We start from the raw sequence: 57,671 nt of genomic DNA, 5'->3' as shown, positions 1-57,671 counted from the left end.
ATAAGGACGCCAAAGAGACTCTGAATCTATCGCATGATTCGCAAGCGTTATTGAGTCAAGGTAAGCAGCTCAATTGCACTAACTGCCATAGCAACATCGGCCCTGATCACCGTGAAGGCGCGCCTGATGTGATTAAGTTTTCTGCCGCGCAATCGAAAGAGGTACACGACAAAGTGTTCCTTGATCCAAGCATGATTCTTAAAGCCAACAGCCGATGTGTGGATTGCCATGCACCGACACAACTGAGAGAAAGCCACTGGACGCACGATGTGCACGCCAAAAACCTCACTTGTTCAAATTGCCACGATGTACACACAGCGAAAACCAAAGCGTTGTCGTACGACAGAAAACAACTGATCAAGCAGTGTGTGGATTGTCACTCTGAATTTGCCGTCGAACCTGAACTTGCCAAAGAAGAGGAGAGATAGCATGAAATGTTCGAGAAGAAACTTTTTAGCCGGCAGCGGCGCGTTGATTTTAACTACAGGCGTTGCAGGCACTTCCGTTGTTAGCTCCTCTCTTTATACCAGCAACCGTGAACAAGCGAAACGCATGGGTATGGTTCATGATGAAAATGCCTGCATTGGCTGTACCGCTTGTACCGATGCTTGTCGCGAAGTAAATAAAGTCCCTGAAGGCGTAACGCGACTTAAAATTCATCGCAGTGAACCGATTGGCGAGTTCCCAGATGTGAAATACCAGTTTACTCGTGAATCCTGTCAGCACTGTGATAACCCACCATGTGTATACGTTTGTCCAACAGGCGCTGCATACAAAGATGAAGCGACCGGCATCGTGGATGTACACAAAGAGAAATGTGTCGGATGTGGTTATTGCCTTGCTGCTTGCCCTTACCAAGTGCGCTTCTTTAATCCAGTCGATCACTCTGCGGATAAATGTAACTTCTGCCGTGATACCAACCTAGCGCAAGGTAAGCAGCCAGCTTGCGTGGAATCTTGCCCAACAAAAGCACTCATCTTTGGTGATTTAAATGACCCAACTAGCGAGGTGAGCAAAGCTATCGAAAGCCATGTTGTCTATCGCGATAAATCGCATTTAGGTACGCAACCTAAACTGTACAAAATTCCGCATAGCAAAGGGGAGGTGTCATCATGAACGGCTTCGAAAGTGCATTCCACTTTGACTCGTTAGTCTGGGATTGGATCATCGCGATTTACTTATTCTTTGCTGGGATGTCAGCGGGTGCGGTGATTATTTCTATCTATTTAAAACGCAAAGTGATTGAAGGTGATCCCGCAAACAACGGCATCATGAAAGCGATGGCTTGGCTCGCACCATTTGGCATCATTGCTGGGTTGGTAATTTTGATTTTCCATTTAACCAAGCCTTTAGAGTTTTGGAAGATCATGATCTACTACAACCCAACGTCTGTGATGTCGATGGGCGTGATCTTGTTCCAAGTGTACATGCTAGTGCTGTTTGTTTGGATTGGCGTTATCTTCCGCCATCAAATCATCAGCTTCTGTGAAGGGAAGTTACCAAGCAAACTGCTGGATTTTGCCGATGGCATTTTGATTAAGGCGGGGAAAGCCAACAACGCAATTGAATTATTCTTGGGCTTCTTAGCCATCGTACTTGCAGCGTACACTGGCTTTCTATTGTCTGCGTTGAAGACTTACCCAATGCTAAACAATCCAGTACTGCCAATCTTGTTCCTGTTCTCTAGTTTGTCCTCGGGTGCAGCAGCATGCTTGATGTTCGGTATCTTGGTATTTAAAGAGTCGACCAGCAGCCCAAGTGTGTCTTGGGTACACGGATTTGAACGCCCAGTAGTATTGTTTGAGCTGTTTGTCTTAGTGACCTTCTTTACCGGACTGATCTTCAGCGGTGGTCAGAACGAAGTCGCGGCTTGGAATGCTATTTCGAGTGGATTCTGGGCTCAATGGTTCTGGGTTGGCGTAGTGTTCATCGGCATGATAACGCCTTTGACTCTCAATTGGTTAACGCCTTCAGAAGTGCGCCACAGAGGCAGTTACGTTTTTGTGGTCACGACGTTGAGCTTGGTTGGCGTACTTATGCTGCGTACTTTCATTCTATATGCCGGTCAAATGACCATAGTGTAAGGGGGATAAATGGAAGCTGAGCTAGGGTTCTTCTTACTGATATTGGTGGCTGTAACATCGACTTGTGCATCGTTGCTGCATTGGCTACGTCGTGCTATGAGTAAGAAGGCGACATTGCCGCATCAAGTCGCGATGTCCCACATCATTAGCTTAGCTTCCTTCATTTGTTTAGCACTTCTGATCGTCTGCTTCGTGCAAGACAACTTCGCGTTGGAATATGTTGTTACGCATTCCAACAGTCAACTTCCCGTGGCGTTCAAAATTGCTGCCGCTTGGGGTGGGCACCAAGGCTCCATGTTGTTTTGGGTCGTCACCCTGAGTTTATGGGCGTCGTTTATTGCATTTAAGTCACCGCTCAATGCCCAATATACTTGTGACTGTTTAGGAATCATGAACGTTCTGATTGGGACGTTTGCATGGTTCACGTTAATGACCTCTAACCCGTTCGAGTATGCCCAAGTATTGGCGTCGGAAGGGCGAGATCTAAACCCTATGCTGCAAGATGTTGGGCTTATCATTCATCCACCATTGCTTTATCTCGGTTATGTCGGTTACGCAGCAATATTAGCTTTTGCATTAGCGGCGCTATTGGGTAAACAACCGATGAGCGATTGGTATGTGGTCGCTCGAAGCGCAGCGTTTTTTGCATGGGGAACGCTCACGTTGGGTATCTTGGTGGGATCATGGTGGGCGTACAATGAACTAGGGTGGGGCGGCTGGTGGTTTTGGGACCCTGTGGAGAACGCTTCTCTACTCCCTTGGCTTACTGGTACTGCTTTGTTGCACAGCGGTGTTGTCGCAACACGTAACAGAGGCGCAATTTGGAGCTCCTATGCACTGGCGTTTGCTACGTTCAGCCTAAGCATTTTAGGGACATTCGTGGTGCGCTCTGGCGTGCTGACTTCAGTGCACGCTTTTGCGGTGGACCCAACTAAAGGTTTGGTGCTGATTGGTGTATTGAGCTTGCTTGTCATTATCACTTTTGGCGTACTGATTTTGCGAGGAGAACAACTCCCTCGTTTCAAACTTCAATCTCTAGCGAGCCGAGCTTACACTGCTTATATCGCCAAAGGGCTGCTGGTTATTGCGACTGCCATCGTTTTTCTTGGCACTTTTTATCCGATGGTTTATCAACTGCTCGGTTTAGGGAACATTTCAGTTGGCGCACCTTACTTTAATAGTCTGATCTTCCCATTAAGCATACTGGCTCTGATTGCCTTAGCATTCATGCCAGTGCTGAAATGGACAAAAGGCACAGTTCCGAGTGTAAGCGGTGATATCGCGATCAGTATCGCGTTATCTCTAGTCTCTGGGATCGGGTTTATGTTCTCAGTGAATGCACTGCATTTCGAAGTATTGTTAACCATAACGTTGGCTACTTGGGTGATTGTGGCGCATCTCGTTATGCTGTTTCGCTGCTCCAATAAGCGTAAACTCATGCCAATCGTGATGGCACATATCGGTTTTGCACTGGCGGTGAGTGGGGCTGTATTCAACAGTCACTACTCATATGAACACAATTTACGTGTCGAACCTGGCAGTTCTCAACAAAGAGCGGGGATCACTATCGATTATCATGGTATCGAATGGCTGGTGGGGCCAAACTACACCGCGGAACAAGGACAGATCACCTTGCACTTGGAAGATGGCCGCATGCTCAATTTCAACCCGCAAAAGCGTCATTACCCTGTGCGAGTGATGAATATGACCGAGCCTGCGATTCGTTCACTATGGCATGGCGATTATTACGTGACATTGGGTGACAAAGTCGATACTTATGCTTATGCGATTAAAGTTCAGTACCGCGCAGGTATTTGGTGGATATGGTCTGGCGGGCTACTAGCTGTGTTTGGTGCGCTATTAACAGGCTTAAAGAAAAGGAGAGAGGCTATCAATGCGATCGAGAAATACGCTTAAACTCGCAGGTCTCGTTGTGGCTGTTGCCGTGTTTGCTGTAGTAACTGCGGTGGCTTTGTCTGAGCGACCACATGTTGAATTGTCCCCACAACGAAATTTAGAGACACCTAATTTTCGCTCTACTTCTCTGATCTCTGATGACATGGTTTCTGAGCAGTTGTTCAAAAGCGACGGATATAAATTATTGAATGTTTGGGCATCTTGGTGCGGAGTATGCAAACGAGAGCATGAAGAGTTATTGCAGTTAGCAGAACTCGGTGTGGCTATTATTGGGCTGAATTATAGAGATCAAAAACAAGCCGCTCGTGAATATTTGAGCTCTAAACGAAATCCATATATTGAAGTAATTAGTGACCCTAATGGAAAGCTTGCTGTGGAGCTAGGTGTTATCGGAACGCCGGAAACTTACTTGATTGATCAAAATGGTCGTATATTGATCAAATATCGTGGGGAGCTAACGGCAGATAAATGGAACGATATATTTTCAGGATACTTGAATGTTTCGATTTAATAATCTTCTCCTCACTTTAATCCTATTTATACTATTTTCTCCTTTCACGAGAAGTGCGGATATAGAACAGAATGTTGATCTGTTTGAATTTCATTCTGTTGAAGTGCAACAGCGTGCAACCTCGTTAGCCAAGACCTTACGCTGCCCGCAGTGTCAAAACCAAAACCTTGTCGAGTCTAATGCACAAGCGGCTAAAGACCTGAGGTTGAAAGTGTATACGATGGCCAATGAAGGCAGCTCAGATCAAGAAATAAAGGACTATCTAGTTGCTCGTTATGGGAATATTGTTCTGTATCAACCACCATTAAATTATTCCACGGCGCTGTTGTGGATCTTTCCTGTGCTATTTTTGATCTTTTTTGTCTTATATTCGATCCGAATGGTGAAGCGTAATTAATGTGACCGTTATTCCACTATTAAAAATAAATTGTGCACTTAACAAGCAGAATGTTATCATTTTTCCGAATTTATGAAGTTTCCAGTATAAAGAAAATAAAAATTTTGAGCTGGATAAGTAATAAAAGAACGAAATAGGTGCACGCAGTGGATTCAGTTATATTACAACTTAAAAAAGACTTCTATTCGCAGATTCGTGCATTGCAATCACCGAACCTGCCTCAAGTTACTTCAACGCTCGCCGTGTTGACCGACGAGGAAATCCAAGAACTCGAAGCAGTTTGGATTGAACTCGCCGTTTGGAAGCGCAGTCAGACCCATTAAAAGATAGACCAAACGACCTTCTTGAAACCCCAGACAAAATTTGTCTGGGGTTTTTTATTGTAGTTTTTTTAAATTGTTATAATATAACAATTGTTCAGTTGGAGAGTGTTTCTCTTTTGCTGTCTTGAGTGGATAACTGCCCTCAATTGTGATCTCTATATTGCAAAATGCGGTATCAGTCCCCATAGTTGAAGAGCAACGAGTAAATCCCATGAATGCAATAACGAAAACGCACCAAGCGCATCAAGCAATAAATCGAGTGAGTATAGATATGGCGGAAGTACGTGCCAGAGTAGATTTTAAAGTCGGGGCAAAAAGTAACATTGATGCCGAAATTCTGTCTTTCCATGGTCTGAAGACAGACAAAGAGCATGTTGCTATTATCTTTAAACAAGCGGACCAAACTCAGGACATGCCTTTAGTTCGTATGCACTCTGAGTGTTTGACAGGCGATGTGTTCCACTCTTCACGCTGTGACTGTGGTGAGCAACTAGAAGAGACGATCAATCGCATGGGCGAGTCCGGTGGTATCATCTTGTATCTCCGTCAGGAAGGTCGTGGTATTGGTTTGTACAATAAGATCGATGCATACCGCTTACAAAGCCAGGGCATGAACACGTACGAAGCTAACAACCATTTGGGCTTTGATGATGACCTGCGTGATTTCACAGAAGCAGCACAAATGCTAGAAGCTTTAGGCGTGAATAAGATCCGCCTTGTGACGAACAACCCTAAGAAAATCCGTGAGTTATCTGAGTACGGAATTGAAATTGGCGAGGTTGTCAATACCTCTGCACATATCAAAGATGGCAACGAAAATTATCTGAAGGCAAAAGTCTCTCACGGAAAACATGACCTAAAGGTTTAATCCTAAAGATAAAACTGACAATAAAGTCTGTGAAAAACCTCATTTTTATGAGGTTTTTTTGTATCTGGAGTTGCAAATAAATTGTAAATTTGTATTATCTCGAGACTAAAGTGCAAATAAGAATAATTAGCACTACCAATACGATAATTGAAAAGCTCAACAAGGATGCTTCAGATGAATGCAAAAAAAGTTTTAGTCCAATCTATTGCTGCATCACTCCTCATTGCCAGTGGTTCTACCGTTGCTGCCACTGTAACTAAACAACAAGTAGTCGAACATTACGCGGACGTTGCCCATGCTGTGTTTGCTGATTCAGTAACAACAGCGAAGGCGCTTGACGTAAAAATCGACGAATTTCTAAAATCACCATCAGCGAAAAAGCTTGAAGAAGTAAAACAAGCTTGGCTAGATTCTCGCGTGCCTTACCAACAGTCTGAAGTTTTCCGTTTTGGTAACGCGATTGTTGACGATTGGGAAGGTCAGCTGAACGCATGGCCACTTGATGAAGGTCTGATTGACTACGTAGCAGCTGATTACCAATACGAATTGGGTAACGAGGGCGCGGCTGCCAACATCATCGCAAACACAAGTCTGCAGATTGGCGCTTCTAAACTGGACGTTTCAAAAATTACGCCAGAATTACTAGCAGATTTAAACGAAGTAGGCGGTTCTGAGGCAAACGTTGCATCAGGTTACCACGCGATTGAATTCTTGCTTTGGGGTCAAGACCTAAACGGCACTAACGCGGGTGCAGGTCAACGTGCTTACACTGATTTCGTTGTCGGTTCTGAGTGTACGAATGGTCATTGTGACCGTCGTGGTGAGTACCTAAAAGCAGCCGCTGATCTACTGGTTCAAGACCTTGAGTGGATGGAAAAGCAGTGGTCTGCTGAAGTGAAAGGTAACTACCGTGAAGAGCTACTAAACGAATCTGCTGATAATGGTCTTCGTAAGATGCTATTCGGCATGGGTTCTCTTTCTCTAGGTGAGCTAGCGGGTGAGCGCATGAAGGTGGCACTAGAAGCGAACTCAACTGAAGACGAGCACGATTGTTTCTCAGACAACACGCATAATTCTCACTACTACAATGAGCAAGGCATCTACAACGTTTACACAGGTACATACAAAGGTGTAAACGGCAAAGAGTTATCTGGTCCAAGTATTGCTGATCTTGTTGCTCAAAAAGATAAGAAAGCGGCGAGCGAAATTCAAAAACAGTTTGATACAACACTTAGCCAAGTTGGTGAGCTAGTGACTTCTGCAGAGAAGAACAACCAGCACTTTGACCAACTTATTGCAGCGGGTAACGCACAGGGCAACGCGCTAGTAAACGACACCATCATGTCGTTGGTAGCACAAACCGGTGCGATTGAGCGCGCGGCAAGCATTGTCGGCATCGATAGCCTAAGCCCTGATACTGCTGACCACGAGTTTTAATAAGAAAACCATAATAAATAAGGGCTCTTTGTGAGCCCTTTTGCCGTTTGAGCTCGTTGTTATCACCCTTGTTGTCTATGTAGAGCAATGATATGAAGCCATACCTAATTTCTGCGCTAGCCGCGATCCTTTCTTCTTCTGCCATGGCTTACGATGTTAAGTCCGGTGGCAAAACCAGTGTTAAAAAAGACGGCGCGAATGCCTATTCTCTTCCTGCTGCTAACTTGCCAATGAGCAAACGCCTCGACTTTAGCGTAGGTAACAGCTTTTTCCGTAACCCTTGGGTGCAAGCGCCAGCGTCAACGGACGCTCGTGATGGCTTAGGCCCGCTTTTTAACACCAATGGTTGTCAGAATTGTCACATCAAAGACGGTCGTGGTCATCCGCCAGAGAAAGATGATTTACATGCCGTGTCTATGTTAGTGCGCTTAAGCATTCCTGCGATGACGCCAGAACAAAAGAAAGCTTACATCAAAGATGGCGGCATACCTGAGCCGACTTATGGTGGCCAGCTTCAAGATTTCGCTCTGCAAGATCAAACGCCAGAAGGCAAAATCGAAATCACTTACACCGATGTCCCAGTGAAATTTAAAGACGGTACGACGGTGACGCTAAGAAAACCTCATTTGAACATTACCGATCTGGGTTACGGCGATATGCACCCAGATACCGAGTTCTCAGCACGCGTGGCACCACCAATGATCGGCCTTGGTTTGTTGGAGAGTATTCCCGACGAAACGCTACTTGCTTGGGCTGATGAACAAGATGCCGACAAAGACGGTATCTCAGGCAAAGTCAATAAGGTGTGGGATATTGAAAAGGACGACTTCTCGATTGGTCGTTTTGGCTGGAAAGCAGGACAACCGACGCTAATGCAGCAAAATGCAGCAGCATTTAATGGTGATGTGGGTCTTACGAGCCATTTATTCCCAAATGAAAACTGTACCTCGAAACAAAGCATTTGTGACGACATGCCAAATGGCGGCAAACCTGAAGTGAGTGAAAATATTCTCGACTTCGTAGAGTTTTACAGCCAACACTTAGCCGTACCTATTCGCCGTAACATCAATGAGCCTAGCGTGAAACTTGGTCAGCAAATCTTTGCTGCGTCTGGTTGTGAAAGCTGCCATAAAACCAGTGTTAAAACGGCGAAGCGACCAGAGTTACCAGCGCTTTCTGAGCAGCTTATCCATCCATACACCGACATGCTTCTGCACGACATGGGTGAAGGCTTAGCCGATAACCGTCCGGAATACTTAGCAAACGGCCGTGAATGGCGAACGGCACCGTTGTGGGGTATTGGTTATACCGAAGAAGTAAACGGACACACGTACTTTCTACATGATGGCCGCGCTCGTAACCTGATGGAAGCGGTGTTGTGGCACGGCGGCGAAGCTGAAACGGCGAAACAAAATGTTTTAGCTCTGAACAAAAAAGAACGTGATGCTCTCATTGCGTTTCTGAACTCTCTATAAGGAAGCAACCATGAAAAAAACACTGTTAGTGAGTGCGATTGCCGCAACGTTAAGTTTGGTTGGTTGCCAATCGACCATCGGTTCGAGCTCAGCCAAGCCTGAGAGTACAAGTCATATTTCTCAAAGCGTGTACGAGGTTGAGTTTCAATCAGCTCAGACGTTTTTAGCGCAAACCACAGAACTTGAACAGCGCTTCGCGGATTACTGCGCATCAGAGTCGAAAGATGATGCACAAGTAAAACAGCAATGGCATCAAACGATGCTTGCGTGGATGGCATTACAAGGTCAAGAACGTGGCCCTGCTACGGCGTTGGAGCAAAGCTGGAATGTTCAGTTTTGGCCAGATAAAAAGAACACCACTGGTCGTAAAATGTCTGTACTGACGAAATCTGATCAAGCTTGGAGTGCAGAAGGTATCTCCACCCAAAGTGTCACCGTGCAAGGTTTAGGTGCATTGGAATGGCTGCTTTACGATAAAGCGTCGACCTTATCTAGCAATAGCAATACCTGTGTGACAGGCGTAGCGATTGCAGAAAACCTCGATAACAAAGCGCAGATCATCGCGGATTCTTGGGCAGAGAACCCTTGGAAAGCGCTAGAGATGACGGAATGGGAATCTGAGTACATTTCACTGCTCTCGAATCAGCTTGAGTACAGCATGAAGAAGTTGAGCCGACCGCTAGCGAAGATTGGTAAGCCTCGCCCGTATTTTTCAGAATCGTGGCGTTCAGAGACCTCACTTTCAAACTTAAAAGCCAACCTTCAAGGGATGGAAGCGTTGTACTTTGCGAACGGAAATGGTCTAGATGCGCTACTAAGAGAGCAAGGCCATGCAGATCTCGCAGACCGTGTTGTTCATCAGTTTGAAATGGCGTTAGAAACTTGGCCAGAAGATAATAGCTTGTTTGCTGCACTACAAACAAAAGAAGGCTATCGCATGGTGCTTGCTCAATACAATAAGCTAGAGCAATTGAAGTACCTGATTCACGAAGAAGTGGCAATCGAGCTTGGCGTAGTTATAGGATTTAATGCAACCGATGGTGACTGATCAAACCCGCCGAACTTTGCTGAAAGCCGCTCTATTCGGGGCGGCTACACCTATGATGCCATTTGGTTGTTCTTCAACAAGCTCACGTGAGCCTGCGTTGATCGGCTGCTCTATCATTGGCCGAGATAAATATGCAGCGGTGGTGGCGGATGAGCATGGTATGCCGCTATCTTCATTGCCGATTCCTGAGCGTGGTCACGGTGTGGCAACCAACCAACAAGGCCACGCCGTAGTTTTTGGTCGTCGACTTGGTACTTTCTTCATGGTGTTTGATTATCGCTCAGAGCAGATGATCAAACTGCAACTAGCAACGCCAAATCGCCATTTTTACGGACATGGTGTTTACTCCCATGATGGCACGTTGCTATTTGCCACAGAAGGGGAGAGGGGGACAAGCCGCGGGATCATTGGTGTTTATGATGTACAGAAGCAATATCAAAAGATCGATGAGTTAACAGGCTTTGGCCTTGGCCCTCATGAAGTGATCATGATGCCTGATGGCGCATTGGCGATTGGCGTTGGTGGCGTACACACTAATGGCCGTGAACCTCTCAATCTTGATAGCATGAGACCGAGTCTGAGTTACCTTTCACAAGAAGGGGAGCTATTGGATCAAGTGTCTTTACCGGATCATAAGTTGAGTATTCGCCATTTAGCTCATGATGGTGCGGAAACCGTGCTTTGTGGGCAACAATATCGTGGTGAGCCGGACGAGTATCCAGCCTTGATCGCCATGCACACGCGTGGTGGTGAGATGCAGGATCTACAAGCTGATCCTGAAGAGTGGGCGCGTTTCAATCACTACGTTGCGAGTATTGCAGCAACCGATGAATGGATCTTAGCCACTTCGCCTCCGGGCAGTTGTTATGGTATATGGTCTAAATCTACGGGCAAATTGGTCGAGCTAAGTGCGTTACCAGATGCCTCTGGTGTTGTGGTCTATGGCGATGAGTTCCGAGTCAGTTCTGGGGCGGGAAAAGTGGTAGAGCAAAGACCTGAGGAGTCAAAAAGTACCTTCGCAAGCGGAGTGCAATGGGACAACCATTGGTCGAGAATTATCTAGAAAGATCATTGAGTAATTACTTATAGAGAGTTTTGTTGTCGTTTTCGGCATCAGATTCTTAATTTTAAACCTGCAAGCTGTGAGATATTTGCCATACTTTTTATTATGGCAAGTAGCGCAAGGATCATTTCAGTGTTTGCTAGGGTTTTAATCATGACGGCACTTCTGGTGCCGTTTTGCAGCTTTTCCACCGTCGTTTCTCTCGAAGCTTCAGCGCAAGTCGAGCAAGAGGGAGCGGTACAAAAGCTGTCTGTAGAAAAAATGATCCATTATCCAGAGGTGATTGATCAACTGTATCAAAGCACCAATTACCGTTTGAACTGGGAAAATGAAAGTGATATTGAGCAGTTTCTTTTTCAAGTAAACCTGGTTGCACTTGCGGATGTCACCGATGAATTCGAAAATCAACTTCACCGGATAAACCAAGTAAGGTGGCAGGGAGATAATCTCGACTTCGATTTAGTGATGACAGATTCACTCTTGATGTACCTTAGTTATCTTGAGCAACTCCCCGAAGAAGGGATTAATTGGCTATTTACAGACAAAGCCCATGTTACGTTACCCGCTCCTAGCATCGATACTTTATCGGTTCTGAGTAATGAGATTACGGTTGGCAAACTTGGTCAGTTTTTGGCAAGTCTCCGGTCTCCATTACAAACAGATGATGCTTTCTACTCCGCCTATTCTTCGCTATCGGAACATTCTCAGTACCAATATCCTGCCTATCAACAAACTGGGCTAGCACGTGTTGGCGATATATTAGAAAACAGACCCCTATTGATTGAGCGAATGGAGATCGTAGGCGTAGATGTTTCTTACTTGGATTTAGTCACTGAAGAATATGACGAACAATTAGAGCTTGCGATAAAAGAGTTCCAGCGTATTCATGGTTTGAAAGAAGATGGCGTTATCGGCCCGAATACCATTCGATGGATCAACTTTTCTCCTCAAGAGCGATTGCATCTGCTGGCGTTGAATTCTGAGCGTTCAAGAATTTGGTCGAAAGAAAGGGATAATGTTGTCTTTGTTAACGTGCCTGGATACGAAGTCACGTATTGGCATGATGGTCAACCCTTGTTTGAGTCTAAAGTTGTGGTAGGGAGAGCATCAAGAAAAACGCCCATCATGTCGGTAGCACTGGATTCAGTTATTCTCAACCCAACTTGGAACGTGCCTTGGACTATCATGGTTAAAGACATTATTCCTAAAGTAAAACGTAATCCGATGTATTTGATTAACCATAACATTCAAATCATTCGGTCTTGGACTTCGAACGAAATTATTGACCCTACAACCATCAATTGGGCAACGGTGAATCCGAGAACATTTCCTTATCGTATGCGACAGGCGTCGGGCTTACAAAATGCACTGGGATTGTACAAGTTCAATATGCCTAACCCACAAGCTATTTATTTGCATGACACGCCAAGTAAGAACTTGTTTGAACAGGACAGACGCGCATTCAGCTCAGGATGTGTTCGTGTAGAACATGCAGACCAGTTAGCAGAACTTCTGTTCAAAACTCAGGGGTTGGAAGAACGTTTAGCGAAAAAGCGAGAAAGTTCTCGTCGGTCTAACACGTCAGTTCCTTTGGGAGAGCGCATTCAAGTACACATCATTTATCAAACAGCATGGTTGGAAGAGGGAACGCTTTACTACCGTGATGATATCTATAAGTACGATCACCGCAGTTGAAATCTTTAAGGAAAATTTACAAAACGAAGAATTCTCTTTTCGTTCAATAATTAAGCAATAATTACTGCATCTGAAAATCAAGATGGAGCGTTTTATGCATTTGACGTGACAAATGTGTTTGGTTAATGTCCACGACTTGTCTAGTTGTTGAGCACTGTATTTTGAAATGGTAAGTCGTAACTTTTCCCGCCGAGATTTCCTTAAAATGACCGCTGGTGGTGTGGTGTTGGCGTCTGCCCTGCCATCATTTTCTTGGGCTTCACTCCCTGACGAGCCACGTGCGCTGGCGATGAACAATCTTAATACTGGAGAGATCCTCGAAACATGCTATTTCGATGGAAAACGATACATTAATGATGAACTTCAAAGGCTGAATGAGTTTTGTCGAGACCATCGACGGAATGAGGTTCATCCGATGGATCGACGCTTGTTCGATCAAATAAGCCAAATTCAAAAGTTAATTGGTACAGAAGCAGAGGTGATCGTCATTTCTGGTTACCGTTCTCCTGCCACTAACGCCTCGCTGCGCAACGGGTCTTCTCGTGTAGCGAAAAAGAGCATGCACATGGAAGGAAAGGCCATTGATTTTCGTTTAGACGGCGTGAAGCTTTCAACGGTTCGTGATGCTGCATTAAGCCTAAAAGCCGGTGGCGTGGGTTATTATCCAGGTAGTAACTTTGTTCATATCGATACGGGAGCTGTTCGTTCCTGGTAGTGCTAGTTGAGACAAGGTTTCTAGTCTCAGAACGTCGTCGATTACCCACAGTTCAAAGCTTGAAGTCGCTAGGCCTTAGTGTCATAGTTGCGGCAGTTTTCATGCAAATTTATTCGGTATAGGTTATCTATGGCTCTGAAATACCAAGTTGTTCCAGTAACATCTTTCTCTCAAAACTGTTCTATTGTCTGGTGTGACGAAACCATGAAAGGTATTGTGGTTGACCCAGGCGGCGATGAAAAGCAGCTCGCTATGCTTATCAAAGAGCTGGGTGTTGACGTGGTAAACCTAGTGCTAACACACGGTCACTTGGACCACGTAGGTGGCACGGAACCGCTGTCTGCACTGCTTGGCGGTACAGAGATTGTTGGTCCTCACAAGGCAGATAACTTCTGGTTGCAAGGTTTGGAAGGTCAGAGCCAAATGTTTGGTTTCCCGCTGACAGAAGCGTTTGAACCGCACCAATGGCTAAATGAAGGTGACACTGTCACTTTTGGTAATCAAGTGCTGAACGTATTCCACACACCTGGTCATACACCTGGTCACGTTGTGCTTTACAGTGAAGAAGCGCGTTTAGCGTTTGTGGGTGACGTTTTGTTTAACGGTAGCATTGGTCGAACTGACTTCCCACAAGGTGATTTCAATACGTTGATTAGTTCTATCAAAGAGAAATTGTGGCCTTTAGGCAATGATGTCACGTTTGTCCCTGGTCACGGCCCTCAATCGACTTTCGGTCATGAGCGTAAAACTAACCCGTTCGTTGCTGACGAGATGCCGCTTTACTAAAAGTGCGTGTACTAAGCATTATTCTGGCTCGGCGGCAGCTAAGTATCGCCGAGTCAGTCCCACAAAATCCTCAGCCTCACGATCTAGATCACTTGCTGATATAAATAGATCGTAGCCATAAAAGCCTCTCTGATACTTCATCCGGTTGGCGAGCATCGCTAACAAACCTTTGTACTCAATCCCATCTCTGTTTATATACGGTTTAGGGTCAAGCACTATATCCTCAAACTTATCTTCACACTGATTTTGTTTCGCGCCTAAGTAAAGCAGTGCTCGCTGGCTGAGGAGAATTTCTGTCGCTATACGAGGGCAGATTGAATTTAAGTAGGGCGAGTAGTGTTTTAGACGAATACCGATCCAAGGTAGCGGTTGGTGCCACCCTTCCTGTTGGTAGCTACAAATACCGATTGACTCAATATTTCGCCATCGGACGACCCAACCTCCTTTAAAAAGGTGTTGCTGAAAGTGAGAAGCTGTCAGCGTAAAAGTGACTTGGCTTTTCTTAATCATCAAGATGGCGAAACCAACGATTGCAGACATCAAAATGACCGACAGCATGGCTTGCTTCCATCCCGGAGAAATGGCAACCAAAAACAAAGTGATGAGTGCAACGAGCAACAAAAGTATTCTGTTGATAGGGGAGTCGGGTTTGAAATGTGAATTTGTTAGGTGCAGCGTTTCCATGCTTATAACCTCATCGAATACTTGTTCAAAAATGAGTGGGCAGCTTTATATGCATTGACTTGCATTTAAAATAAAACAAACCTCTGTTTTTATACCCAGTATTCAATAAATCCGTTCATAAAATATCTGATTAAATAGTAGACGTTCTATGCTTTGAGCGCATTTTTCATCGCGTTTCGCCGCTAAAACCTACAAATTGCTTGTGAATTTTGGTATAAAACGCGCTTCAAATTTTCATCCCTGCTGAGATGCAGTGAACTGGAGAAATATTCAATGAGACTTGCTCATAAGCGTAAAGTGCAGATGAAACTGCAAAAACGCATTAAAGCGACAGTAGCAAACTTAGCTGCAGCACCTAAAGCAGTGAAGCCTGTTGCGGAAAAAGCAGTAGCACCTTCTGTTGCTGAAAAAGCTGTTGCGGAGAAAGTAGTAGCTGATAAAAAAGTAGCTGCAGTGAAAACAGTTGATGTTGCCCTTACTCCTAAGCAACAACAAGTATTAGACATCGTTATGGCGAATGCTGAAGGTATTAACCCTAAAGGCATCGGTCTAGCTGCAGGTCAAGAAGATACTAAAGCGGCATCATGGGCTACTGGCGCACTAAAGAAGCTTCTTGAAGAAAACCTAGTTCAAAAAGAGCAGTTAGCAGGTAACAAAGTTATCTACAAAGCAGTTTAATTACCGCTACCGTTCTGGATTGAATACCTCGGCCGATGCCGAGGTATTTTTTTATCTTGGTATTGGAAATAATGCATTAAGTACTGACTTTAACACTACCAATAAGTGGTTTGTCACATTTTCTTAAATACTATGTAAATTTTTTGGCAGAAAAATACGTAAGTATTGTCTTTTATTTTTATTCATAGATAAAAATATAATTTATTGATTTTGCTATTATTAGTCTTTTGTCATGACGGTTTTCCTACGTACTTGTACGTAATACCTTAGGCTAATGCCTTATTGATGAATCACTCGCTTCCGTGTTCATGCCCATTTCGCATTAGACAACATTGTTACATCTTTTATACCGAATACAGCCAATCCTAATGAAATGGATGACAACAATAACCTTGGTGATAAAGGACGTGAACGATGAGTCTAATCCAAAAATCTTTAAAACGAGTGCTCAAAACAACCGCTGTCGCTGCCGCGATGGCACTCGCAGCGACTTCTGTAAACGCTGCTGAAAAAGTCTATCGTTTAAAGCTTGCTGAAACTTGGGGGCCTAATTTCCCAATTTTTGGTGATACCACAAAAAACATGGCCAAAATGGCGGAAGAGATGTCCAACGGACGTTTGCAAATCCGCATTGATTCCGCAAACAAGCATAAAGCGCCTTTTGGGGTGTTTGATATGGTTAAGTCGGGTCAGTATGACATGGGTCACTCAGCGTCTTATTACTGGAAGGGTAAGGTTCCAAACACACTTTACTTCACTTCTATGCCCTTCGGTATGTTGCCAACTGAGCAGTATGCATGGTTTTACTACGGCGGTGGTATGGAGCTGATGGAAAAAGTGTACTCTCCACATAACTTGATGTCTTTCCCTGGCGGTAATACCGATACTCAGATGGGCGGGTGGTTCCAAAAAGAGATCAAGTCCGTCGAGGACTTACAGGGTTTGAAAATGCGTATCCCAGGGTTTGCTGGTGAGATTTTGGCTGAGTTAGGTGCCAAGCCAACGAATATCGCCCCTGGTGAGCTATATACTTCTCTAGAGCGTCGCACAATTGATGCCTTGGAATGGGTTGGTCCATCGCTGGATCTACGTATGGGCTTCCACAAAATCGCGCCTTACTACTACACAGGTTGGCATGAGCCAGCGACTGAGCTTCAGTTCCTCGTTAACAAGCGTACCTGGAATCGTCTACCTGATGACCTAAAAGCGATTTTGCAAGTAGCCATGAAAACGGCCGCTTACGATATGTACACGCAATCGAAACACGAAAGTGGCAAAAACTGGGCATCTATTAAGTCTGAATACCCAAATGTTGAAGTAAAAGATTTCCCACCTGAAGTAGTAGCTGCGTTGCGAGAAGCAAACGATCGTTTGTTGAAAGAACATGCAGAAAAAGATGCTTTGGCGAAAGAGATTCAAGAGTCGCAAGCGAACTATATGAATCAAGTTCGACCATGGTCAGATATTTCGCACCGAGCGTACTTAAACAGTCAAGCTCAACAATAACGTTATGAAGCAGGCGATGCCGAGAGGTTTAGCCTGCTATCGAAGCCCAAGAAAACTTCATAATGAATGCTCAGCACCATAGCGGAGCGCATCTAAACGTTCCACGGAGTTCGGAATGAGAAGTCTTATTTATATTGAGCGATTATTTAACCGCTTTAGCGATTTCCTCGGATGGTTATCCAGCATCCTGTTTATTTTGTTGTTAGCAAACGTTGTGTACGACGTTGTCATGCGTTACGTGTTTAATGATGTGTCTATCGCATTCCAAGAAATGGAATGGCATCTATTCTCTGCCGTGTTCTTGCTTGGTGTGCCTTACGCAATTAAGTCCGGTGGCCATGTTCGCGTCGACATTTTTTATGAACGCTTATCTTACAAAGCACAATCCATCATCGACATCATAGGCACACTATTTTTCTTATTCCCTTTTTGCCTACTGGTAGCTTGGTTTGGTGTTGATTTCGCTAAGGAAAGTTACGCGTTAGGCGAGACGTCTGGTGACCCAGGTGGCTTACCATATCGTTGGATTATCAAAGCGATGATTCCGCTGTCATTTTTCTTTATGGCGGTGAGTGGTATTGGATTGTTACTTCATTCAATCAACAAAATTGTCAACCCTCATCTCATCTATGCCGGTAATAACGGTAAGTCGTAAAAGGAAGTCATTATGATCGGTATAGTGATGTTTTTTGTTGCGCTCTTTGCGCTTCTATTGGGATTTCCCGTTGCCTTTACTTTTGGTGGTATCGCGCTGATTTTTGGTGTTTGGGCTGAAGGCATCGAGATGTTTGCTTTTATGCCATATCGAATTCAGTCCATTATGGAAAATACGGTGCTAATGGCCGTACCGCTGTTCGTTTTTATGGGGCTAGTGCTACAGAAAACGAAGCTTGCTGAACAGCTACTAGAATCAATGGGGCGTTTGTTCGGTGGCGTTCGCGGTGGTATCGCTATTTCTACCGTGTTAGTTGGCGCATTGCTTGCGGCTTCAACGGGTGTGGTAGGCGCATCAGTTGTTGCGATGGGCTTAATATCTCTTCCTGTGATGCTCAAGTACAATTACGACAAAGGTTTAGCGTGTGGGACTATTTGTGCGTCTGGCACGTTGGGCCAAATTATCCCACCTTCTATCGTGTTGATCTTGTTGGGTGATGTACTTGGCGTACCGGTAGGGGACCTATTTCAAGCTGCGATCTGGCCCGGTATTACACTTGTTGGCGCCTATGTGATCTATATTCTCATCTACGCGAAGTTGAACCCTCAAGCCGCACAGGCGATAGAGCGCGATGAGTCGATCAGTCGTAAACAAGAAGTGCTCACCGCACTGAAAGCTGTATTGCCACCTTTAGCATTGATCATCGTGGTATTGGGCTCCATCTTTGCAGGGATTGCAACACCAACAGAGTCAGCGGCACTGGGCGGTGCAGGTGCGATAATTTTATCACTATTGTATAAACAGTTTAGTTGGTCGATGATTTATGATGCATCAAAAGAGACAGTTAAAGTAACCGCAATGGTCTTTGCGATCTTACTTGGTGCGACCGCCTTTTCAATGGCATTTACCTACACTGGTGGTGATTATTTAGTTGAAGAGTGGATGTTAGAACTGCCGGGTGAAAAGTGGGGATTCCTTATTATTACCATGGTGGTGATTCTGATTTTAGGTTTCTTTATCGACTTCGTTGAAATCTGTTTTATCATCGTGCCAATTATTGCGCCAGTCGCTGAATTGATGGGCATTAATATGACGTGGTTTGCGATTCTTATTGCGATGAACTTGCAGACGTCGTTCCTCACACCGCCATTTGGCTTTAGTTTGTTCTATCTAAAAGGTGTCGCTCCAGCAGGGGTTACTACGCGAGATATCTACAAAGGTGTGATGCCATTCATCGCGATTCAGATTGTTGTGTTGGCGTCTTTGCTGTTTTTCCCAGGTTTTTACGGTATGAGTTAATCACTCGATAATAAAGAGATTTTGTGAACTGAGAGTTTTTACCTTTTGAGACAAGTTGTTAAGCTGTTAATTATGTCTATGCAGACACAATCGATTCGTTTGTACTGCTAAGATAGTAAGCTGTAAAGGCAGCGTTTCATGGAGGGAAGGGATGCCTCTCAAAGCAAAGTTAATTCTGCTGACACTGATACCCGTGGTATTGGTGTCAGCGAGTATCAGCTGGATCTCTATCTATCAAACCAAGACCCTTGGCAAAAGGGAGGTAGAGATCTTTCATCAAAACCTGATCCAATCAAAAGAAGCGGCGCTGAAAGATACGGTCGACGTCGCTTTTGACTCCATTTCTTACATCTACAACGATCCGACTTTAGAAGAGAGTGTTGCCAAAACGCGTGTGAAAGCGATTTTAAATCGTTTGAGTTATGGGTCGGACGGCTATTTTTTTGCTTATGATAAATATGGTACCAACCTTGTACACCCAGTTCTTCCGGAGCTTGTCGGGGAAAACTTACTCTATCTTGAAGACGAAAATGGCGATCGCTTAATCGAAGCTTTATTGTATCAAGCGCAATCTGGTGGTGGATTTCATCAGTACCTGTGGCAAAAGCCATCTACGGGTGAAGTTGTCCCTAAGCTTAGTTACGCTGCATGGCTCGATAAGTGGGAATGGATGATAGGGACTGGGCTGTATATTGAGGATGTAAGCCGAGAAGTCGCCAATATGCGCGCGGCGGTGAACAAAAATATCGAAACGACATTTTTCTCAGTCGTCGTGATCTTAGCGGTGACCGTTGCTGTAATCATTGTTCTCACTCTGGCGATCAATCTGCACGAGCATCGCCTCGCTGATAAGAACCTGAAAGAATTGGCACATAAAACCGTGATGTTCCAAGAAGATGAGAAAAAGCATTTAGCGCGAGAACTGCATGATGGAATCAATCAGTTGTTAGTCTCCAGTAAATGTCATTTAGACTTAATGAGTCATAGACTGGAAGACGAAAAACTCAAATCCCACTTAGATAAATCACAACGATCGCTCGTCACCGCGATAAATGAGGTGCGGCATATTTCTCATCAGCTCCGTCCAAGCGCCCTCGATGATATCGGTTTAGAAGCAGCACTGACGACCTTGCTACAGGACTTTCATTCCCATTCCGGGATTGATATCGAGAGCAATTTCGATACTCAGCAGCATAAACTGACTTCGGAAGTCGCAACGACACTATATCGCGTCGCTCAGGAGTCTTTGAATAACATTGAAAAACATGCGCGAGCGAAAAAAGTAACGGTTACTTTGCAAAAAATGGGCAATATGCTGCAATTACTCATACGTGACGATGGGCTTGGATTTGTGGTTAACCATGCAGTGCACCAACAAGGGATTGGGTTAAGGAACATGCAAGAGCGTGTAGAGTTCATCGGTGGTGAATTTGAGCTAATGAGTGAGCTTGGCTTGGGAACAGAGATTACCGTGCTGCTTAATTTGGATGAAATAGTTTATGGATAAACCGATTAGTGTAGTGATTGTCGATGATCATCAAGTGGTATTGGATGGCTTCATGGCTCGTTTGGAGTTAGAGCCTGACATCGAAGTGGTGGGTACAGCAAGTAATGGTTTGGAAGCGATAGAGGTCGCAAAGCACTTGCAACCGGACGTCATATTGATGGATATCAGCATGCCAATAATGAACGGTATTGAAGCGACTGGTGTAATTAAAGAAGCTCGCCCAGAGAGCAAAATACTTATGTTGACCATGCACGATAATCGCGAGTACATCATGAAGGTCATGCAAGCTGGTGCCGTAGGATATATGCTCAAGGAAATCTCGGCCGAGAAAATGGTGCAAGCAATAAAAACGGTGAACCAAGGCTCGACGTATTTCTGTGAATCCGTCACACAAACACTCTTTACCCAAGAAGTGGTGCCTGCCACGCAAAAAACGAATCCTCTCAGCCGCAGGGAAGAAGCGGTACTTAAATTAGTTGCTCAAGGAAACAGCAGCAAGAAAATCGCCACTTTACTCAATATTAGTTATCGAACGGTAGAGACGCATCGCCATAACATTAAGCACAAGTTGGACTTACATTCGACGGCAGAGTTAGCAAAATATGCGTTTGAAACTGGGTTGACTGAGTAGGAGAGTAGTGCCCGCAAAAAGCGAGCACGTGGGAGCGAAACTAATCGGCTTTGGTAATGCTACCAAGCTCTAGCATTGGAGCAACATCGATGTCCTCTGCATTCATCATCGTCGAGATGCGTTGAACGGAAGATAGTAGAAGGGATTGCTCCCATTCTTCCAATTTTTGGAATCGATTAATGAAGTGCTCTTGCAGCGGCGTTGGTGCTTGTTTTAAGGCTTCTTGGCCCTTGCTCGTAAGTACAGCATGCACTTTACGCTTGTCTTGAACACTGCGCTGACGCTCAACAAACTGGCCTCGTTCTAGTCTATCTAGAATGGTCGTTGCGGTCGCTTGGCTCATGTTAGTGTGGCTAGACAACTGTTTAATCGTCACGTTATCTAAGTCATTGATAGCGCGCATCAAAATCAACTGTGGAGCAGTCAATCCAGACTCTTTGCTCAGCTTTTTAGAATGTAAATCAATAGCGCGGATGATCTGACGAATCGAGACCAATACTTCTTCGTACTTTTCCAATTTATTCATCCAGTCTGTAGGGAACATTTATCGAGGCGACACTAACTTAAATGCGCCCTTATTTAAAGGGGGGAAATCAAAAATTACCTCTACAATTTTACGCCGTGTCCTCAATACCATTTTGTCGCGCCTTTTCGACAAAATAAGAAGAGCTAAAATTATTATAGCAATAAATGTTTGTGGTCTAACTATTGTAGTAGTGATTTGTTCTATCAAAGGCCGTAACCACACAGTGAAAAGTAAGTTATTGGATTTTTTAATAGCAAAAAGATAGACAAAAACGTGTCAAATGATAGGATCTTGCGCCTTCACGGAATACAAAACGTATCGTGTTCGAAAGATTTTTTTGTTTGGTACGTAAAAACACTACAAAAATAGAGAGGAACGATGACAAAGGGTATAGATAAGTACAGTATCGATAGTACCGACTATACGGTAGGTCAGGACAACGTTCAAAAATGGGGTTTTGATGTTCATAACCCAGTTTTTGGTATTAGTGCAGGTTTAATTGCGCTGTTTCTTGTCGCTGCATTAGTTCTAGATGCACATACCGCAAAGACGGCACTTGATGGGCTGAAGTGGAAAATTATTGGTTCATTCGATTGGTTGTTCATTATTGCAGGTAACATTTTCGTTATTTTCTGTTTGGCGCTTATCGTCTCACCAATGGGTAAGATCCGACTAGGTGGTAAAGACGCTGTTGCCGATTACTCGTTTATGTCATGGCTTGCAATGCTATTTGCAGCTGGTATGGGTATCGGTTTAATGTTCTGGAGTGTTGCAGAACCTGTCGCTTACTTCACCGGTTGGTATGAAACGCCACTTGGTGTTGAGGCAAATACACCAGAAGCCGCGAGATTGGCACTGGGTGCAACGATGTTCCACTGGGGCCTTCACCCATGGGCAATTTACGGTGTTGTAGCACTTTCTTTAGCATTCTTTGCCTACAACAAAGGTTTACCGCTATCTATGCGTTCGATCTTCTACCCACTTCTGGGTGATCGTGCATGGGGTTGGGCTGGCCACATTGTGGACATTCTGGCTGTGCTTGCGACTTTATTTGGTCTTGCTACATCCCTAGGTCTAGGTGCGCAGCAAGCAGCAAGTGGTATTCATCACGTATTTGGTGTTGAGCCAGGCCTAGGTCTGCAAATCGTCGTTATTACCGTGGTGACTTTACTTGCTGTTGTTTCAGTCGTACGCGGCATCGATGGTGGTGTTAAAGTCATTAGTAACATCAACATGGTTGTGGCGTTCTTGCTACTTCTCCTTGTTGGTCTTATCGGTTGGGCGGCGAGCCTAGGTTCGATTCCAACCACACTTATGGCATATGTAGAGAATATCATCCCACTAAGTAACCCGTTTGGTCGTACGGACGAAGCTTGGTTCCAAGGCTGGACAGTGTTCTACTGGGCTTGGTGGATTTCATGGTCGCCATTCGTAGGCATGTTCATCGCGCGTGTTTCTCGTGGCCGTACCGTTCGCGAGTTCATCACAGCAGTTCTGCTGGTTCCAACGGCGGTTACCGTTGTTTGGATGTCTGTATTTGGTGGCCTGGCGATCGAGCAAGTTGTTGATAAAGTAGGTGAGCTGGGCACAAATGGCTTGACTGACGTATCACTTGCTATGTTCCAAATGTTTGATGTTCTTCCATTTGGTAGCATGCTTTCTATCATCGCTGTTGTGCTGGTACTTGTGTTCTTCATTACGTCTTCTGACTCTGGTTCACTTGTTATCGACAGTATCACGGCAGGTGGTAAAGTCGATGCACCTGTACTTCAACGTGTCTTCTGGGCATTCATGGAAGGTGCAATTGCGGTTGCTCTGCTATGGATTGGTGGCTCCGAGGCGGTTCAAGCTCTTCAGGCTGGTGCCATTTCTACAGCACTGCCATTTACCTTCATTCTGCTTGCAATGTGTGTGAGCTTATTGATGGGTATGCGAACTGAGCGTCAGTAATTCGGCATTTTATAAAACCGTTTGACTAACAATTAATCAAAAGGCCAGCAATTTGCTGGCTTTTTTTGTGCGGTTTTTATGACGCTCGAGACAAAAAAATGACACATGAAAGTTCATATTTTACAAAGAGTTAATGTGCTATTTTGTTTTTTAAAAATTAGTGAATAGTCGTAAAAAAGTGTGTAATATTCATGCACCTTAACTGTTCTCCCAACTCAAAAAACTATAAATATGAAATTATCATTAAAACAAAAGCTTATAGGCGCAAGCCTTTCTGCTGTTGTTGTGATGGCAACAGCACTTACTTGGTTGTCGGCTGGTCAATTATTTGATCAGACTCGTTCAGGTGTCTATTCACGTGCGCAAAGTCTTAGTACTACTGCGTCAGAGGGAATTTCTGATTGGGTCAATATCCGTAAAGATATTGCCACTGCGTTCAACGACTACTCGACCGAGCAAGACGTTGTTCCTTTCCTACAACAAGCTCGCAAGGCTGGTGGCTTCGATGACATCTTCCTTGGTACACCAAACGGTGATATGTACCGCTCTCATCCGGAGCGTAACCGTGCTGATTATGACCCTCGCACACGTCCTTGGTACAAGGATGCTGATGCCGCGGGTAAGCAAATCATCACAGCCGCATATCAAGACGCAATCACGAATGCACTACTTGTGACCATTGCTGAGCCAGTAATGAAAAATGGTCAGTTTGTTGGTGTTGTTGGTGCGGACGTACTGATCGATCAGCTTATCAGCGATGTGATTAACTTAGATGCAGGTGAAAACGCGCATGCGATGCTAATCGACATGAATGAAGGCACCTTCTTAGCGCATCCAGATAAAAGCTTGACGCTTAAGCCTATCACCAGTGTTCTAAAAGATTTTTCAGAAGAGGCAATTGAGCGTGCCGCCGATGAAGGTCGTATCGAAGATACGGTAATCAAAGGAAAAGAGAAGCTTTACTACTTCAATAAAGTTCCTGGTACGCATTGGATGTTTGGGATTGAAATGGATCGCGCAACAGAAGAAGCAGGTCATGCGGTATTGCTACGAGATCTATTGTTTACTGCTGTGGCGATCACGATTGTGGTTATTCTTGCAGTTTCTTGGCTAGTTGGTTTCTTGTTCCGTGACTTGAACCGCGTATCAAATGCACTGGAAGAAATTGCATCTGGCGAAGGTGACTTAACGCAACGCCTAGAACCACGCAGTGATGATGAAGTAGGTAAACTGGCGGAAAACTTCAACCGTTTTGTTGGCAACATGCACACAATGGTTACTAAGCTTAGCCACGTATCTTCTGCGCTTTCAGAGCAAGCTCGCACGACAGCACAGCAAGCTGAGGAGCGTAGTCAGCGTATCTCTTACCAGCAAGATGAAATCAACATGGTGGCGACGGCTGTGAACGAAATGGCAGCAGCGACACAAGAAATTGCAGGTAATGCTGATAGCACGGCAAGTAATTCAGAAGAAGCGGTTCAAGCTTGTTCACATGGTTCAAGCCAAGTAACTCAAACGCAAGGCTCTATTCAGAACTTAGCGCAAGAAGTTCAAGTTGCTACTGATGTGATTCAAGAGCTAGAAGCACACGGAAATAGCATCAATACGATTCTATCAACGATTCAAGGCATTGCAGAGCAAACGAACCTACTTGCACTTAACGCGGCGATCGAAGCGGCACGTGCAGGTGAGCAAGGCCGTGGTTTTGCTGTGGTTGCAGATGAAGTCCGCGTATTGAGCCAGCGTACTCATGCTTCAACACAAGAGATTCAAGAAACTATCGAGATGCTACAAGGCACAACAGCCAAAGCGGTCGGTATTATGGGTGACAGTCGTCGTCTAGCTGATACCAGTGTTGATGATGCCAATGCGGCTGCAGCAAGCTTGACGCAAATCCACACTGCTGTTGAGCGTATCAGTGATATGGCAACGCAGATTGCTTCAGCAGCAGAAGAGCAAGCATCGGTAACCACTGAGATCACTCGTAACACTGAAGGTATTCGTGATGTGTCTAACGAGTTGTCAGTCGAAGCTCATCAAGCAGCAGAACAAGCTGCTCATCTGTCTGAGCTATCACACGAACTTGAACAAGAGATTCAACGCTTTAAGCTGTAATCTTGTCTCAACCTAAGTAAAAAGGAGCCATCTGGCTCCTTTTTTGATCGCTATTAAGCGTGAAGTATATTACAGCCAGAACTCACTGATGGGTTGCTCTTCACTGTAATGATGGGCGATTTGCGCTTGCAGTAGCTCTGCGGTAGCAATTGCATCGGTTAATGCATGGTGAGGCGTATAGTCTGGCAGCCCATAACGGCGTCGAGATTGCGCTAGCCGAACCGATTCTGGTTTTTTCCCTTTTAAACGCTCCCAGAGAGAGCCTGAACGTTTCTGTTGAATCGTTTCTTCAAGGTGCAGCGTATCTAAAACAGGAAACTCAATACCTTCCCCTAAACGGCTTTTGAGCGCTTTATCCAGAAACTCTCTCTCGATACGACGGTAATGAACAACAATGATTTTCCCGCTTAAGCATGGTAGCAGCTCGCTTAAGATATCGCCTAAGTCAGGCGCATCGATCAATTCGCTGTGAGTAATACCGTGTATAATGATTGAATCTTCATCGAGTGCACGCTGTGGACGTACCTTCCAATGACGCGAGTTACGTAGGAAAATTCGCTTCAGGTTAAACGGCACCAAACCAATAGTAATGATGTCATGTTTTTCAGGATTCAAACCCGTCGTTTCGAAATCTAACGCCACGAACTCCACCTCAGATAACGGTGTTTCTGGAGCAGGCGGCTTGTTGCTATAAAACGCAATTAAATTCTCATCTTTCGTCATCTCCAGCTTTTGTTCAAACTTCGTTGGCCACTGAATGGTTGGCTTTTGAAAGAGCTTTTTAATCATGCTAAACCTCACTTAAAGCTCTTGTTCGCTTGGTAGCGGAACTTAAGGAAATTTTGACCATTGCTTAGGATCTGGAATGCATCCTTTAGGTTGCGACGTTCAAACTCAGAGAGGTTTTCCGGTTCGATATTGTTATCAGGCTCAATGCCTAGTTCCACATCCGTCGCTTGGTGACGAATACGTACCATGGAAATAAATTCTAACGCGTCTTTTAAGTCTTGTGCTCGACCTTTTGGCAAAATGCCAGCGTCAATGATGTCGTCGAGACGCTCAAACGAGTTCTGTGCACGTGAGCCAACTGCCAGAGAGTGAACACGAATTAAGTCGACCAGAGGAGCAGTACCGCGGCGTTTGAGGTTGATGGAGTTGTTGTGTCTGCCATCTTTTTCCATCACGAAGTCTTTAAAGAAGCCTAGAGGTGGTGTTCTGTTTAGTGCGTTACGAGCCAAACACGCTAAGAAGCGGTTGTTCTTTCGAGCGCGACGAACAATAAAGCTAGTTAACTGTTCTGCCCATTTTAAGCGGCCATAGACACCATCCAAGTCGAAAAAGATGGAGGCGTTGAGTAGTGCTTTCGGGTTCGGGTTATCAATCCAGTCAGCAAAACACTCTTCCCACTCTGAACGAGTCATGCGCCATAGTGGGTTGGTTGCCATAATATCACCTGTGCAATATTTGTAGCCACAGGCATCTAACCCATCGCTGACGTATTTTGCTAGGGCTTCGAAGTATTTACCATGTTTCTCTTCTTGATAGGTCTCATCTAGAATGATGGCGTTATCTTGGTCAGTCACCAACAGTTGCTCATCTCGCCCCATTGAGCCAAGTGCAAGGAAACAATAAGGAATTGGCGGTGGGCCAAGCTCTTCTTCTGCCATTTCTAGCAGACGCTGTTTGAAGCTTCGGCCAATGACCGACATCGCGCTACCCACCATGTGAGAGTTGGCATCTTCATTGACCAGACGCACGAAGCTGCTTTTCACTTCTTCGGCAACAACGGCTAAATCTTCGATAGTCTGTTGTTGGAAAATACTACTCACCAACAACAACGAATTCTGAGATTCATAACGAACAATGTCGGTTGTTTCGATAATACCGATTGGTAATTGGTTTTTTACCACTGGTAGGTGATGTACGTTGTAACGCAGCATCGTTAACATTGCTTCATAGATGTAAGCGTTGTGGTCAAGAGACATGACCTCCGTGGTCATCACACTGGACACATCGTCCTGTGGGGACAAACCTTCAGCTAACACACGGGTACACAAGTCACGGTCAGTAATGATACCAAGTACTGGGGACTGTGGATCGTCTTCGTCACGAACGAAATCTGGGTCGACGATAAGTAAAGCCGATACGTTGTCATTCGCCATTTGCTGCGCGGCTTGCTGGATTGTCTGACCACGATCAATCGTATGAGCATCGCCAGTCAGCAAGGTTTTCACTTTCGACGTCGTCAGGTCATTGGCGTCTTTGTTTTCTGAAATGGCTTGGCGTAAACGAGCGCTATTTTCAACTTCAACAAAATCCGCAAAGGAATCAAAGTTATCGTAAATTTCTTGGAAAATGTCACCAGGAATACAGTAGAGCAGGGTATCCTCAATGGCTTTTACCGGAAAGCGGACTTTGTTATTGGTGAGCATGCCCATCTGGCCAAATAGGTCACCTTCGTCAAGGCGGTTATACAGCTCACCTTTGCGTCGATAAACTTCAACAACACCGCTTCGCACCACGTATAAATCTTGGATATAGTCTCCAAAATGGATGATGGGGGTATCTTCTCGGTAGTACGAGATTTCGACACTCTCTGTCACCTTGTTTATTGTTTCTTCAGGGAGTTCATTGAACGGGGGATACTTGGCGAGAAAGTTGTAAATCTCGAGAAGTTCTGCATCCATCGAAGGCGCCTTTTAGTTCGCAAATAATAAAGTAATCTTAACTTAGTTTTAAAACAGAGTCTTATCTGAACCGCGATTTTCGTGCTCAGTCATAAGATTCTGACATATCGCACGATAAGGGAGCTTCATTTTTACTACTATATGGTCACCTCAATTGAAAAAGACGTCGTCGATATGTTTTCTTCGTGATGACTGATTAGCTCTTTGGCTGTTTCAGATCGTTATCACGTCTTTAGATTAAGCTATTCTTCTTGAGCCAAGTAGCTCAGGCGATGGAATACAGTGTTTAGATAATTCTCATGAAAGGAAGTCGAATGGTGAGAAATTTATTGCTTGTTTCTTTAGCTGCTTTGCCGGCGATATCAAGCGCAGCGGTCATGCACCAAGCAGAAAAATTTGGGTACGAACACATTCATTTGGATGTTGGTGCCGGAACGACAAACGAAGAATGGTTAGATAACTCTAATGCGACCACAGTTGGACTCGGTGGTAACTATTTGTTTACTGAGAACTGGTTGTTTAATGTTGATTACTCAGCGCAGTTTTTCCATCCGGATGATTTTACTCTTCGCATTGACCGCCTTTTGTTTGGTGGTGGTTACCGTTATGGAGTTACAGAGCAATTCGATATCTACGGGCTATATGGAATAGGCGCAATCAAAGCGAAAGCGACGGACGACAAAACGGATAATACGTTGTCTTCCGATAGCGAATTGATTCAAGCTGTAACTGTTGGGGTGAATTACTTGCTCAGTGAAAAGCTTATTGCGACAGCTGAAGTGGAGTTGAACCGTAGTGATATCGTTGATGAGAACAATTTTAAGATCGGTCTTAACTACCAATGGCATAAAGTCATCGGCACTGGTCTTTTTTATCAGTTTAGAGATACTGATTACAGCGGTGAAAGCTCAGATTACGTCAATGAAGTAGGGCTGAGTTTGAAGTTTGTCTACTAGATCGGACGGGTTCGTTTTTGGCGTTAAGTTAAAACAAAAAAGGTCAGCTTATGCTGACCTTTCCTTTTAATAAAGTATGCGACAGTCGATTATAAAACCGCTGCAATGCCTTTACACAGAGGGCCCATATTTGACTTCGTCATACCAGCAACACTGATTCGGCCAGAACCGACAATGTAAATACCGAACTCTTCTTTAAGGCGGTTAACTTGCTCTTTAGAAAGACCAGAGAAAGAGAACATACCATTTTGACGTTCGATGAAACTAAAGTCTGCGTCCACACCCTCTGCTTTTAGTGTCGCTACAAATAGTTCACGCATTTCTTGAATACGGTCACGCATTTCTGCTACTTCAGCTTCCCATTCCGCACGCATTTCGGCGTTGCCAAGAATGTGAGTCACGACAGCGCTGCCGTGTGCAGGTGGGTTAGAGTAGATAGAGCGAATAATGGCTTTAACTTGAGAAAATGCGGTTGTTGCGACTTCTTCTGACTCAGCTACTAACGTGAAGGCACCTACGCGTTCATTGTATAGGCCAAAGTTTTTCGAGAAAGAGCTCGCGACTAGGATTTCTTTGTTGTACTTAGCAAAAGTACGAAGGCCTGCAGCATCTTCTTCCACACCTTTAGCAAAGCCTTGGTAGGCGAAGTCGAACAGAGGAAGCAATTTCTTCTCTGCGATAAGTTTCGCCAATGTTTCCCACTCTTCAGCCGTAGGATCGATCCCTGTAGGGTTGTGACAGCAGCCGTGTAGAAGCACGATGTCGCCTTCAGATGCAGATTGCAGATCATTTAGCATCGCATCAAAGTCTTTGTCTTTTGTTTCAGCATTGTAGTAGCTGTATTGTGCCGTTTCGATACCAGCAGCAGTAAATACGCCGTTGTGGTTCGCCCATGTTGGGTTGCTGATCCAGATCTTTACATCGCCTAGTTGACGTTTAATGAACTCGCCGGCAACACGTAGTGCACCAGTACCACCCGGAGCTTGCGCTGTTTTAGCGCGTTTTTCGTTTACAATTTCTGCATCAGAGCCGAAAAGCAGTTTTTGCACTGCAATGCCGTACTCTGCAGTGCCTTCGATGGTTAGGTAAGATTTGGTTTTTTCAGTTTCAACAAGTGCTGCTTCAGCTTTCTTTACTGTCGCAAGAACGGGAGTTTCGCCTTGCTCGTTTTTGTAAATACCTACGCCAAGGTTAATTTTGTCTGCGCGAGCATCTTTTTTAAACTCTTCAGTAAGGCCAAGAATAGGGTCAGCCGGAGCGGCAACTACTTTTTCAAACATAATCTTCATCCATGTTAATCGAAGGGGTGTGCTAACATTTATACCTTTCAGCAATATTGGTTACAACCGTTACTGAAAAGAAAACCTAAAAAAGTTGCGATTTGAAACAGAATTCTAACATAACTAAAGTTTTTGCCATGAAAACGTTTGGTAGGCACAGAGTTTGAAGGGCATTTATGCCATGGTTGGAGAAGTTTTGCACACATCCCAATCGTTTCAATTCAGTGCTTTGCGTTAACGCGTTTATAGTTGTCTAGTGAGGATTTGTTGAGACAAAAACGCCCCACCAAAGGTGGAAGCGTTTACTGTTAGAAGTATGGATATCGGTTGGGGTTATTTCTTCAGATTGATTTCCGACTCAACCGCATTGGTTTCGATGTCAGGGTTAGAAGAAAGCTTTTCAGTCGCCCAGTCATTCATATGCTTTAAGATCGCTTTTAACGCGTGCTTTTCGGTTGGTACTTCTGTCTTTTCAACTTCAAGTTTTTGCTTCGGATGCGTACCCGTCGCATCTTCTGCAACGTGTAACCAATCTGGATGCCAGTAATAAGGTTGGCCGGAAGGAGAGCTCCAAGAATGTACGCCGTTGGATTCACCTTTGTATTTAATATCTTCTTCGTTGTATTTCGCCATTATTGTTTCTCTCATAATCCATGAGTTGAGGTGTGCATCACCATTACTATTTAAATGTAACAGATGTAATGAAAATTAATGTGATAACAATCGACTTATTTTGCCCTTTGAACGCTATAGAAGGTGCGTACTTCTCATTCAGAAGAATTTACTATTTAGCAGGTTTTAGCTTTATTTGTGTTTAAAGCATACAACGATGGATTCGCCTACCTAATGCTATTCTTGAACGGTGATAGAGCCTAAACTACTTGTCATTCAAGTGTTTGAGAATCGCCGCTTTTGCATGCTCTTCTGTCGCTGTTTCTCCATCAGGGACTTCAAGGTCAGCCTTTTTGTGTTCACCCAAAGCATCTTCAGCGATATGCAGCCAATCAGGATGCCAATAATAAGGGGTGGTACTGCCAGGATGGTCCCAACTATGTACACCTTTATGTTTTCCGCGATACGAGAGATCGTCCATTGTAAAAACTTTCATCGCTTCCTCCTGATTTAAAGACCGTAGCTCGAAGTGAGTTTAACGCACTCAGTCCAACGTAAAACTATTGCAAAGATGTGAGGCAATATGTGTGTAACAGTCAAAGTATGGGATATAAACGCTCACTTCGTGGCTGAAATATCTATTGATAAGCTTGATAAATTACGTTGCTAAATTGAATACTCCCATATCAGAATGCTGGCGCGAAGTATGCTATGGTGCGGCTGTAAGTGAAATGAGGGAAACATGAACCGATACCGTCAACTGGCTGAGCTGTTCAAAACGCAGATTCAGCAAAATACATGGAGAGCAGGGGAAAAGCTGCCATCAGTGCGTGTAACAAGCCGAAACCATTCTGTCAGCGCAGGTACGGTATTACAAGCTTATCAGCTGCTCGAAGCACAAGGTTGGGTCGCAGCGAAACCTCAGTCTGGATACTTTGTAACTGCGGAGTTGGACCGCTTCGAACCGAGTTCTCCAGCCACTTCCGTTTATCGCTCCAGCATCAACGATGAACTTTACGACTACCTCAAAAATCAGGCCTCACCGAATGCGGTGAAGTTTGGCTCCGCGTTTCCAGACCCTGCATTGTTCCCATTAGAAGCGCTAAACCGCAACCTAGCCAGCTCAGGCAGGAAGATGGGGGCAGAGACGTTATTGGATAACTTGCCGCCGGGCTGTGAGTCTCTACGCCGTTTGATTGCTCAACGGTACATCCAACAAGGTATGGTGTTTACCCATGATGATATTGTCGTTACTTCTGGCGCATTAGAAGCGTTGAATTTGAGCCTTCAGGCCGTGACCCAGCCTGGAGATACTGTTGTAGTTGAATCACCGACGTTTTATGGCGCACTTCAAGCGATTGAACGTTTAGGTCTAAAGGCGATAGAAATAACGGTGGATCCGTTAACTGGACATTCAGTGGATCAAATTGAAGCGACTTTTGCCGGCAATGATGTTCGCGCATGTTGGTTAATGACTAACTTTCACAATCCAACAGGAACTTTATTAAGTGACGGGCAGAAGCAACGTATCGTCGAACTGGCTGACAAATACGATGTGTACTTGATCGAAGATGATGTGTATTCAGAGCTTTATTTTTCTGAAAAAAAGCCAAGCTCACTTAAAGCTTTTGATACACAAGAGCGCGTGTTGCATTGTGGATCATTTTCAAAAAGCCTTTGCCCTGGCTATAGGCTGGGCTGGGTGGTAAACAAACGCTTCAATGAGCAACTTCAAAAGCTGCAACTTATCTCGACGTTGTCAGGCAGTGCACCAATCCAGCAGGGTATCGCGCATTACTTGCAAAACGATAGTTATGATAGCCATCTTAGAAAACTGCGAAAGAATCTTGAGCAGCGGCAATTGGCGTTTATTGAACTGGTTGATAAGTACTTTCCCCAATCGATTCGTTACACGCAACCGGAAGGCGGCTATTTTCTTTGGATAGAACTGCCGAAAACAAAGTGCGGAAAAGCGATTTATCAGAAGTTATTGGAAGCGAACATCACTGTAGCATTTGGTCAGTTGTTTTCTATCACTCCAAATTATGAGAACTACCTGAGGCTTAATACATCGTTACCTGTAAATGATGAATTAGAACAAGCCGTGAAGACGGTCGGAGAATTACTTCATTAGCCAACTGTTTACCTGTTTTTTGCTCAAACTGTATCAGTGGACGATACCGAAGCTGTGTTTCAATCATGGGCAGACAACCATTTAGGTTAGGAGCCGTAATGAAAAAGCAGTTGGTAAAGCATGAACTTAGGTTGATGGGTGTTGCTATTTTTAGCGCATTTTTGTTGGTGTTTGCACACTTGATATTGGCGAAATCTTTCTCTCATATGGTTTGGACGGAATACACTGCTGCCGTTATCCCATTTGTGATGTTTGGCTTGTGTGTGGTTGGAGTAAAATACGCAGCGCGAGCAGATGAGGATGACGACGAAAATAACAACTAGAGTGCATACATCGGTTGCTAGAAAATCATTCGTACAAAATAAAAGACCTCCACATGGGAGGTCTTTTTAATTCAATATCACTAAAAAGTGATTAGAAGTTCGCAGAGCGAGGAGTACGTGGGAATGGGATCACGTCACGAACGTTGCCCATACCAGTTACGTAAGATACTAGGCGCTCGAAGCCTAGACCGAAGCCTGCGTGTGGCACTGTACCGTATTTACGTAGGTCGCGGTACCAGCTCATATGTTCAGGATCGATACCCACTTCACGCATACGTGCATCTAGAATGTCTAGGCGCTCTTCACGCTGAGAACCACCGATGATTTCGCCGATGCCCGGTGCTAGAACGTCCATCGCTGCAACTGTTTTACCGTCATCGTTAGCACGCATGTAGAATGCTTTAATGTCTTTCGGGTAGTTCTTAACGATTACAGGTGCTTTGAAGTGTTCTTCAGCAAGGAAACGCTCGTGCTCAGAAGACATATCGATACCCCATTCAACTGGGAATTCGAACTCACGACCTGAATCAAGAAGGATCTGGATTGCGTCAGTGTAGTCAACTTGCGCGAAGTCAGAAGAAACGAACTGCTCTAGACGAGTGATTGCTTCTTTGTCGATGCGTTGAGCGAAGAACTCAAGGTCATCGCGACACTCTGCAAGCACTGCTTTAAACACGTACTTGAGCATGTCTTCAGCCAGTTTCGCTACATCATCCAGTTCTGCGAACGCAACTTCAGGCTCAACCATCCAGAATTCTGCTAGGTGGCGGCTTGTGTTTGAGTTTTCAGCTCGGAAAGTAGGGCCGAAAGTGTAAACTTTGCTTAGCGCACAAGCGTAAGCTTCTGCGTTTAGCTGACCAGATACGGTTAGGAACGTCTCTTTACCGAAGAAGTCTTCGTTGTAGTCCACTTTACCAGCGTCAGTGCGAGGAAGGTTTTCCATGTCTAGCGTAGATACGCGGAACATTTCACCAGCGCCTTCAGCATCTGAAGCCGTGATCAACGGCGCAGATACCCAGAAGTAACCTTGCTCGTGGTAGAAGCGGTGGATTGCTTGAGATAGGCAGTTACGTACACGTGCTACTGCACCGATTACGTTTGTGCGCGGACGTAGGTGCGCAACTTCACGTAGGTACTCGATTGAGTGACGAGTTTTTGCCATTGGGTAAGTTTCAGCATCTTCAACCCAACCAACCACTTTAACGTCAGTGGCAGCAAGTTCGAAGTCTTGACCCTTTGCAGGAGATTCAACAATCTTACCAGTTACTTCAACAGAGCAGCCAGTCGTTAGCTTTAATACTTCGTCTTCGTAATTATTAAGATTATTTGGGACCACGGCCTGAATCGGGTCGAAACAAGAGCCGTCATATATGGCAAGGAAAGAGATTCCAGCTTTGGAATCACGACGTGAACGGATCCAGCCACGAACAGTCACTTCGCTGTCTACTGCTAGCTGACCTTTCAATACGTCTGATACAGGCGCGTAAGTCATGTTTTCAATATTCTCCATTGAGGTAAAAATTCAACTCAACGCTTACTTAAAGTACTTGTCTAATAACATTTTTGTTCAAAAAACAAGCTAAGCGCTGAGTTGGGTAGCATTTTACAGATTCAACGAGACATATTACCTGTCAATTCGCTCGCATCAACCTTTATATTCGTTTTGATGGGGAGAATCTCTCTATTTATTCACTCTTTTGTGCTCTGAAAGTGTGAATTGGTTTAGTAATTGCTCTAAACGTTCGGATAGATGCTCTAAATCAACACTAATATCACGCGTGTGCGATGCTGATTGTGATGTGTCGTTAGCATGCAGTGTGATCACATCTATTTTAGATTGAATATGCTGACTTACATCAGATGTGGTTTGCGTCTGGTTTTGGATATCTTCTGCATGTCTGAGCACTTGGCGCATTTCGTCAACAACGTTATGCATTGTGGCTGATAGTGCCTCGACATCGACAGAGCGTTGATGAGCAAACTGGCAGACGGTATCAACAGAAGTTAATGACTCTTCACTTCCTTGCTGGAATTGAGAAATGATATGTTCAATATTACCAGTGGCTTCAGCCGTCCTAGAAGCCAGGTTACGCACTTCTTCCGCGACGACCGCAAAACCGCGTCCTTGCTCTCCGGCACGGGCGGCTTCGATAGCAGCATTCAACGCGAGCAGATTGGTTTGTTCTGCAATACCCTTAATAACCACAAGAATGGACGACACTTCTTCGGTTCTTTGATTTAGAGAGCTGATTTTTTCCCGTACGGTATCAATGTTACTTACTAGTTGTTTGATGTCTTCACTGACGTTGTGTGCTTGGCTTGCACTATGAGTGGCGACATCAACGGTGTGATTGACCAAAACAGTAGCGTTGTTAGTCGAGTCCTCAACCGCAGTTTGTTGCTGCAACATATCGGTGATATTACTTTGTACTTCGTTGGTCTCTAGCTGTTGGTTATTGGCCGCTTTATCTGTGGACTGCGCGACAGCAGTTAGTTTACTCGCGGAGTCGGCAAGTGAGTGAGAGGTGTCTTGCACACGTTCTAAGCTTTCGGAGACCGTATCCATGAATGAATTGATTGCTGTAGAAAGTTGGCCCACTTCATCCTGTTGGTGATGCATAAGTCGTTGAGATAGATCTTTGCTATGGCTCACATTCGACATGAATTTCGACGTTCTTTGAATTGGTCGTACAATGATTTTTTGAATCAAACTCATCGTTATGATGAAGCCCACAAATGCGATTACGGCCATTATTCCCATCGCAAACATTGCCTGTTTACTGATCATTGAATTGACATGATTCATGTTGTATTCCAAGCGAATTGCGCCCAACACTTCTCCTGCTGGTGCAACGTGGCAAGAAACGCAGTTGGTGCCACGGTAATTTTCGCTCGATTTCATTGGTAGCGCGACTACTAACCCTTTGCCCCAATCGGCTGAGATTGGTTCAATCACCAGTTCACCATTCAACGCTCGTTGATCAATATCATCGACAGGCTGCTGGTTTTGTTGCCCAGGTCCGTAAAGTTTGGTCACAGCGTCAGCTCGCAACACGCGAACTGCTTCAATGCCTTCTTGGGCCAGGGCCTTTTGACGTAAGGTTTCTTTTTGCGACATGGTGCCCGTAAGCATCATCATATTTAGGCTGTCGAAATAATTACTAGCCTTATCATGGAGTTGTTCACTAAGAACATCATTGATTAAGGTTTTTTGTTGATGGTATTGGTAAGCCGTAGAGGCAGCTAGAACGCAGCTGAAGACAGCAATTAACGCCAGTAAGAGCTTAAAAGTGATAGTTGAGCGCATAAATTTATAAGTGTAATTGGAACGAACTGCACAATATTAATGTGCACAAATGCGCACTGCGAACAACGAAATGAATGATTGTGACCCCACACATGTTGGGGATATGTAATTGTGATGTGAGTGCTGTGTAATCAAATGTTTGGCGCGTGACAGAAATACGGCGCTTTGGTGTGAGTGATAGCAAAGAGGCCGGGAACTAGCGGAAGTTTTTGCTACGCTTGTATGGGGTAACGCTTGTCTCTTGGCAGCGAATTCCTTAGTATTGCCTGTCTTTTTAAAGCCTGAGAATCAAGATGAAAACAGAATTATACAAAGAGTTTATGTTCGAAGCAGCACACCATTTGCCACACGTACCAGAAGGTCACAAGTGTGGTCGTTTGCACGGACACTCTTTCCTTGTTCGTCTTTATGTAGAAGGTGAAGTTGATCCACATACAGGTTGGGTAGTGGATTTTGCAGAGATCAAAGCTGCGTTTAAACCAATTTACAATCGCTTAGACCATTACTACCTAAACGACATTGAAGGGTTAGAGAACCCGACTAGCGAAGTGTTAGCAAAATGGATTTGGCAGCAGCTTAAGCCAAGCTTACCACTGCTAAGTAAAGTAGAAATCAAAGAAACGTGCACAGCGGGTTGTATTTACAAAGGCGAATAAGTCACTTTCTATTGAGCATTAAACAAAGGCAAGCGAGAAGCTTGCCTTTGTTGTATCTGAATGGCCCAATTTTGATTATGCTTCACCAGTTAGCTTAATGGGTGTCGTAGAATCCATTCTTTTTCATTATCACCCAATGTTGTTTCCTCTGTATTAATGAATCCGCACGCATCAAAAAAACTGATAGCGTATTGCTGACTTTGTGGAACAGTGGCGCAAAGAGAGGTGCTTTTAGGGTTAATGGTATACGCATAAAGGAACAGTTTACGCAATGCCTCACTCCCTACCCCTTGACGTTGGAAACGTTGATCAATCATCAAGTACTTAAGCTCCAGTTCGTATCGTTTAGCAAACGGCGCATGTTGGGAGAAACCTTTATCGATAACAAGATAGCCTACTAATAGATCATCAGAATAAATCGTAAAGAACGCCTCTGACTTACTACGTTTTTGATAAGCCATTTCAAACGGTGTAAAAAATCCTTTTTGCTCTTCTTGCACATCCAATTGCATCAAACTTGAAAAATCTTTCAGTTTGGTGGGTTTAATCGCAATCATCGCTCAATCACAAATTGGCGGCATACCTTTATGCCACCACGAGTTTTTATAGAGTATTAGATCTATTTTAAGTAACTAACCGAGTGAAGAAAAGCTAGCAATGAAGAGGGTAATAATAACCTTGGTGAATATAGGCGCCCAATGTTGTGAGTAAGTGAGCACTGTCTGCCGTTTCTACGCCTTCAACAATGACCGTGCAGCGATACGTATTGCCCATAGCAATTAACTGACGCAAGGTTTCTATCTTTTTATCATCAGATTTTAGGCCAATAACAAATTCTCGGTCGATTTTGAGGTAGTCCGGATTCAGCTTGCTGATAAGCGCCACATTATTATTGCCGGTGCCAAAGTCATCAATACTGATTTTACAATCCAGAGCTTTTAGTTTCGCGACATTGTCATAAATCTCAGAGGTATAGTACATCGATGCATTTTCTGTGATTTCGATTGTCAGCAAACGGCAATCCCGATTAGATAGCTCTCTATATAGGATTGAAAAGTTACGCCCTCGCAGCAAAGAAGGACAAACGTTAATGCTAATAGGGATGGGCAACGCTTTTTGTTTGGTGTAGATGGAATCAATCACCAGTAAGGTATGAGTTAGCAGCAATCCATTGCGGATCAGTGTTTCAATAAACCGTTGCGTATTTTTTACCTTAAACCGGGAGAGGGCTTCGTAGTGCACAATCTTTTGTGCCGAAGTGTTATAAATCGGCTCCAGTTTTATTTTGAACTGTCGAATTGCGCACAAGTAAGCCATAAAGGCTTGTAGGGAGCGGTGACGCAGTATAATGAGAAAAAGTAAGCTCAGTAGAATGATACTTTGAAACGGCCCAGAGATGTAATACACCTCTTTATAGCCACTATTCTTTACGTGATAATTGAAAAAGCGTTCATTGGTGTTACCAATCTCTAACGACGTTCCGGTATTCGTTGATAGCTTCATACCGGAAAGAAAAAAACGTGAAATATGATTTTCAACATTGTCGGATAAGTTAATGTTTTTAACACGAACCAAAACAGTTGCGTTATTTAAGTCAAATGATTGGGTAGTGTAATTGCTATTGTTACTCCACTCTTCAAACGCTTTTTTGCTGACAGGGACAACGGTTTCTGGAGTGACTAAGCATCGAATATTGAAACGATCTAGCATCATGCTCGACTCCACCAACTTCACATTATCAAATAGTGACTTCAGTTCGCTTTCATTAGCAAAGCAACTCCTGCGGGAAAGGTTCTCTGCAATTTCGAAGGCGTTATCCAGATAATTATGTTTAACGATGCTGTTTATCGCGTAGTAACAGATAGCAAAGAAAATGATCGCAGTGATCAACACAACCCACATTGCTTCTGAATAGATCTTTTTATTACGCAGGCAAATACGAAGCGCTTTGCGAAGACTATTGGTTGTGTATTGATTGATCTTCTGTTGATGTTCGATGCCATTCTGATGGTTGTTTTGCATAGTAAAAGGAATGAAGTATCCGGTCCGGTGAATGTTTTCGATAATGTTTTTGTTAGTGGTTAAATGTTCTTCCGTGAGCTTGCGAAATTTCTTTCTTAGAGCGGCCACCGCGTTTTTAAAGCCATTTTCAGGCAGTGTCATTTTGTATTGTTGAGTGATTTTGCTTTCTATTAACCGCTGACTAATCGGCGTATTTAAACTGCCGTATGTGGCGATAGTTGACAGAATGGCGTACTCATTTGGGTTGACAGGAATGGAGTGGTGGAGTGACTGATTGAGCTCTAGAGATATTTCGTTTTCGGACAAGCAAACGCAGATTTGGTTTCCAATTTCAAACCTAATCATGTGTTGATGTGCTCCAAGTTTAATTTTTGGCTACGTTATCAATAAAGCTAGGGAAGAGATGTGATTTTTTACTGAGATATCCATAATATTTGGATATATTCAACGTTTTAGGTTTTTTTTTACTTGTCCTGATAACGTATTCTCCTAGGTTTTTTGGGTATAAAAAAACCCGAGCATAAACTCGGGTTTTGATTGGTATTCAGAAAGTCGTATTAGCAAATCACTTTGATTGCTAGACCACCTTGAGATGTTTCGCGGTATTTCGCGTTCATGTCTTTACCTGTTTCTAGCATGGTTTCGATAACCTTATCTAGAGAAACAGTTGGAGCTGAAGAGCGACGTAGTGCCATGCGAGTTGAGTTGATTGCTTTTACTGCCGCAATACCGTTACGCTCGATACATGGAACCTGAACCTGACCTGCAACTGGGTCACACGTTAGACCTAAGTTGTGCTCCATCGCGATTTCTGCTGCCATACATACTTGCTCTGGGCTACCACCCATAAGCTCAGCAAGGCCTGCTGCTGCCATAGAACATGCCACGCCAACTTCACCCTGACAGCCAACCTCTGCACCAGAGATAGACGCGTTGCGCTTGTAAAGACCACCGATTGCGCCAGAAGCAGCAAAGTAACGGATGTAATCTTTTTCAGTCACAGTTTGGATGAACTTATCGTAGTAAGCCAGTACCGCAGGGATGATGCCACACGCACCGTTAGTTGGTGCTGTAACAACGCGGCCACCTGCTGCGTTCTCTTCGTTTACTGCGAAAGCAAACATGTTTACCCAATCAACAACAGACATTGGGTCGTTTGTCGTCTTTTCTGAAGTAAGTAGCTGCTGGCGAAGTGCTGCTGCACGACGAGGCACGCGTAGTGGACCAGGCAAAATACCTTCTTCATTCATACCGCGATCCATACACTCGCGCATTGTGCGCCAGATGTTCGCGAAATAAGTACGAGTTTCTTCATCTGAATGAAGCGCATGCTCATTCTTCATGGTTAGTGCGCTGATGGACAATCCACTTTCGTGGCATTGGTTAACCAGTTCCTCTGCCGTTGTAAACGGGTAAGGTACTTTTACTGGGTTCTCAGCTTCTTTACCGAAATTTTCTTCATCAACGATGAAACCACCGCCGATAGAGTAGTAAGTTTTTGAGTACGCTTTTTCGTCTTCGATCCACGCGTGGATCTGCATGCCGTTTTCGTGTAGCTCTAGGTTTGTTTTGTGGAAGTTCATTCCACCTTCACGTGGGAACGATACTGTGTGACAGTGCATGCCAACAGGAAGGCGTTCAGTTTCTTCTACACGAGCGATAAAGCCCGGGATAGAATCGATATCAACTTTCTCAGGAGTGTTGCCTGCAAGACCCATGATGATAGCAATATCTGTGTGGTGACCTTTCCCTGTCAGTGATAGTGATCCATAAACGTCAACGGTGATTTTAGTGATGTCGCGCAGTTTTCCCATTGCACGAAGATCATCAATAAACTCTTTACCCGCTTTCATTGGGCCTACAGTGTGTGAGCTTGAAGGTCCAACACCGATTTTATAGATATCAAAAACACTAATCATATCGATTACCTCAGAAGAAAGCCTCCCAAGGGGAGTTGGGAGGCTTAATTTTATCGTTATATTTTTGGATTAATCATACTGCACTGGGCAGAGATGATTAAAGAGCGCCGTAGATTACAGAACTAATTGCAGCAAGACCACAGATTGCTGTGAAAATTTGCACAGGTGCTGAAGTTTTGTACTTAGCCATCGCAGGAACTTTTTGCATTGCGAAGATTGGCATCAAGAATAGGATTGCCGCAATCATTGGTGCACCCATTGTTTCAATCATACCTAGGATGCTTGGGTTAACGATAGCAACGATCCAAGTTGTGATTACAATGAAGATTAGAGACATCTTCTCGATCTTGCTTACTGGTGATTTTGAACGAGATTTCACTAGACCAACTAGACCTTCGTGCGCACCTAAGAAGTGGCCAAAGTAGCTAGAGGTGATCGCTGCGAAAGCAACCAATGGACCCATGTAAGAGATCAGTGGAGATTCATGCACGTTTGCTAGGTAAGAGAGAACAGAGATATTTTGCTCTTGCGCCGTTGCTAGTTGCTCTGGAGACAGAGAAAGTACAACAGAGAAAACGAAGAACATAACAAAGCCCATCAGCATCATTGCTGCGCCACCAGTGATAGCGTCAGTTTTCTTAACTGCGTCATCACCATATACACGACGTTGCTCTTTAGAGAACTGAGAAATGATTGGGCTGTGGTTGAAAGAGAACACAATAACAGGGATTGCTAGCCAAACGATAGCTGGCATTGCACCCCAGTCAGGTGACACTTCCATCATTGAAGTGTTCCAACCAGGAATTAGGTATACAGACAGTGCTAGTAGGATGAACACGAGAGGGTAAACCATTGCTGAAGTTGCTTTCAGCATAAGCTCTTTACCGAATACTACGCCTGCTGTCATTGCAGCAATAAGTGCACCAGAAAGTAGCCAGCGAGGAATAGATTCCATGCCCATTTGGTTAACTAGGAAAGAGTCAACTGTGTTTGTGATACCAACACCGTAGATAAGTACGATTGGGTAGATAGCGAAGAAGTAAGCGAACGTAATAAGGTTTGCGCCAGTCTTACCAAAGTGCTCTTCTACTGTGTCGGTGATGTCCGCTTCAGGGTTTTTCGCAGAAAGAACGAAACGAGCTAAAGATTTGTGTGCGAACCAAGTCATTGGTGCTGCGATTAGGGCTAGGATTACTAATGGCCAGAAGCCACCTGCACCTGCTTTAATAGGAAGGAACAGTACACCTGCACCTACTGCCGTACCAAAAAGGGACAGACACCAGGTAAAGTCTTTGTAAGAAAACTTACTAGACGATTGTGCGGTAGAAACCGCAGAAGTAGTTGTATTCATTTTTTAGTTACTCATTTTGGGAACAGGAAATAAGTCGGGAGTAATTTTGCAAGATTTTACACTAGGAAAATTAGATCTAAATCATTTATTGCTTACGCTTATTGAATGATATGTCAAAAACCTGCTTTTTATCACGAAAATGATGTGCTACTCGTGATTTCTGCTAATGAGTAAAATTAGAAAAACTTATCAATAGGGCTGTTTGTATAAATTTATTTCACCGCAAGCGTTTGCGGTGAAAATGGAAAATTAATCTAATGTGAATGAATGTTTATGAAGCAACGTTTTATTAATATTGATGCGCATAATGATCGCGCCTATAAAAGCACCGATATCAACAACTGTTTAATGTGAAATAATATGTTTTTGCATTGATTCGATAATTTGTGCCGTCATGCCCCAGATGAAATGCTGTCTATATGGGATAGCAAATACACGATGACTGCTTCTTTTTAGGTCAAATTTGGTGCTATACAATTTTTTGGGGTTCAGAATATGGTTGGCAGGAACCTCAAAAACTGACTCTACTTCATTTGGGTCAATATGCGTTTTATATTCCGGAGAAACAAAAGCCAAAAAAGGTGTCACATTAAACTGACTAATCGTTGGTAGTGTAGGCAGTTGACCAAACACATGAATATGCTCATCTTCTATCCCAACTTCTTCTTTGGTTTCTCTTAAAGCGGTATTCACGAGCTGAATATCTTCCTGCTCATATTTGCCACCGGGAAAGCTGATTTGTCCCGGATGATGGCGTAAGTGGGCTGCACGCTTAGTCAGAATGACTTGTAACCCGTCATCGCGTTCCACAAAACCGATTAAGACTGCCGCATCTCTCAGGGACTTTTCTTTCATCCATTTCAGTCGTGCAAGGGACTCTTTGTGGTAGCCCGTTGGAAGCCGAAATTGAAAGTTCTGTAGTAAATGAGTTTTGTCGATAACCAAACTGAGTCCTTATTTATCGTGCCTAACCATTATTTATTATACTCAAAGACGGCAAAGCGTATGGCGTTATCGTTACTGGTTACCAAATAAAACATTCGCATTAAAGCACTCGCCAGCACTTTCCCTCTTTGTGTTGTGTGTCTCACTCTGCTTGAACATATTAATTTGAAACTTATAAGGTTATACACCATTCTTTATTTTAGGACGTCACTATAGGACAAGTATTGGCCAATGAAAGGGATTATTTTCACCGAGTTCATGGAGTTAGTAGAAGAGAAATTCGGTCTTGATGTGTTAGACCAAGTTCTCGATCTTTCTAACGATGAAGGTGTTTACACCGCTGTTGGTAGTTACGATCACAAAGACTTGGTTAAGTTGATCGTGAATCTCAGTAAAGTATCTGGTGTTCCCCCCGAGCAACTGCAAGAAGTGTTTGGAGAGTGCGTCTTTTTGAATTTACTTCGCTCCATTCCTAGTCACGCCAGTTTGCAACAGTGTGAAACGACGTTTCAATTTGTTCGCCATGTTGAAGACTTTATTCATGTCGAAGTTAAGAAGCTCTATCCTGATGCTAACCCTCCGCAATTTGATTTCATTAGTGAAAATCAATCCCAATTGGTATTTGACTACCACAGCGCAAGATGTATGTCTCACGTATGCTTAGGATTGATAAAAGGCTGTGCTGCGCATTTTGGTGAGGTAGTTCATATCAAACATCAAAATCAGTCAGAAGATGGTAGCAAAGTACGTTTTTGGTTAGAGGCTCAATAAGAACGATATGACGGGAAGTTCCTCATTAGAAAGGAAACTCAAACGAGAAGTTGCATCAAGAAAAGCAGCTGAGCAGCTGTTGGAACAGAAAAGCTTAGAGTTATATGAATCCAACCAGCAACTCAGTGTTGCATTGAAAAAGCTGGAGCTGAAATCTAAAAAGGATCTTCGTAAGTTTGAGTTTGAAGAGCAAATTGATGCGACGTTGATTAAGTTCGGTCGTACTTTTTTATCGAGCACGTTCGATGAAGCAATGATAGCGAGCTTTATTGAGCAGCTCACTTCTAACTCGATCATTTCTGCGGCTTACTTGTTTCTTGACGCTACAAAGCTGAGCTCATTGCGTCGTCATCACTTTGGTCACTTACAGCTTCGTCATAACAACGAGATTTTCACCACTCCTAATTGGCAGGGAGAGAATTTGCATTTGCCAGTTATCATTGATGGGGAAACGGTTGGGGAGTTGATTTTCTCCGTGTTGCAAGATCAAATCGATCAGTCTTTTATTTCCAAACAGATGGAGCTCGTGTCTGACTTAGTTCATGGTGTTATTGGTCGACACTTAAGTTTAGAGCGAGAGGTCGAGCTGAGAAAGCGGGCTGAGGAATCAGAAAAAGCGACGAAGGAGTTTGTCGCCATGATTAACCATGAGCTGCGAACTCCTCTCAATGGCGTATTGGGTAGTGCGGAGTTATTGAGTCGAACCCAATTAGAAGAAGAGCAGCGTCAATACTTGAGCAATTTGACTCAATCAGGGGACTTATTGAGAGTTATCATTAATGATCTTCTTGATTTCAGTAAGATGAATGCCGGTATGATGGAAATCATACATAAAGTTTTTGCCTGGGAGGAGCTTGAAAAAGCCATCATGGGTGTATTTGCAGCTAAGGCTGCTGAAAAACGCATCCATTTCTCTATCGACAAAAAGCTGGGTATTCCAGAATTTTTAGTCGGTGACTTAGAGCGCATTACACAAATTTTGGTTAACTTGGTGGGAAACGCGATTAAGTTTACTCACTTGGGTGGCGTCGTGTTACGGGTGGAATGGCTTAACGGCACGGCTTATTTTGAGGTTGAAGACACTGGTATTGGCATCCCAATAAAAGCACAGCCGTCACTATTTGATCCATTTGTCCAAGTTGATCGCTCGGCGAAACGCAGCTTTGAAGGCTCAGGTTTAGGTCTCGCGATTTGTAAAAACCTTGTGGATTTGATGCAAGGTCAAATTAGCTTTGAAAGTGAAGAGCGCAAAGGGACAACTTTTAAAGTTGCTATTCCTCTTGAGGAAGGGCAAGCACAAGGCACAGCAGAGGGGGAATTGGTCACCATAGAGCGAAGCGATTTAGCAGGACGCTCAATATTAGTGGTTGATGACATCAGAATGAATCAAGTCATTGTTACTCAAATGCTGAAAAAACTCGACATCACACCTGATTTAAAAGCCAACGGCAAAGAAGCATTAGAAGCGGTGAAAAGTAAAGACTACGAACTGATATTCATGGACTGCCGAATGCCTGAAATGGATGGTTATGAGGCGACGATGTATCTGAGAGAGCGTGGCTTTACTCATCCTATTATTGCATTAACCGCTGGCACTACCATCGAAGAGCGTCAAAAGTGTATTGATTCAGGCATGGACGACATCCTCACTAAGCCGTACACCGCAACCGATATCGAACAGATTATGTGTAAGTGGCTTGAGCAGTAGACGCTGCCTTTTAAAAAAGAATTTTTGTTGGCCAACGGCTAAAAGCTAAAGTACATGCAAATAAAACACACTAAAAAACGCACCACACTGGATAATGCCGATCATTTAACGATGTTTTTTGGGTCATTCTAGCGAGCCTTGGCGAGACTAAGAATCTAGTAGCAGCACGATGAGCGGGTAATGAAACAAATTTGACCACAAAGTGCTTGAATAGAAGAACCTGTATCACGCTCCTTCGTCGTTGTGCAGGGTGATGAGATACAGAAATATGCCACTCGCTGTTAAACGAGCGGCATTGTCCGCTTTTGAAACCTACGATTGCAGCGCTGGCAAAATCTTTGAAAGCTTATCCAACGTTTCTTGATACTCAGAGGCGCAATCGCTATCTGCCACGACGCCGCCGCCAGCCCAAGCGTAAAGTTTGTTTTTTTCCGCGACAAGAGTTCGGATGGTAATGCTGGTGTCCATACGACCATGGCGTGAAATATAGCCAATACTGCCGCAATACGCGCTGCGTCGATGCGGCTCCAGTTCTTCAATGATCTGCATTGCGCGAACTTTAGGAGCGCCCGTAATTGAACCGCCTGGAAAACACGCTCGCAGCAAATCCGCAGGAGCGTATTGTTCATCCAAACTTGCACGAATGGTGCTCACCAAATGATGCACGGCAGGGAAGCTTTCAATATCGAACAACTTTGGCACGTGAACGCTACCCGGTGATGCAACCCGACCAATATCATTACGCAGCAAATCGACAATCATCAGGTTTTCTGCCTGATCTTTTTCCGCTGTCTGCAAGTCATGGGCATTAGCGTTATCTTGCTTTGGATCTTCGCTGCGTGGGCGAGTACCTTTGATTGGTTTTGTTTCAATGACGCGATCTTTGAGCTCTAAAAAGCGCTCTGGAGAGATACTCAAAATCGAAGACTCAGGCATACGGATAAACGCTGAGAATGGCGCTTGGTTGGCGGACTCCAATTTCAGATACGCTTGCCACTCGCTGCCTTGATACGGTGCGTTAAAGCGCTGCGCCAAATTGATCTGATAACAGTCACCGCTCAACAAGTATTCTTGCACCTGGTCAAAGCGAGTGGCGTAGCTCTCTTTCGTCATGTTTGACTGCCAAGCACCAGACAAAGCGAAGTCAACGGTTTGTTCTGCTTTTTGCTCGTTTAACCACTGCCAAGCTTGCTCGATATTCTGACCAACTAAGCATGCTTTTTTTAGCTGGTGGTCAACAACAACGGCCCATTCATACAGACCTACCGCCATATCCGGCGTGTTGAGGTCCTTTTCTGCCACTTCTGGCATCGTTTCTACGCGGCGACCTAAATCGTAACTGAAGTAACCGAGCGCACCGCCGACAAAAGGCAAATCCAATTCTTTATTTAACTCTACGTGAGGAAGCCACTGTTCTTGCAACTGATGAAGCAGCGTGAATGGGTCATCTTGAGTTGAATAGGCATTCGATGGCGTTTCAACTTGTGTGTTGTCGGCAGTGGTTTCTAACGTTGCAATTGGGTTGGCAACCAATACATCGAAGCGGCTATCGATATGCGTTTTTGATGCAGAACGCAGCAACATCGCCCAAGGCTGGTGTTGAATGCGAGAAAAAAGGTGAAGAGCAAACTCTGGTGCGTATTCCAACGCTTTAAAATCAATGAATTGATTGTCCATGTTGTTCATTTGTGTAATTTGTGACAAAGAGATCGTTCACTGCATGGCATGTCATGGGCAGCAAGAGTATCATATTCCTCTGTGTAGCCAAACTCCCTCTATTCATAGGGTTTTGAGATGGTTTACAAGTAGGCAACTTCAGCATTTCGTGTGTCGATATCAGCCGTTCGACAATTGTTTATAAAAAACGAAGCTCAAAAGAGCAATAAGCTCAACAAACACGATTGAAGCCAAGCCAATAATGGAAGCATAACTATAACGAGGCATGTAATGACGGTAATACGCAAGCAGGATGTGATCAGCAGTGTCGCTGATGCGCTACAGTATATTTCTTACTACCACCCGCTAGACTTTGTTCAAGCTCTTGAAAAAGCCTATCACCGCGAAGAGAGTCAAGCCGCGAAAGACGCGATTGCTCAGATCCTAATTAACTCCCGAATGTCCGCAGAAGGTCACCGTCCAATTTGTCAGGATACTGGTATTGTGACGTGTTTCGTCAACATCGGTATGGGCGTGCAATGGGATTCGACCGACATGACGGTTCAGCAGATGGTAGATGAAGGTGTTCGACAAGCGTACACGAACCCTGATAACCCGTTGCGTGCGTCAGTACTTATGGACCCTGCTGGTAAACGTATTAATACCAAAGACAACACGCCTGCCGTCGTACATATCAACATGGTTCCGGGCGATAAAGTTGAAATTCAGATCGCTGCGAAGGGCGGCGGTAGCGAAAACAAAACTAAGATGGTGATGCTAAACCCATCTGACGATATTGCTGAGTGGGTAGAAAAAACGCTACCAACAATGGGGGCGGGCTGGTGTCCTCCTGGCATGCTTGGCATTGGTATCGGCGGTACGGCTGAAAAAGCAGCGGTATTGGCAAAAGAATCTCTAATGGAACACATCGATATTCAAGAGCTTATTGACCGTGGCCCACAAAACGCAGAAGAAGAGCTTCGTTTGGATATCTTCAATCGCGTGAACAAACTTGGTATCGGTGCGCAAGGTCTTGGCGGTTTGACGACTGTTGTCGACGTTAAAATCAAAACTGCGCCAACGCACGCGGCTTCTAAGCCTGTTTGTTTGATCCCGAACTGTGCGGCGACTCGTCACGTGCACTTCACGCTTGATGGTAGCGGCCCAGCAGAGCTAACACCACCTAAACTAGAAGATTGGCCAGACATCACTTGGGAAGCGGGCGAAAATACGCGTCGCGTAAACTTAGATACAATTACTAAAGAAGAAGTACAAGAGTGGAAGACAGGCGAAACGGTTCTTCTATCAGGTAAAATTCTGACTGGTCGTGATGCTGCGCATAAACGTATTCAAGGCATGCTAGATAATGGCGAAGGTCTGCCTGAAGGCGTAGATCTAAACGGTAAGTTCATTTACTACGTAGGCCCTGTTGATGCAGTTGGTGATGAAGTCGTTGGTCCTGCTGGCCCAACAACATCTACGCGTATGGATAAATTCACCGACATGATGCTAGAAAAGACCGGCATCATGGGCATGATCGGTAAAGCTGAGCGTGGCCCTGCAACGGTTGAATCTATCAAGAACCACAAAGCGGTTTACCTAATGGCTGTCGGTGGCGCTGCGTACTTGGTGGCGAAAGCGATCAAGAAAGCTCGCGTTGTCGCATTTGAAGATTTAGGTATGGAAGCGATTTACGAATTTGAAGTTGAAGATATGCCAGTAACAGTGGCTGTCGACTCAAATGGTGTTAACGCGCACCAAATTGGTCCAGACACTTGGAAAGTGAAAATTCAAGAGATGGAAGCATAAGGCAAAGGGCAATCTTGCTGCGTCTCAGTAGAGAGAATGTGACAAGGTGCTGATTTACCTAGCAAACAATTGACAAAAGTGCAGCGAAACCTGCACTTTTTGTCTATATAATTAAGGATATAAACCTTTAGGCATAGCAATCAAACGTTATGCGAACAATAATTAGGAGACGGCATGCCTCGTTTTATTCAGATTCTACAAATTATTCTTGCTGTAGTGATAGGTGGCTTTGTTGGCTATGACTTGATTCTTCACGGTATCAGCATCTTTGATGAAAAGTACGTGACCATCACATGTGTGTTGTGGTTGATTTTGGAAATCGCTCTATTTGTTATCTATAAGTTAATCGAAGACGACTAGGCTTAAAGAAAGCGGGTTCCTGTTTAACATAGTAATCAGCGCATATAGAGTTACTAATGCTGTAGATTAAGTAAGCCTCTGAACCACTCAGGGGCTTTTCTTTTTTAACACAGCATTAAGCCGGATGTTTTGTTCATCTTTTATTAAGGTATATAAAGTTAAACTCATAGAATTCGGGATAGAACAGTATTCATAGATCGAAATTCGAAGTCGCTGACAACGTTGTTTTAAAGTGGAGTAAGATAAAGAAGCGTAATGAAGAGAATAAAGAAAGAAGTTAATGACTTTATCAACAGAGGTATGGACTCTAATGTTCGAATTGCTGTCACCGGACTTTCTCGTGCCGGTAAGACGGCATTCATCACGTCATTAGTGAATCAGCTTCTTCATACTGCAACCCATGACAATTTGCCTCTTTTGACTGCGGCTAGAGATAAGCGCCTTATTGGGGCGAAGCGTGAGCCTCAATCGAATATGATGGTGCCAAGCTTTGCTTACGATGAGGCGATGAGCCAAATTCATGCCACTCCACCTCAGTGGCCAGTACCGACACGTGATGTGAGTGAGATTCGCTTAGCGCTCAAGTACAAACCAAATAAAACTACGAAAAAGCTGTTGAGTAAAACCGCAATTTTAAATGTTGATATTATCGACTATCCAGGAGAGTGGTTGCTCGACCTGCCTTTATTGGACATGGACTTTGCAACGTGGTCGCAAACTCAGTTTGATGCACTTAAAGGCCAGCGTGGCGATTTAGCCAAAGCTTGGCTTTCTGAACTGGAGAAAGTGGATCTCTTTGCAGAAGTGAATGAGAAACTACTTGAGAAAGTTGCACACACATACACAGAGTACCTTCATTCTTGTAAAGACTCTGGCCTTCATTGGGTTCAGCCTGGCCGCTTTGTATTACCTGGTGAGCTAGCAGGCGCGCCGGTGCTACAGTTTTTTCCGTGTCGTGCTGATTCGGAAAGCAAAGCGCCCAAGGGCAGTAACTTAGCGATGCTAGAAGCCCGTTTTCAGGAATACCAACAGAAAGTAGTGAAAGCGTTTTATAAGCATCATTTTGCGACCTTCGATCGCCAGATTGTACTGGTGGATTGTTTGCAGCCTCTCAATGCCGGTGATGAAGCGTTTTACGACATGCGCCAAGCGCTAGAACAGATCATGCATAGCTTCCGCTATGGTCGTAGTAGCTTTTTGCGTCGTTTGTTCTCACCAAAAATCGACAAAGTGTTGTTTGCTGCTACAAAAGCGGATCATATCACGCCCGATCAGCACCCAAATTTGGTGTCTCTGCTCCAACAAATGGTGCATCCAGCATGGCAAACGGCAGCCTACGAGAATATTGAGATGAGCTGCATGAGTATCGCTTCCATCCAAGCAACCACGACGGGGTTTATTTCCTCTGGAGATAAGACCATCCCGGCGTTACAAGGAACAACATTGGGTGGTGAGCCGATGACTATGTTTCCCGGAGAGGTGCCGAAAAAGCTATCAAATGCAGCTTATTGGCAAAACAACGGGTTTGATTTTACGTCGTTTCGTCCGATGCCCTCACCGAATGATGAGCCAGTGAAGCACATACGCTTAGACAAAGCACTGGATTACCTGATTGGAGATAAATTGAAATGAGTGAGTTGAAGCAAAAACAAGTTTTCTCTGAAAAGGTAATGGAAAAAGATCAGCAATCGAATCAACCGGAGTTGACGGCGCAGCAAACATTCGGCGAAAAAGAAACATTTGTACCTGTTGAAGTTAAAGAAGCGCACCAGGAGACCGAACAGGAATTGCAACTCGAGCATGTCATTCGTCCAAAATCGGGCAGAAAATGGCTCGCGACTGGCGCATTTGCAACTTTTGCTGGTTTGGTTGGCTGGCAAGCGTTGGACTCGGTTATAACCGCAATTCAGGCTTCTGATTGGCTGGCCTTAAGCTGGACGGGGTTTATTGCTGCGATCGCTTCGCTTGGTTTAGGAGCTATGGGTAAAGAGCTTTGGAAACTGCGAAAACTACGAAATCATTTTAGTGTTCAAGAAGAAGCAGAAGCACTTGTTAATAGTGAGAGCGTTGGGAAAGGGAAAGCCTTTTGCGAAACCGTAGCAGAACAAAGTGGTGTGATGGCAGAGAATCCGGGCTTTGATCGTTGGCAGAACAGTATTAACCCTGCTCATAGTGACGCTGAAATTCTTGATATGTATGACTCGATGGTGGTGAGCCAACAAGACAAGTTGGCAACGAAAATCGTATCACAGCACGCAACCGAGTGTGCGGCCCTAGTCGCCGTGAGCCCTCTGGCTGCCGCTGATATGTTGCTGGTGGCTTGGCGAAATTTCAAAATGATCGACAACCTCTCCAAGGTATATGGGGTAGAGCTAGGTTATGCATCTCGCATCAAGTTACTAAAAGCGGTATTTGTCAATATGGCGGCGGCTGGTGCCAGTGAGCTCGCTATTGATGCCAGTATGGATTTGATGTCGATGGATCTTGCTGGCAAAGTTTCTGCTCGTGCGGGGCAGGGGCTAGGTGTTGGTATTCTAACGGCACGTTTGGGCTTGAAAGCGATGACCTTATTGCGTCCACTACCCTGGTATCCTGACCGTCAGGTTAAGTTGGGCACCATACGCAAGGCAGTGGCGGCGAAAGTTGCATCAATTACGATGAAACCGTAACGAATATCAACTTTGATGGATAGGATTGCTTGACGCCATTCCAAGCATGATAGAAACTACTGTCAACTTTTCCTGACAGTTGTGAATTGGGATATTTTAAGTGCGTCTTGAAGTCTTATGTGAAGATCGACTCGGCTTGACCCGAGAACTGCTCGATATTTTAGCGTCTAAAAGCATCGACTTGCGTGGTATCGAAATCGATATTAGCGGTATTATCTATTTGAATTGCCCGGATATTGATTTTGATACGTTTAGTGAGCTGATGGCTGAAATCCGCCGTATTCCGGGGGTGAAAGACGTACGTAAAATCCAGTTTATGCCGATGGAGCGCCACAATACGGAGCTGCTCTCGTTAGTTGATAACTTGCCCGATCCTGTTTTTGCCATTGATCTTAAAGGTGCCGTAGACATGGCAAACATGTCTGCACTTTCATTGCTTGGCCTTCACAAGCAAGAAGTGATTGGTACTCAAATCGGTGCTTTGTTACCAAGTGTTCGTTTCTCTCGTTGGTCTGAGGGTGTGAATGGCCGAACACGGGAAAACCTTGTGATTGAGGGCTTGGACTATGTTCTAGAGTTGATGCCCGTTTATATCCGAGACGAAGCGCAAAACTCGACTCTAGCGAGTACTCTAATGACGATTCGCTCTAGTCAGCAAGTTGCCAGAATTCAAGAAGCGCTACCGCTGCATAACCCTCTGGGTTTTGAGCACTTTGTTGGTATATCGAACCGTCATAAAGCACTAATGAACCAAGCTAAGAAGCTGTCTGTGCTTGACCAACCATTGTTGATTGAGGGCGAAACGGGGACCGGTAAAGAAATGCTTGCTAAAGCTTGCCACAGCCGTTCTAGCCGCGCGAGCAAGCCATTCCTAGTTTTGAGTTGTGCTTCGATGCCTGACGATGTAGCAGAAACCGAACTTTTTGGTCATGCGCCGGGTTCATTTAATCATGAACAAGGCCACAAAGGCATCTTTGAGCAAGCAAATGGCGGGACGGTATTTCTTGATGAAATCGGTGAAATGAGTTCGCATCTTCAAATCAAGCTGTTACGTTTTCTACAAGATGGTAATTTCCGTCGTGTCGGTGCAGAAGATGAGATGCATGTCGATGTTCGTATCATCGCTTCAACAAAACATAACCTTGCCGAGCTTTCTGAAGCAGGAATGTTCCGTGAAGATTTGTATTATCGTCTCAACGTACTTACGCTCAGCATTCCTCCGTTACGTAAGCGCTCAAACGACGTTGCACCATTGCTTGAGTTGTTTGTGGCGAAACATGCGCAACAGCTTGGGATTGATAAGCCAGAGTTTGATGATGGTCTAGTTGATGCCCTTGCAAATTATCAGTGGCCAGGAAACATGCGCCAGCTGGATAACATGGTTCTTCGAGCGCTCACGGAAATGGATGGTGATATACTAAACGCGGGTCACTTCAATTTACCTCAGCCTCAGTCAGTCGGCGCTGGTAGTGCAACGCTTAACATCGACGGTTCTTTGGATGAGATCATGCGTGATTATGAATCTCAAGTTCTGGAACGTTTGTATCAGTCATTCCCATCAAGCCGTAAGCTTGCTAAGCGCTTAAATGTATCGCATACCTCAATCGCTAATAAACTGCGTGATTACGGTATCCGTAAGAATTAATCGAATTGAACGAAAAGACGGAATTAATCATTTGTAATGGAAGATAACAGCTCATCTATCGCCGTTCATATGTTGGACGGTGACTTGCTTCTTCGTACCGCTGAAATCGGTGACGCAGATATGATTGCCGAATATTTTCAAGCGAACCGAGAATACCTGAAACCGTTTGAACCGAAACGTGAAGAGGCTTTTTTCTCAGTGAACGGTTGGTTGCAAAAGCTTATCAAGCTCAATGAGCTGCATCGAATGGGATTGGGGTATTATTGCCTTTTAGTCAGAGCCTCTTCGGGTGAAATGCTAGGTACGATATCCTTTAGTAGTTTGAGTCGTTTTCCTTTTTATTCTTGTAACGTCGGATATTCTCTCGCTGAAAAAGCGCAAGGGCATGGTTATATGCGTCGTGGATTAACCATGGCTTGCGACTACATGTTTAACGTTCAGAAACTGCATCGTATTCAAGCTGGCTACATGCCTCACAATAAACGCAGTGAATCTGTGCTAGAGCATGTAGGGTTCAACCGAGAAGGGTATGCAAAAGATTACCTTTTGATTAATGGTGAGTGGCAAGACCACGTTCTAACGTCGCTTATTAATCCGAATTGGCAGCAAGAAGGGCGATAGTATGGAACGATTGGAAAAGCAGTTAGCACTTGTAATCGAGCTTGATAAACTCAAAAGCATTTTGCGCCGAACTCGAGTTAAAAGTGCTGAAGGGCGCCTCGAAAATAGTGGTGAGCATAGTTGGCATGTCGCACTGATGGCAATATTGATGGAAGAGCATGCGAATGCACCTGTTGATATTTGCCGAGTGATGAAAATGTTATTGATACATGACGTAGTAGAGATCGACGCGGGCGATACCTTTGTTTATGATACTGCTGCGTCTCAAGAGCAAGCAGAAAAAGAAATTAGAGCTGCAGAGCGCTTGTTTGGTATGTTACCCAGCGATCAGGAGCAAGAGCTATTGGCGCTTTGGCATGAATTTGAAGCCGCGCAGACCGATGATGCTAAGTATGCAAAAGCACTCGATCGGTTAATTCCAATGCTCTTGAACTACCATAATAATGGTCAGAGTTGGAAGGAACATGGTGTCTCACGCGAACAAGCACTTACCATTAATAAACGAATTGAATTTGGCTCTGTTACCTTATGGGACAAAGCGAAAGAGTTGATTGAAGAAGCCACAGAGAAAGGTTGGCTGAAATCGTAATAAAGGAGACTGAATGTCTTATTTGCCTTTGGACGAATACCAAAGAAAATGGATTTTTATGCATCAGTCGATGCCTGTGCCAGAAGAAGATTTGGCTTTTATTAAGCCGATGAGCCAAGCCCGCTCAGCACAATTTTGGAAAGAAAATATCAGTGCTCAAAGCCCTGATATGGATAGACTAAGTTCCCAAGACTGGCCAATGAACGAGGCGAATTGGTCTGAAACTGTGGATTGGATGGCTGCGTGGGAGTCGGATGATCCTGACATGCCAGCGGAAGCTGAGGCACATATCGATTGGCAAGACGATGTAACCGTTTACTTTTGCTACGAGAAGTACAATGTCATCGAAACGAAATGGTCTATTTTTAAAAAGCACTGGAAGAACTTTCTCTTTTATGACGATGGTCCGATACTAATAGGACGTCGCCGTTCGCAAGCACTTTGGTTTGATTCAAAAGGCAATGTGAAACTCGGTGTTCGTCAATAACGAGTTGTAAAGCAAAGCCACCTTTCGAGGTGGCTTTGTTTTTCTAAAGGCTGGATAATGGACTCAACACACCGCCAGCCCCGCGCTCGATAACGTGAGTATAGATTTGCGTGGTTTTTACATCAGTATGCCCTAATTGTTCCTGAACAGTTCTAATGTCTGCGCCAGATTCCAATAAATGCGTGGCAAAACTGTGTCTTAGTGTGTGGCAAGTTACAGTTTTCTCAATACTTGCGTCGCTTGCCGCGCGCTTTACCGCTCTTTGTATTGCGCTTTCATTGATATGATGCCTTCTGAGTTCACCAGTGTCTCGATCTGCGCTTAACTTTGTTGATGGAAACAAAAAGTGCCAGTTAAAATCTAGCTCCGCTTTTGGGTATTTACGTCGTAAACCTTCAGAGATGTATACCCCCGCATAACCAGGCATGTGTCTATCTTTAAAATAGTAATCTCTTGCTAAATTAACCTGAGCTTTAAGCGGCTCATGTAGCTCTTTTGCTAACGTTACGGTACGATTTTTACCTCCTTTTCCTTGCCAAACACGAACTGCGCCATAATCATAATCGATGTCCTGAACTCTTAAGCGCAAACACTCCATGACTCGAAGCCCTGAGCCATAAAGCAGCTGAATATGGAGTTTATACCTCGGGTCGATATGTTGAACGAATCTTCGGATCTCCTCCCTGGTTAACACAACGGGAAGTTTCTTTTCGGTCAAGGATTTCTGAAATCTCATATCAAGTGATAGTGGGGTTTTAAAATAATCACGATATAAAAATGATATTGAGTTCAGCGCCAAAGCTTGCGTTTTTACCGCAACTTTTTCTTCTACCGCTAAGTAACTCAGAAATTGAATGACATCATCTTCTGCTAGTGTTGATGGGTGGGCGAGCTGGTGAAAAGTGATAAAACGTTTTATCCAAAATAGATAACTTTCGATAGTTTTATTCGCATAATGACGAGTAAGCATGTGCTCTTTTACACTAAGTAAAAACTGACTTTTCATGATAAATTAACCTGTTTATTTATACAGCTCCGTTAATGTATCACCACTTTTGAAATTAGCGTGCTGTGCGCCGCCTAATTGCGCGCGCCACCACACATATTCATACTGTTTTTCTATTTGTTTCATGCATATAAGTGCTACGATTGATAGCGCTTTTGATAAGAAAGAAGGCGGTAGCCTGCCAGAAAAACGGCAAATCGCCGTATAGAAAGCGTTAGATTAATTAGAAAATTGAGGTATAAATGAAACCAAAATCCGACAATCTTTTTCACTTCACTAGTAGTCTGG

53 protein-coding genes (1 of these 53 running past the window's edge) are annotated in these 57,671 nt (G+C 44.3%); 37 read left to right on the top strand and 16 right to left on the bottom strand.

The genetic code is table 11. From position 1 onward, the window contains the following. From nrfB to R7F07_RS00195, 15 genes are all read left to right on the top strand, one after another. Window positions 1–428, top strand: the 3' portion of a protein-coding gene (gene nrfB / locus R7F07_RS00265; RefSeq protein ID WP_005376830.1) for a cytochrome c nitrite reductase pentaheme subunit. The gene continues 175 nt to the left of window position 1, outside the view; 428 of the gene's 603 nt are visible here — the last part of the coding sequence; the start codon falls outside the window, past its left edge; the stop codon is at window positions 426–428. A 1-nt stretch (window position 429) separates the two neighbouring features. Next, window positions 430–1,116, top strand: coding sequence for a cytochrome c nitrite reductase Fe-S protein (gene nrfC / locus R7F07_RS00260; RefSeq protein WP_005376833.1), 687 nt, complete (start codon window positions 430–432; stop codon window positions 1,114–1,116). Continuing rightward, window positions 1,113–2,084 carry a cytochrome c nitrite reductase subunit NrfD gene (gene nrfD, locus R7F07_RS00255; protein ID WP_005376835.1) on the top strand — a complete coding sequence of 324 codons (972 nt, stop codon included), beginning with the start codon at window positions 1,113–1,115 and terminating at the stop codon, window positions 2,082–2,084. Before nrfC ends, nrfD begins: the two co-directional genes overlap by 4 nt. A gap of 9 nt (window positions 2,085–2,093) precedes the next feature. Further along, entirely contained in the window at window positions 2,094–4,001 is a 1,908-nt protein-coding gene (locus tag R7F07_RS00250) for a heme lyase CcmF/NrfE family subunit (RefSeq protein WP_171343059.1), read from the top strand. After that, entirely contained in the window at window positions 3,979–4,512 is a 534-nt protein-coding gene (locus tag R7F07_RS00245) for a DsbE family thiol:disulfide interchange protein (protein WP_171343060.1), read from the top strand. Before R7F07_RS00250 ends, R7F07_RS00245 begins: the two co-directional genes overlap by 23 nt. Further along, window positions 4,499–4,909 carry a heme lyase NrfEFG subunit NrfF gene (nrfF, locus tag R7F07_RS00240; protein ID WP_025767282.1) on the top strand — a complete coding sequence of 137 codons (411 nt, stop codon included), beginning with the start codon at window positions 4,499–4,501 and terminating at the stop codon, window positions 4,907–4,909. The genes R7F07_RS00245 and nrfF overlap by 14 nt, the downstream gene beginning before the upstream one ends. A 146-nt stretch (window positions 4,910–5,055) precedes the next feature. Further along, window positions 5,056–5,232, top strand: coding sequence for a hypothetical protein (locus R7F07_RS00235; protein ID WP_020480909.1), 177 nt, complete (start codon window positions 5,056–5,058; stop codon window positions 5,230–5,232). Between the two features lie 271 nt (window positions 5,233–5,503). Continuing rightward, entirely contained in the window at window positions 5,504–6,100 is a 597-nt protein-coding gene (locus R7F07_RS00230) for a GTP cyclohydrolase II (RefSeq protein WP_025767283.1), read from the top strand. Between the two features lie 174 nt (window positions 6,101–6,274). Beyond that, complete coding sequence (locus tag R7F07_RS00225; RefSeq protein ID WP_047103250.1) at window positions 6,275–7,537, top strand: imelysin family protein; 1,263 nt, start codon at window positions 6,275–6,277, stop codon at window positions 7,535–7,537. Between the two features lie 92 nt (window positions 7,538–7,629). Beyond that, complete coding sequence (locus tag R7F07_RS00220) at window positions 7,630–9,012, top strand: di-heme oxidoredictase family protein (RefSeq protein WP_065274667.1); 1,383 nt, start codon at window positions 7,630–7,632, stop codon at window positions 9,010–9,012. Window positions 9,013–9,022: 10 nt separating this feature from the next. Further along, a complete protein-coding gene (locus R7F07_RS00215) occupies window positions 9,023–10,060 on the top strand; it encodes an imelysin family protein (protein ID WP_171343061.1) in 1,038 nt (345 codons plus the stop codon). Beyond that, window positions 10,041–11,123 carry a DUF1513 domain-containing protein gene (locus R7F07_RS00210; RefSeq protein ID WP_182039493.1) on the top strand — a complete coding sequence of 361 codons (1,083 nt, stop codon included), beginning with the start codon at window positions 10,041–10,043 and terminating at the stop codon, window positions 11,121–11,123. The genes R7F07_RS00215 and R7F07_RS00210 overlap by 20 nt, the downstream gene beginning before the upstream one ends. Before the next feature lie 153 nt (window positions 11,124–11,276). Further along, window positions 11,277–12,818 carry a L,D-transpeptidase family protein gene (locus R7F07_RS00205; protein WP_005376852.1) on the top strand — a complete coding sequence of 514 codons (1,542 nt, stop codon included), beginning with the start codon at window positions 11,277–11,279 and terminating at the stop codon, window positions 12,816–12,818. A 166-nt stretch (window positions 12,819–12,984) separates the two neighbouring features. Then, window positions 12,985–13,533, top strand: a complete 549-nt coding sequence (locus tag R7F07_RS00200; protein WP_031778936.1) for a DUF882 domain-containing protein — start codon at window positions 12,985–12,987, stop codon at window positions 13,531–13,533. A 129-nt stretch (window positions 13,534–13,662) separates the two neighbouring features. Beyond that, entirely contained in the window at window positions 13,663–14,319 is a 657-nt protein-coding gene (locus tag R7F07_RS00195; RefSeq protein ID WP_005376855.1) for an MBL fold metallo-hydrolase, read from the top strand. 18 nt (window positions 14,320–14,337) lie between these two features. Here the strand turns inward: R7F07_RS00195 and R7F07_RS00190 are convergent, their stop codons facing one another. After that, on the bottom strand, window positions 14,338–15,003 hold the full coding sequence (locus R7F07_RS00190) for a DUF2982 domain-containing protein (protein WP_005386825.1): 666 nt from the start codon (window positions 15,001–15,003) through the stop codon (window positions 14,338–14,340). Window positions 15,004–15,276: 273 nt separating this feature from the next. Between R7F07_RS00190 and R7F07_RS00185 the strand changes: the two genes are divergently transcribed. From R7F07_RS00185 to R7F07_RS00160, 6 genes are all read left to right on the top strand, one after another. Further along, a complete protein-coding gene (locus R7F07_RS00185; protein WP_005376863.1) occupies window positions 15,277–15,681 on the top strand; it encodes a hypothetical protein in 405 nt (134 codons plus the stop codon). A gap of 414 nt (window positions 15,682–16,095) precedes the next feature. Then, a complete protein-coding gene (locus R7F07_RS00180) occupies window positions 16,096–17,187 on the top strand; it encodes a TRAP transporter substrate-binding protein (protein ID WP_017636112.1) in 1,092 nt (363 codons plus the stop codon). Between the two features lie 115 nt (window positions 17,188–17,302). After that, on the top strand, window positions 17,303–17,842 hold the full coding sequence (locus tag R7F07_RS00175; RefSeq protein ID WP_053306570.1) for a TRAP transporter small permease subunit: 540 nt from the start codon (window positions 17,303–17,305) through the stop codon (window positions 17,840–17,842). A gap of 12 nt (window positions 17,843–17,854) precedes the next feature. Continuing rightward, entirely contained in the window at window positions 17,855–19,141 is a 1,287-nt protein-coding gene (locus tag R7F07_RS00170) for a TRAP transporter large permease (RefSeq protein ID WP_005376871.1), read from the top strand. 151 nt (window positions 19,142–19,292) lie between these two features. Then, entirely contained in the window at window positions 19,293–20,648 is a 1,356-nt protein-coding gene (locus tag R7F07_RS00165) for a cache domain-containing protein (RefSeq protein ID WP_053306569.1), read from the top strand. Next, entirely contained in the window at window positions 20,641–21,279 is a 639-nt protein-coding gene (locus R7F07_RS00160; RefSeq protein WP_005376875.1) for a response regulator, read from the top strand. The genes R7F07_RS00165 and R7F07_RS00160 overlap by 8 nt, the downstream gene beginning before the upstream one ends. A 40-nt stretch (window positions 21,280–21,319) precedes the next feature. Here R7F07_RS00160 and R7F07_RS00155 read toward each other — a convergent pair whose 3' ends face one another. After that, a complete protein-coding gene (locus tag R7F07_RS00155) occupies window positions 21,320–21,796 on the bottom strand; it encodes a MarR family winged helix-turn-helix transcriptional regulator (protein ID WP_005376877.1) in 477 nt (158 codons plus the stop codon). Between the two features lie 387 nt (window positions 21,797–22,183). Here R7F07_RS00155 and R7F07_RS00150 point away from each other — a divergent pair, with 387 nt between their 5' ends. Next, a complete protein-coding gene (locus R7F07_RS00150) occupies window positions 22,184–23,755 on the top strand; it encodes a BCCT family transporter (protein ID WP_005376879.1) in 1,572 nt (523 codons plus the stop codon). A 231-nt stretch (window positions 23,756–23,986) separates the two neighbouring features. Then, on the top strand, window positions 23,987–25,870 hold the full coding sequence (locus R7F07_RS00145) for a methyl-accepting chemotaxis protein (protein ID WP_318110414.1): 1,884 nt from the start codon (window positions 23,987–23,989) through the stop codon (window positions 25,868–25,870). 69 nt (window positions 25,871–25,939) lie between these two features. On the opposite strand, the gene R7F07_RS00140 is transcribed toward R7F07_RS00145, so the two are convergent. After that, window positions 25,940–26,659, bottom strand: coding sequence for a 3'-5' exonuclease (locus R7F07_RS00140; RefSeq protein ID WP_171343062.1), 720 nt, complete (start codon window positions 26,657–26,659; stop codon window positions 25,940–25,942). Between the two features lie 8 nt (window positions 26,660–26,667). Beyond that, entirely contained in the window at window positions 26,668–28,557 is a 1,890-nt protein-coding gene (locus R7F07_RS00135) for a DUF294 nucleotidyltransferase-like domain-containing protein (RefSeq protein WP_171343063.1), read from the bottom strand. A 314-nt stretch (window positions 28,558–28,871) separates the two neighbouring features. Here R7F07_RS00135 and R7F07_RS00130 point away from each other — a divergent pair, with 314 nt between their 5' ends. Then, window positions 28,872–29,513, top strand: coding sequence for an outer membrane beta-barrel protein (locus tag R7F07_RS00130; RefSeq protein ID WP_042522781.1), 642 nt, complete (start codon window positions 28,872–28,874; stop codon window positions 29,511–29,513). An 89-nt stretch (window positions 29,514–29,602) separates the two neighbouring features. Here the strand turns inward: R7F07_RS00130 and R7F07_RS00125 are convergent, their stop codons facing one another. From R7F07_RS00125 to R7F07_RS00115, 3 genes are all read right to left on the bottom strand, one after another. Next, the gene (locus R7F07_RS00125) at window positions 29,603–30,793 is read right to left on the bottom strand and encodes an amino acid aminotransferase (RefSeq protein ID WP_042522780.1); all 1,191 of its coding nucleotides are present in this window, start codon (window positions 30,791–30,793) and stop codon (window positions 29,603–29,605) included. A 333-nt stretch (window positions 30,794–31,126) separates the two neighbouring features. Continuing rightward, a complete protein-coding gene (locus R7F07_RS00120; protein ID WP_005376885.1) occupies window positions 31,127–31,426 on the bottom strand; it encodes a hypothetical protein in 300 nt (99 codons plus the stop codon). Window positions 31,427–31,670: 244 nt separating this feature from the next. Next, the gene (locus tag R7F07_RS00115) at window positions 31,671–31,901 is read right to left on the bottom strand and encodes a hypothetical protein (protein WP_033905637.1); all 231 of its coding nucleotides are present in this window, start codon (window positions 31,899–31,901) and stop codon (window positions 31,671–31,673) included. A 246-nt stretch (window positions 31,902–32,147) separates the two neighbouring features. Here R7F07_RS00115 and R7F07_RS00110 point away from each other — a divergent pair, with 246 nt between their 5' ends. Both R7F07_RS00110 and R7F07_RS00105 read left to right on the top strand, forming a co-directional pair. Continuing rightward, on the top strand, window positions 32,148–33,539 hold the full coding sequence (locus tag R7F07_RS00110) for a PLP-dependent aminotransferase family protein (protein WP_171343064.1): 1,392 nt from the start codon (window positions 32,148–32,150) through the stop codon (window positions 33,537–33,539). Between the two features lie 98 nt (window positions 33,540–33,637). Next, window positions 33,638–33,862: a hypothetical protein gene (locus tag R7F07_RS00105; RefSeq protein WP_017636102.1), complete on the top strand. Its 225-nt coding sequence runs from the start codon at window positions 33,638–33,640 to the stop codon at window positions 33,860–33,862. 91 nt (window positions 33,863–33,953) lie between these two features. Here the strand turns inward: R7F07_RS00105 and asnS are convergent, their stop codons facing one another. Further along, the gene (gene asnS / locus R7F07_RS00100) at window positions 33,954–35,354 is read right to left on the bottom strand and encodes an asparagine--tRNA ligase (RefSeq protein WP_017636101.1); all 1,401 of its coding nucleotides are present in this window, start codon (window positions 35,352–35,354) and stop codon (window positions 33,954–33,956) included. 189 nt (window positions 35,355–35,543) lie between these two features. Beyond that, window positions 35,544–37,169: a methyl-accepting chemotaxis protein gene (locus tag R7F07_RS00095; protein ID WP_054729078.1), complete on the bottom strand. Its 1,626-nt coding sequence runs from the start codon at window positions 37,167–37,169 to the stop codon at window positions 35,544–35,546. A 293-nt stretch (window positions 37,170–37,462) separates the two neighbouring features. On the opposite strand from R7F07_RS00095, the gene queD reads away from it, so the two are divergent. Continuing rightward, window positions 37,463–37,825, top strand: a complete 363-nt coding sequence (gene queD / locus R7F07_RS00090) for a 6-carboxytetrahydropterin synthase QueD (protein ID WP_005376896.1) — start codon at window positions 37,463–37,465, stop codon at window positions 37,823–37,825. A gap of 89 nt (window positions 37,826–37,914) precedes the next feature. Here queD and R7F07_RS00085 read toward each other — a convergent pair whose 3' ends face one another. The 5 genes from R7F07_RS00085 to R7F07_RS00065 all read right to left on the bottom strand — a co-directional run bounded on the left by R7F07_RS00085 (window position 37,915) and on the right by R7F07_RS00065 (window position 44,062). Further along, entirely contained in the window at window positions 37,915–38,382 is a 468-nt protein-coding gene (locus R7F07_RS00085) for a GNAT family N-acetyltransferase (protein WP_017636099.1), read from the bottom strand. A 94-nt stretch (window positions 38,383–38,476) separates the two neighbouring features. Next, a complete protein-coding gene (locus R7F07_RS00080) occupies window positions 38,477–40,192 on the bottom strand; it encodes an EAL domain-containing protein (protein WP_042522777.1) in 1,716 nt (571 codons plus the stop codon). 212 nt (window positions 40,193–40,404) lie between these two features. Then, window positions 40,405–41,766 (bottom strand): L-serine ammonia-lyase, encoded by a 1,362-nt coding sequence (locus R7F07_RS00075; protein ID WP_171343065.1) that lies wholly within the window; start codon window positions 41,764–41,766, stop codon window positions 40,405–40,407. Window positions 41,767–41,863: 97 nt separating this feature from the next. Then, a complete protein-coding gene (locus tag R7F07_RS00070) occupies window positions 41,864–43,117 on the bottom strand; it encodes an aromatic amino acid transport family protein (protein ID WP_005388284.1) in 1,254 nt (417 codons plus the stop codon). Between the two features lie 345 nt (window positions 43,118–43,462). After that, window positions 43,463–44,062: a CoA pyrophosphatase gene (locus tag R7F07_RS00065; protein WP_005376901.1), complete on the bottom strand. Its 600-nt coding sequence runs from the start codon at window positions 44,060–44,062 to the stop codon at window positions 43,463–43,465. Window positions 44,063–44,293: 231 nt separating this feature from the next. Here R7F07_RS00065 and R7F07_RS00060 point away from each other — a divergent pair, with 231 nt between their 5' ends. Together R7F07_RS00060 and R7F07_RS00055 are read left to right on the top strand one after the other, a co-directional pair. Beyond that, window positions 44,294–44,833, top strand: coding sequence for a heme NO-binding domain-containing protein (locus tag R7F07_RS00060; protein ID WP_005388282.1), 540 nt, complete (start codon window positions 44,294–44,296; stop codon window positions 44,831–44,833). Between the two features lie 7 nt (window positions 44,834–44,840). Continuing rightward, entirely contained in the window at window positions 44,841–46,541 is a 1,701-nt protein-coding gene (locus tag R7F07_RS00055) for an ATP-binding protein (RefSeq protein ID WP_005376903.1), read from the top strand. Window positions 46,542–46,853: 312 nt separating this feature from the next. On the opposite strand, the gene pabB is transcribed toward R7F07_RS00055, so the two are convergent. Further along, window positions 46,854–48,218, bottom strand: coding sequence for an aminodeoxychorismate synthase component 1 (gene pabB, locus R7F07_RS00050; protein ID WP_085569799.1), 1,365 nt, complete (start codon window positions 48,216–48,218; stop codon window positions 46,854–46,856). 270 nt (window positions 48,219–48,488) lie between these two features. Between pabB and R7F07_RS00045 the strand changes: the two genes are divergently transcribed. The 8 genes from R7F07_RS00045 to R7F07_RS00010 all read left to right on the top strand — a co-directional run bounded on the left by R7F07_RS00045 (window position 48,489) and on the right by R7F07_RS00010 (window position 56,377). Then, complete coding sequence (locus tag R7F07_RS00045) at window positions 48,489–50,006, top strand: fumarate hydratase (RefSeq protein WP_005376905.1); 1,518 nt, start codon at window positions 48,489–48,491, stop codon at window positions 50,004–50,006. Between the two features lie 174 nt (window positions 50,007–50,180). Beyond that, complete coding sequence (locus R7F07_RS00040) at window positions 50,181–50,366, top strand: hypothetical protein (protein ID WP_005376906.1); 186 nt, start codon at window positions 50,181–50,183, stop codon at window positions 50,364–50,366. Window positions 50,367–50,621: 255 nt separating this feature from the next. Further along, a complete protein-coding gene (locus R7F07_RS00035) occupies window positions 50,622–51,998 on the top strand; it encodes a YcjX family protein (protein WP_171343066.1) in 1,377 nt (458 codons plus the stop codon). Further along, on the top strand, window positions 51,995–53,035 hold the full coding sequence (locus R7F07_RS00030; protein ID WP_025767301.1) for a YcjF family protein: 1,041 nt from the start codon (window positions 51,995–51,997) through the stop codon (window positions 53,033–53,035). The genes R7F07_RS00035 and R7F07_RS00030 overlap by 4 nt, the downstream gene beginning before the upstream one ends. A gap of 100 nt (window positions 53,036–53,135) precedes the next feature. Beyond that, on the top strand, window positions 53,136–54,680 hold the full coding sequence (gene tyrR / locus R7F07_RS00025; protein WP_171343067.1) for a transcriptional regulator TyrR: 1,545 nt from the start codon (window positions 53,136–53,138) through the stop codon (window positions 54,678–54,680). Between the two features lie 36 nt (window positions 54,681–54,716). Continuing rightward, entirely contained in the window at window positions 54,717–55,301 is a 585-nt protein-coding gene (rimJ, locus tag R7F07_RS00020) for a ribosomal protein S5-alanine N-acetyltransferase (protein WP_025767303.1), read from the top strand. Between the two features lies 1 nt (window position 55,302). Then, the gene (locus R7F07_RS00015; protein ID WP_005376917.1) at window positions 55,303–55,890 is read left to right on the top strand and encodes an HD domain-containing protein; all 588 of its coding nucleotides are present in this window, start codon (window positions 55,303–55,305) and stop codon (window positions 55,888–55,890) included. 13 nt (window positions 55,891–55,903) lie between these two features. After that, window positions 55,904–56,377: a DUF2947 domain-containing protein gene (locus tag R7F07_RS00010; protein ID WP_171343068.1), complete on the top strand. Its 474-nt coding sequence runs from the start codon at window positions 55,904–55,906 to the stop codon at window positions 56,375–56,377. A 43-nt stretch (window positions 56,378–56,420) separates the two neighbouring features. On the opposite strand, the gene R7F07_RS00005 is transcribed toward R7F07_RS00010, so the two are convergent. After that, on the bottom strand, window positions 56,421–57,383 hold the full coding sequence (locus R7F07_RS00005) for an integron integrase (protein ID WP_054577706.1): 963 nt from the start codon (window positions 57,381–57,383) through the stop codon (window positions 56,421–56,423). Window positions 57,384–57,671: the final 288 nt, after the last annotated feature.

The organism is Vibrio sp. YT-16 (genome assembly GCF_033337405.1).
Classification (GTDB): domain Bacteria; phylum Pseudomonadota; class Gammaproteobacteria; order Enterobacterales; family Vibrionaceae; genus Vibrio; species Vibrio alginolyticus.
The sequence above is the reverse complement of the archived record's forward strand: the minus strand, read 5'-3'. Positions and strand labels throughout refer to the sequence as shown.

What these genes read in the sequence shown, in the direction of transcription:
- R7F07_RS00200 (WP_031778936.1), top strand. Translation starts at nt 12,985, where the DNA reads ATGGTAAGTCGTAACTTTTCCCGCCGAGATTTCCTTAAAATGACCGCT.
- R7F07_RS00150 (WP_005376879.1), top strand. Translation starts at nt 22,184, where the DNA reads ATGACAAAGGGTATAGATAAGTACAGTATCGATAGTACCGACTATACG.
- R7F07_RS00005 (WP_054577706.1), bottom strand. Translation starts at nt 57,383, where the DNA reads ATGAAAAGTCAGTTTTTACTTAGTGTAAAAGAGCACATGCTTACTCGT.
- R7F07_RS00225 (WP_047103250.1), top strand. Translation starts at nt 6,275, where the DNA reads ATGAATGCAAAAAAAGTTTTAGTCCAATCTATTGCTGCATCACTCCTC.
- R7F07_RS00070 (WP_005388284.1), bottom strand. Translation starts at nt 43,117, where the DNA reads ATGAATACAACTACTTCTGCGGTTTCTACCGCACAATCGTCTAGTAAG.
- R7F07_RS00145 (WP_318110414.1), top strand. Translation starts at nt 23,987, where the DNA reads ATGAAATTATCATTAAAACAAAAGCTTATAGGCGCAAGCCTTTCTGCT.
- R7F07_RS00055 (WP_005376903.1), top strand. Translation starts at nt 44,841, where the DNA reads ATGACGGGAAGTTCCTCATTAGAAAGGAAACTCAAACGAGAAGTTGCA.
- R7F07_RS00105 (WP_017636102.1), top strand. Translation starts at nt 33,638, where the DNA reads ATGAAAAAGCAGTTGGTAAAGCATGAACTTAGGTTGATGGGTGTTGCT.
- nrfD (WP_005376835.1), top strand. Translation starts at nt 1,113, where the DNA reads ATGAACGGCTTCGAAAGTGCATTCCACTTTGACTCGTTAGTCTGGGAT.
- R7F07_RS00115 (WP_033905637.1), bottom strand. Translation starts at nt 31,901, where the DNA reads ATGAAAGTTTTTACAATGGACGATCTCTCGTATCGCGGAAAACATAAA.
- R7F07_RS00210 (WP_182039493.1), top strand. Translation starts at nt 10,041, where the DNA reads ATGCAACCGATGGTGACTGATCAAACCCGCCGAACTTTGCTGAAAGCC.
- R7F07_RS00205 (WP_005376852.1), top strand. Translation starts at nt 11,277, where the DNA reads ATGACGGCACTTCTGGTGCCGTTTTGCAGCTTTTCCACCGTCGTTTCT.
- R7F07_RS00110 (WP_171343064.1), top strand. Translation starts at nt 32,148, where the DNA reads ATGAACCGATACCGTCAACTGGCTGAGCTGTTCAAAACGCAGATTCAG.
- R7F07_RS00185 (WP_005376863.1), top strand. Translation starts at nt 15,277, where the DNA reads ATGAGACTTGCTCATAAGCGTAAAGTGCAGATGAAACTGCAAAAACGC.
- R7F07_RS00030 (WP_025767301.1), top strand. Translation starts at nt 51,995, where the DNA reads ATGAGTGAGTTGAAGCAAAAACAAGTTTTCTCTGAAAAGGTAATGGAA.
- R7F07_RS00125 (WP_042522780.1), bottom strand. Translation starts at nt 30,793, where the DNA reads ATGTTTGAAAAAGTAGTTGCCGCTCCGGCTGACCCTATTCTTGGCCTT.
- R7F07_RS00220 (WP_065274667.1), top strand. Translation starts at nt 7,630, where the DNA reads ATGAAGCCATACCTAATTTCTGCGCTAGCCGCGATCCTTTCTTCTTCT.
- R7F07_RS00085 (WP_017636099.1), bottom strand. Translation starts at nt 38,382, where the DNA reads ATGATTGCGATTAAACCCACCAAACTGAAAGATTTTTCAAGTTTGATG.
- R7F07_RS00015 (WP_005376917.1), top strand. Translation starts at nt 55,303, where the DNA reads ATGGAACGATTGGAAAAGCAGTTAGCACTTGTAATCGAGCTTGATAAA.
- R7F07_RS00250 (WP_171343059.1), top strand. Translation starts at nt 2,094, where the DNA reads ATGGAAGCTGAGCTAGGGTTCTTCTTACTGATATTGGTGGCTGTAACA.
- nrfC (WP_005376833.1), top strand. Translation starts at nt 430, where the DNA reads ATGAAATGTTCGAGAAGAAACTTTTTAGCCGGCAGCGGCGCGTTGATT.
- pabB (WP_085569799.1), bottom strand. Translation starts at nt 48,218, where the DNA reads ATGGACAATCAATTCATTGATTTTAAAGCGTTGGAATACGCACCAGAG.
- R7F07_RS00230 (WP_025767283.1), top strand. Translation starts at nt 5,504, where the DNA reads ATGGCGGAAGTACGTGCCAGAGTAGATTTTAAAGTCGGGGCAAAAAGT.
- R7F07_RS00160 (WP_005376875.1), top strand. Translation starts at nt 20,641, where the DNA reads ATGGATAAACCGATTAGTGTAGTGATTGTCGATGATCATCAAGTGGTA.
- nrfF (WP_025767282.1), top strand. Translation starts at nt 4,499, where the DNA reads ATGTTTCGATTTAATAATCTTCTCCTCACTTTAATCCTATTTATACTA.
- R7F07_RS00140 (WP_171343062.1), bottom strand. Translation starts at nt 26,659, where the DNA reads ATGATTAAAAAGCTCTTTCAAAAGCCAACCATTCAGTGGCCAACGAAG.
- R7F07_RS00195 (WP_005376855.1), top strand. Translation starts at nt 13,663, where the DNA reads ATGGCTCTGAAATACCAAGTTGTTCCAGTAACATCTTTCTCTCAAAAC.
- R7F07_RS00175 (WP_053306570.1), top strand. Translation starts at nt 17,303, where the DNA reads ATGAGAAGTCTTATTTATATTGAGCGATTATTTAACCGCTTTAGCGAT.
- R7F07_RS00135 (WP_171343063.1), bottom strand. Translation starts at nt 28,557, where the DNA reads ATGGATGCAGAACTTCTCGAGATTTACAACTTTCTCGCCAAGTATCCC.
- R7F07_RS00035 (WP_171343066.1), top strand. Translation starts at nt 50,622, where the DNA reads ATGAAGAGAATAAAGAAAGAAGTTAATGACTTTATCAACAGAGGTATG.
- R7F07_RS00040 (WP_005376906.1), top strand. Translation starts at nt 50,181, where the DNA reads ATGCCTCGTTTTATTCAGATTCTACAAATTATTCTTGCTGTAGTGATA.
- R7F07_RS00010 (WP_171343068.1), top strand. Translation starts at nt 55,904, where the DNA reads ATGTCTTATTTGCCTTTGGACGAATACCAAAGAAAATGGATTTTTATG.
- rimJ (WP_025767303.1), top strand. Translation starts at nt 54,717, where the DNA reads ATGGAAGATAACAGCTCATCTATCGCCGTTCATATGTTGGACGGTGAC.
- R7F07_RS00120 (WP_005376885.1), bottom strand. Translation starts at nt 31,426, where the DNA reads ATGGCGAAATACAACGAAGAAGATATTAAATACAAAGGTGAATCCAAC.
- R7F07_RS00215 (WP_171343061.1), top strand. Translation starts at nt 9,023, where the DNA reads ATGAAAAAAACACTGTTAGTGAGTGCGATTGCCGCAACGTTAAGTTTG.
- R7F07_RS00045 (WP_005376905.1), top strand. Translation starts at nt 48,489, where the DNA reads ATGACGGTAATACGCAAGCAGGATGTGATCAGCAGTGTCGCTGATGCG.
- R7F07_RS00190 (WP_005386825.1), bottom strand. Translation starts at nt 15,003, where the DNA reads ATGGAAACGCTGCACCTAACAAATTCACATTTCAAACCCGACTCCCCT.
- R7F07_RS00060 (WP_005388282.1), top strand. Translation starts at nt 44,294, where the DNA reads ATGAAAGGGATTATTTTCACCGAGTTCATGGAGTTAGTAGAAGAGAAA.
- R7F07_RS00165 (WP_053306569.1), top strand. Translation starts at nt 19,293, where the DNA reads ATGCCTCTCAAAGCAAAGTTAATTCTGCTGACACTGATACCCGTGGTA.
- R7F07_RS00245 (WP_171343060.1), top strand. Translation starts at nt 3,979, where the DNA reads ATGCGATCGAGAAATACGCTTAAACTCGCAGGTCTCGTTGTGGCTGTT.
- R7F07_RS00180 (WP_017636112.1), top strand. Translation starts at nt 16,096, where the DNA reads ATGAGTCTAATCCAAAAATCTTTAAAACGAGTGCTCAAAACAACCGCT.
- R7F07_RS00095 (WP_054729078.1), bottom strand. Translation starts at nt 37,169, where the DNA reads ATGCGCTCAACTATCACTTTTAAGCTCTTACTGGCGTTAATTGCTGTC.
- R7F07_RS00130 (WP_042522781.1), top strand. Translation starts at nt 28,872, where the DNA reads ATGGTGAGAAATTTATTGCTTGTTTCTTTAGCTGCTTTGCCGGCGATA.
- R7F07_RS00075 (WP_171343065.1), bottom strand. Translation starts at nt 41,766, where the DNA reads ATGATTAGTGTTTTTGATATCTATAAAATCGGTGTTGGACCTTCAAGC.
- R7F07_RS00080 (WP_042522777.1), bottom strand. Translation starts at nt 40,192, where the DNA reads ATGATTAGGTTTGAAATTGGAAACCAAATCTGCGTTTGCTTGTCCGAA.
- asnS (WP_017636101.1), bottom strand. Translation starts at nt 35,354, where the DNA reads ATGACTTACGCGCCTGTATCAGACGTATTGAAAGGTCAGCTAGCAGTA.
- R7F07_RS00170 (WP_005376871.1), top strand. Translation starts at nt 17,855, where the DNA reads ATGATCGGTATAGTGATGTTTTTTGTTGCGCTCTTTGCGCTTCTATTG.
- queD (WP_005376896.1), top strand. Translation starts at nt 37,463, where the DNA reads ATGAAAACAGAATTATACAAAGAGTTTATGTTCGAAGCAGCACACCAT.